The sequence below is a fragment of the Allobosea thiooxidans genome, assembly GCF_900168195.1.
In the GTDB taxonomy this organism is placed as follows: domain Bacteria; phylum Pseudomonadota; class Alphaproteobacteria; order Rhizobiales; family Beijerinckiaceae; genus Allobosea; species Allobosea thiooxidans.
Window position 1 is genome coordinate 344,797 of record NZ_FUYX01000002.1, and the last position, 55,349, is coordinate 400,145.

A 55,349-nucleotide genomic window follows, 5' to 3' on the forward strand; every position below is an offset into this window, starting at 1 on the left:
AGATGAACAACGGCTGCATCTGCTGCACCGTGCGCGGCGACCTGATCCGCATCCTCGACGGCCTGATGAAGCGCAAGGGCAAGTTCGACGCGATCATCGTCGAGACCACCGGTCTCGCCGATCCCGCGCCGGTCGCTCAGACCTTCTTCGTCGACCAGGATGTCGGCGACGCCACCCGCCTCGATGCGGTCGTGACCGTGACCGACGCCAAGTGGCTGAAGGACCGGCTGAAGGACGCGCCCGAGGCGAAGAACCAGATCGCCTTCGCCGATGTCATCGTCTTGAACAAGACCGATCTGGTGACGGCTGAAGAACTCGCCGAAGTCGAGGCCGCGATCCGCGCGATCAACCCCTATGCCAAGCTGCACAAGGCGCAGCGCTGCGACGTCGACATCGCCGCGCTGCTCGACCGCAACGCCTTCGATCTCGACCGCATCCTCGACATCGAGCCGGATTTCCTCGAGGCCGGCCATCACCACCACCATTCCGAGGATGTCCGCTCGATCTCGCTGACCGTGCCGGGCGATGTCGATCCCGAGAAGTTCATGCCGTGGATCAACGACATCGCGCAGATCCAGGGGCCGAACATCCTGCGCTCCAAGGGTATCCTTGCCTTCAAGAACGAGCCGCGCCGCTTCGTCTTCCAGGGCGTGCACATGATTCTCGACGGCGATCTGCAGCGCGACTGGAAGGACGGCGAGACGCGCGAGAGCCGCCTGGTCTTCATCGGGCGCGGCCTCAACGAGAACGAATTGCGCAAGGGGTTTGAAGCCTGCGCGGCGTGAGTTAAAGCCGCGTCATGACCACGCTGACCCAACCCGCCTCGCTGCGCGAGCATGTCACTCCGATCGCGGCGGAGACGCATGTCGTCGCCGCCCGCTGGCTGAAGCAGGGGCTCGCGCTCGCGCTGGCCGACGGGCGCGTGCTGCGCTGGCGCGACGGCGCGACCGATATGGTCGAGGCCCATGCCGGCGGCATCCTCTGCGCCACCGGCGACGGCGAACGCCTGATCTCGGGCGGCGATGACGGGCGCGTCGTCGCGACCCGGATCGAGGGCGCTCCGGAGGAGCTGGCGAAGGACCCCAAGCGCCGCTGGATCGACGCGATCACGCTCTCGGCCTCCGGGAATCTTGCCTGGAACACCGGCAAGACGGTGCGGGCCCGCGACGAGAAGGGCCGCGTTCGCACGCTGGAGGCCGCGAGCACGCCGCAGGGCCTCGTCTTCGCGCCGAAGGGCTATCGCCTCGCCATCGCCCAGATGAACGGCGTCTCGCTCTGGTATCCCAACACCGAGGCGAAGCCGGAATTTCTGGAATGGAAGGGCTCGCATCTCGACCTCGCCTGGTCGCCTGACGGGCGTTTCGTCGTCTCCTCCATGCAGGAGAATGCCCTGCATGGCTGGAAGCTCGGCGACAAGCCCAGCCATATGCGGATGACCGGCTATCCGGCGAAGCCCCGTTCGCTGTCCTGGTCGCATGACGGGCTCTGGCTCGCCTCGAGCGGCGCGGACGGCGCGATCGTCTGGCCGTTCCAGGGCGAGGGGCCGCAGGGCAAGGCGCCGCGCGAATGCGGCGTGCGCCGGGCCCGTGTCACCCGCGTCGCCTTCCATCCGGGAGCGCTGGTGCTGGCGATCGGCTATGACGATGGCTGCATCCTGCTGGTCCGGCTGACGGACGGCTCCGAGCTCCTGGTCAGGCCGGCCGAGCGCGACAGCGGCATCAGCGCCTTCGCCTGGGACAAGGCCGGCAAGCGGCTCGCCTTCGGCGCCGAGGACGGCGCTGCCGGCGTGCTCGTCCTGCCGAGCTGAGGGCGATGCGCTTCGGGCTCTTCGGCAAGGCTGGGACCCGCAAGGGCGGCGATGCGAAAGCCGAGGCGAAGGTTGCGACCGAGCGGCTGAAGGCGCAGGTGCGGGAGCTGCTCGGCCTGCCCGAGGCGGCGGCTATCGCCGTCAACGAGATCCTCTGCGCCGATCCGGCCTGCCCGGGCACCGAGACGGTGATCCTGGTGATGAAGCCGGGCGAGAAGACCCGAGCCTACAAGTTGCAGATGGCGATGGCCGAGGTGACGGCGGGGGCGCTGGCCGAGGCGCTCGGCCGGTCGCGCGCAACGGAATCGTAGTGCGCCTGCGGATTCTCACCGTCATTGCGAGCGCAGCCAAGCGATCCGGGGGGCCGGACCGAAGCGCGCAACCCCGTCCTCCTGGATTGCTTCGCCGCTCCGCGTCTCGCAATGACGGCGCGGCGCTGCCTCGCTCTCAGGGCTTGAAGCCGTTCGGGAGGGCCGGCGCCTCGGCCTTCAGCACGATGGCGACGCGGCGGTTGTAGGGCAGGTAGGGGTTGTCCTTGATCAGCGGCTCGGTGTCGCCCTTGCCGGTGACCGAGAGGAAGCGCTCGTTCGGCACCCCGGCATTGGCGAGGATCTCACGCACCGCGTTGGCGCGGCCGATCGAGAGGCCCCAGAGGTCGCCCTCCGGCGTGGCGCCGGGCCGCGGCGTGGCGCTGTGGCCTGAGATCGCGATCTTGTTGGGCATGCGCCTGAGCGTCGGGGCCAGCGCCGCGAGGACCTTGCGCATGCGCTCGTTCGGCTGGGCCGAGCCCTCGGCGAACATCGAGCGGCCCTCCTGATCGACGAGCTGGATGTCGATGCCGGCCTCCGAGACCTCGACCAGGACGTTGCGCGAGACCTCGGCGATCTCGGGCATGTCGCGCAGCGCCTGGCGCAGCGAGGCGGCGGCGAGCGCGAAGCCGCGGTCATGCGTCGCCGCGATCAGCCCGTCTTCCTTCTGGTTGTTGTGATTGGGCGCCGTGTTGTCGGAGGCGTCCTGCAGCGGGCGGACATAGGCGTTCTTGATATGCGTCTTGGTCGGGATGCCGTCGAGCTCGACGATCCCGGCGAGGCGGACATCGGTCTGGGTGCCGAAGGCCTCGCGCATCGAGCCGGCGACGATCTGGAGCTTCTGCTTGTCCTGGCTCGAATAGGCGGCGACCATGACGAAGAAGCTCATCAGCAGCGCCATCAGATCGGCGAAGGTCACGAACCAGCCGTGACCGCCATGGCCGCCGCGTTTCTTCTTGGCCATCTCCTAGGACCCGGTCACGCCGCTTCGGCCATCTCGGCCCGATGGTGGTCGGGCAAATAGGCGAGCAGCATCTCGCGCACCAGCGTCGGCGACTTCGCGTCGCGCATCTGGAGCACGCCGTCGATGATCAGCGTGCGCGAGATCTCCTCCTCCTCGAGCTTGACGTGCAGCTTGTCGGCGAGCGGCAGGGTCAGCATGTTGGCGACGATCGCGCCATAGAGCGTGGCGAGCAGGGCCGTCGCCATGGCGGGGCCGAGCCTGGAGGGGTCGGACATGTTGGCGAACATCGTCACCATGCCGATGATCGTGCCGATCATACCCCAGGCGGGGGCGCAGTCGCCGATGGCGCGATAGACCTTCGAGCCCTCGTCGAGCCGCTGCAGGAAATTGTCGCGGTCCCGCTCCATCGTGTCGCGGATGAAGTCCTTGTCGTAGCCGTCGGCGATGTAGCGCAGGCCCTGGGCCAGGAAGGGGTTGGAGACTTCGACGTTCTCGAGCGCGACCGGGCCGCTCTTGCGGGCGATCTCGGCGACGCGGGTGATTTCCTCGATCAGCTCGCGCGGATGGCTCGCGCTCATGGTGAAGGCGAAGCGCGCGCCCATCGGCAGGCCGTGGGCGATGACCGAGAAGGGAAAGCGCAGCATCGTCGCGGCGGCCGAGCCGCCGAAGATGATGATCGCCGCGTGCTTGTCCCAATAGGCCGCGAAATTGCCGCCGTCGATGATGATCAGTGCGCAGATGGTGGCGATGCCGCCAATGATGCCGATGCCGGTCGCGATATCCATGACACCACCTTCGCGCGGGCCCCCGCCGCAACCGGCGCGCCTCACATTCGCAGTTGCGGTAACCATAAGAGTCATGGATTGAACGAAGCGTTAAGCTTGTTGGCTTCGCGGCGGGCGCGGCTTGCGATACAGGTACGGACGATGTCGCTTCTTTCGCTCTATGCCCGTGTCCTCGGCGAGCTCGGCCCGGAAAGGCGGCTGGGCGTCATCCTGGCCCTGGCCAACATCCTGCTGGCGGCGGTCGCCTTCGCCGAGCCGATGCTGTTCGGCGCGCTGATCGACCGGCTGACCACGATCCAGGCCTCCGGCAGCACGCCGACCTGGAGCAGCATCAACCTGCTGATCTTCGCCTGGGTCGGCTTCGGCCTCGCCAATATCGGGATGGGCGTCTTCGTCGCGCTCCATGCCGACAGGCTGGCGCATCGCGCGCGGCTGGCGGTGATGGCGCGCTATTTCGAGCACGCGCTGACCCTGCCGCTCGCCTACCACACACAGACCCATTCCGGCCGCGTGCTCAAGGTGATGCTGGACGGCACCAATGCGATGTGGGCGCTCTGGCTCTCCTTCTTCCGCGAGCACTGCGCCTCGATCGTCGCATTGTTCGTGCTCCTGCCTTTCACGATCTGGAAGAACTGGCAGCTCGGCCTGCTCCTGATCGGCCTCGTGCTGCTGTTCGGCTCGCTCACCGCCTTCGTGCTGCGCAAGACCGACAGGCTGCAGAGCCATGTCGAGGCCTACCATTCGAGCCTGGCCGAACGCGCCTCGGACGCGCTCGGCAACGTGCCCGTGATCCAAAGCTTCACCCGGATCGAGGCCGAGGTCAGGGGCCTGCGCACCACCATCGCGAGCCTGCTGGAGGCGCAGCTGCCGGTGTTGTCCTGGTGGGCGGTGGCGACGGTCGCGACGCGCGCCTCGGCGACGCTGACCGTGCTCGCGATCTTCGTCGTCGGCACCTGGCTCCTGATGCACGGCCAGACCACGGTTGGCGAGATCGTCACCTTCATGGGCTTCGCCACCATGCTGGTCGGGCGCCTGGAGCAGATCGTCGCCTTCGTGAACTTCATCTTCATGCAGGCGCCGAAGATGCGGGAATTCTTCGAGGTGCTCGATACGCTGCCCGCCGTGCGCGACCTGCCGAACGCCAAGGATCCCGGCCGGCTCGAGGGTGCCGTCGCCTTCGAGGATGTGTCCTTCTCCTATGACGGCAAGCGCGCGGCTGTGCGCGACGTGTCCTTCGCGGTGAAGCCCGGCGAGACGATCGCCGTCGTCGGTTCGACCGGCTCGGGCAAATCGACGACGCTCGGGCTGCTGCACCGCGCCTTCGATCCGCAATCGGGCCGGATTACCGTCGACGGCAGCGATATCCGCGAGATCTCGCTGCTTTCGCTCCGCCGCAATATCGGCGTGGTCTTCCAGGAGCCGATGCTGTTCGCCCGCTCGATCCGCGAGAACCTGCTGGTCGGCAAGCCCGACGCCACCGATGCCGAGATGATGCAGGCGCTCGAGCGGGCCCAGGCCGCCGAGGTGATGGCGCGCCAGAGCGACGGGCTCGACACGCTGGTCGGCGAGCGCGGCCGCACCCTCTCCGGCGGTGAGCGCCAGCGGCTTTCGATCGCGCGCGCTCTGCTCAAGAACCCGCCGATCCTGATCCTCGACGAGGCGACCTCGGCGCTCGACGCGGCGACCGAGGTGAAGCTGCAGAAAGCGCTGGAGGAGGTGATGAAGGGGCGCACCACCTTCGTCATCGCGCATCGGCTGGCGACCATCCGCAATGCCGACCGCATCCTCGTCTTCGAACAGGGGCAGGTCGAGGAGATGGGCACCTTCGACGAGCTCGTCGCCAAGGGCGGGCGCTTCGCCGCGCTGGCGCGGGCGCAGTATCTCGTCGGCAGCAAGCCGGCGCCGCTCGCGCCCGGCGAGACGGTCGCGCTGGCGCAGAAGCTCGGGCCGGGTTGAGGCGCCGGCGCACTCACGCTGCCGGGCCTTGCATCCAGCAGAGGCGCACCGTCCAGCCCCGAGCGGAGGCGACCGGCAGACGATAACCCCGCAGGTAATCGACCCGCCGCACCTGTGGCGCCATGGTCCTCCGCAACGGCCGCCCGGCGGCCTTGCCAGGGAACCGACCATGACCGCCTATGCCATCGCCCATCTGCAGGATGTCCGGCTCGGCCCGGAGATCATCGACTACATCGCGCGCATCGACGGGACGCTCGCGCCCTATGACGGCCGCTTCCTGATCCATGGCGCGACGCCGGAGATCGTCGAGGGGCCGTGGCCGGGCGATCTCGTGGTCATCGCCTTTCCGGATCTGGAGCGGGCCCGCGCCTGGTACGACTCGCCGGCCTATCGCGCGATCCTGCCGCTCAGGACGGAGAATGCACGCAGCACGACGATGATCGTGAAGGGAGTCGGGTCCGGCTATCGCGCGGCGGATTTCCTCGCCAAGGCGGGCCTCGCCTGAGCTGCCCGGTCAGTACGCCGCCGCCAGCTCGGCCTCGATGAAGCCGCGTACCTCATCGGCGGCGACGCCCGGCGCGATGAAGCTCCGGCCGATGCCGCGGGCGAGGATGAAGGTCAGCACGCCGCGCTTCACCTTCTTGTCCTGCGTCATCGCCTCGACGATCGCCTCGGCGCTGCCGGCGCCGCCCGGGACCTGCTGCAGCCGGCTCGGCAGGCCGACCTGGTCGAGATGGCGGGCGACGCGCCCGGCGTCCTGACCGGGGCAGAGGCCGAGCCGCTGCGAGAAGCGGAAGGCCAGGGCCAGGCCGATGGCCACCGCCTCGCCATGGACCAGGCGGCTTGAATCGTAATTGGTCAGCCGCTCCAGCGCGTGGGCGAAGGTATGGCCGAGATTGAGCAGGGCGCGGTCGCCCTCCTCGCGCTCGTCACGGGCGACGATCGCTGCCTTGGCCCGGCAGGAGACGGCGACGGCATGGTCGCGCTCCGGGCCGCCGGCGATGACGCGGCTCCAATTGGCCTCGCACCAGTCGAAGAAGGCCGGGTCGTCGATCAGGCCGTATTTCACCACCTCGGCATAGCCGGCCTTGAACTCGCGCTCGCTCAGCGTGTCGAGCAGGGCGGTATCGGCGATGACGAGCGAGGGCTGGTGGAAGGCGCCGATCAGGTTCTTGCCGTGCGGCGAGTTGATGCCGGTCTTGCCGCCGACCGAGGAATCGACTTGGGCGAGCAGGGTGGTCGGCACCTGGACGAAGCGCACGCCGCGCCGCAGCACTGCCGCCGCGAAGCCGGTCAGGTCGCCGACGACGCCGCCGCCGAAGGCGATCACGAGGTCGTTGCGCTCGATCTTCGCCGCCAGCAGCGCGTCGCAAAGCATGATGAATTGGGGATAGGACTTCGAGCTCTCGCCCGGCGGGATGGTGATGCGGGTGGCTGCGATGCCTTCCTGGTGCAAGCAGGTCTCGAAGGCGGCGCCGTGCAGGCCGGCGACGCGCTCGTCGGTGACCAGGGCCGCCCTGGCCCCGGGCGCGAAGGCCGCGATCAGCGCCGCCGCCTCGCAGAGCTGGTGGCGCCCGATATGGATGTCGTAGGCGCGGCCTTCGAGCGCGACCGGGACGGTGATCCGGGCGCCGGCCTTCTCGGACAGGGTGGCGTTCATGACGTTGCTTCTCCGCCCGCCAGGCCCAGATAGCCGCCCAATGCGGCAATGGTTTCGCCGACCACGACTTCGTGAGGCTCGTCGCTCGACAGAATGGTGAGATCGGCCAGCGCATAGACCGGCTCGCGCTCGGCCAGCATGCGGCGCAAAGTGGCCTCGGGATCGGCGGTCTGGAGCAGCGGGCGGTTCGAGCGCTTGCGGACGCGGCGCATCAGCACGTCTGGCTCGGCCTTGAGCCAGACGGATATGCCGAGCTCCTTCACGCGCTCGCGGGTCTCGGCGTTCATGAAGGCGCCGCCGCCGGTGGCGAGCACGAGTGGCGCGCGCGTCGTCAGGATGCGGCTGATCACGCGGCGTTCTCCGTCGCGGAATTCGGCCTCGCCGCGCTGTGCGAAGATCTCCGGAATCGTCATGCCGGCCGCCGTCTCGATCTCGGTGTCGGCATCGACGAAGGGCAGGCCGAGGCGCCCGGCCAGGCGGCGGCCGACCGAGCTCTTGCCGGAGCCCATCATCCCGACGAGCACGATGGCGCGGCCGCTGAGCGCGGCGCGGAGATCGGCCCTGTCGGGGGCGGCGATGGTAGCGGCGGCAGTCATCAATCTCTATTCCTCGGCACGGCTGTAGCACCGCCGGCCGGCGGCGTCATGCCTCTGTCATGCCTTTTTGCCGCCGCTTTTCATCGGGCCCTGCCTCGCAAACCCTTGCGCGGCGCGGGCGGCATCGCGGATAATGCCCGGCCCGAGATCGCGCGATTGCGAAAGTCCGCCCGAAGTGCCGACGTTATTCCGTTTCCTCGTCTTCGTCGCGATCATCGCCGGTATCGTTTTTGGTGGCATGGTGGCGCTGGTCACCTTCGTCCAGCCGGTGCAGCGCGAGATGGTCGAGATCGTGCCACCCGAGAAGCTGCAGCCGCGATGAGCCGGCTGTCGCGCCAGCGGCTGAACGCCCTCCTCGACATGCTGGCGGCCGAGCGCGGCGCGGCGCGCAACACGCTCGATGCCTATGAGCGCGACGTCACGGATTATCTCGGCTTCCTCGGAGGCAAGACGCCGGGAGACGCGACCGCCGAGGACATCCGCGGCTGGCTCGTCGACCTGTCGGAGCGCGGGCTCAAGGCCTCTTCGGCGGCGCGCCGGCTTTCGGCGGTGCGCCAGTTCCACCGCTTCCTCTACACCGAGGGACTGGTCGCGAACGATCCCACGGCCGCGATCGCGGGGCCGCGCCAGGGCAGGCCGCTGCCGAAGGTCGTCTCCGTCGGCGATGTCGACCGCCTGCTCGAGACGGCGCGGACGGCCTGCCTGGCCGAGGGCTTGAGCCCGGCTGCCCGGCTGAAGGCGCTGCGGATGCGCTGCCTCGTCGAGATGCTCTACGCCACGGGCCTGCGCGTTTCGGAGCTGATCGCGCTGCCGCGCTCGGCCGCGACGACGCGCGAGCGCTTTCTGATCGTGCGCGGCAAGGGCGACAAGGAGCGGCTGGTGCCGCTGAACGAGGCGGCGCGGCAGGCAGGACGCGACTGGCTCGCGGCGCTGACCGAAAGCGGGGAAGCCGAGGGGCGCTGGCTCTTCCCGGCGGAGGGGGAAAGCGGCCATCTCACGCGCCAGGTCTTCGGGCGCGACCTCAAGGCGCTCGCCGGAGCGGCGGGGCTCTCAGCCGCCGCGCTGAGCCCGCATGTGCTGCGCCACGCCTTCGCCAGCCATCTGCTGCAGAACGGCGCCGATCTGCGCGTCGTGCAGGAACTGCTCGGCCATGCCGATATCGCGACGACGCAGATCTACACCCATGTCCTCGACGAGCGGTTGAAGAGCATGGTGCGCGATCTCCACCCGCTGGCCGACGGGGAGTAGGGCCTCGCGCCTCAGGCCTCGGAGCAGCGGATCTGCTGGACGCGCTTGGGCATCTCGCCCACCGCCGGGATGAACTGGCCGGTGGCCGGGTTGAGGATCATCAGCACGCCGGTGGCGACGGCGAAATAGGCGCCATGCAGGTGCAGCTTGCCCTTCTCCTCGAGGATCCTGACGCAAGGGAATGTGCGCAGATTGGCAAGCGACTGCTGAATCGAGGCGAGTTCCAGCCGGTGCAGGTAGTCGTCGAAGTTCTCGTTGCGGCCGCGCCCGCCGGTGCGCTCGGCCGCCGGGGCGATCAGCGTAATCCATTTGCCGATGAAGTCGCCGGGCGAGAGCGCTTTCTGGCTGTCGTCGGCAAAAGCGCGGATGCCGCCGCAGCGGCCATGGCCGAGCACGACGATATGCTGGACCCTGAGGGCCTGCACCGCATATTCGAGCGCCGCCGAGGTGCCGTGGAGCTGGTCGTCCGGCTGGAAGGGCGGAATGAGATTGGCGATGTTGCGGGCGACGAACATCTCGCCGGGGCGCGCATCGAAGATCACTTCCGGCGAGACGCGCGAATCGCAGCAGCCGATCAGCATGATCTTCGGCGTCTGGCCGTGTTCGCCGAGCTCTTCGTAGCGACCCTGTTCGCGGATGAAACGATCGTCGAGGAAGGTGCGATAGCCTTCCGTCAGGCGCTGCGGGAACGGCTCGGCGGGCTTTTCCATGGCTCTTCTGGAACAGGAAAGCGCGGATTTCGTCAAGTTATTGTTGCAGTGCGGGATTGACGATCCCGCCTATGTGATCCTGTCGAGGCAGGCCGCGAGCGCGGCCGCCAGGCCGGCGGTTTCGCCCTGCACCGCCACGGTTTTCAGCCTCGCCGTGGCGCCGCTGGCGATCGAAAGCCGGGAGCGCGGCAGCTTCAGTGCACCGGCGAGCAGGCGGATCAGCGCGGTGTTCGCCTCGCCTTCGGTGGGTGCGGCGCGCACGCGCGCCTTCAGGACGACGCGCCCATCCGCGAGCGTCTCGACGCCGTCGAGGCCGTCGCGCCCGCCGCGCGGCGTCAGGCGGATGTCGAGCGCGATGCCGTCCTTGGTTTCCCGCCAGGGTCGGGCGGCCGGATCCTTCATGAGCCCTCGCGCGGAAAGGGGCGGCCATGCGCCGCCGGGACATGGACATGCGGCCGTGCTCGCCTAGTCTGTGGCGCCGGCCACTCGGGGCATAGCGCCTGCGGCGGGCCACGCGCAACGGAGAGCCCTAGCCTTGACCGAACCCTGCGATCTCAGCGCCGTCGCCGCGCGTGCCCTCATCGGGGCGAAGAAGCTGTCAGCCCGCGAACTGCTCGACAGCTGCATCCGCCGCATGGACGCGATCGATCCGGCGGTGAACGCGATGGTGGCCCGCGACGACGCCGCGGCGCGCAAGGCGGCAGGCGAGGCCGACGAGGCGACCGCCCGCGGCGATGCGCTCGGCGCCCTGCACGGCCTTCCGGTCGGCATCAAGGACCTCGAAAACACGGCCGGCCTGCGCACTACCTATGGCAGCGCGCTCTATCGCGATTTCGTGCCGAAGGAAGACCAGCAGATCGTCGCCTCGGTGCGCAAGGCGGGCGCGATCATCGCCGGCAAGACCAACACGCCCGAATGGGGCGCCGGCGCCAATACGCGCAACGCCGTCTACGGCGCGACCGGCAATCCCTTCGATCCGTCGAAGAGCGCGGCCGGCTCCTCCGGCGGCTCGGGCGTGGCGCTGGCGACCGGCATGGTGCCGCTGGCGACCGGCTCCGACACCGGCGGCTCGCTGCGCAACCCGGCCGCCTTCAACGGCATCGTCGGCTTCCGCCCGACGCCCGGGCTGGTGCCGAGCGAAAAGCGCGCGCTCGGCTGGTATCCGCTGCCCGTGCTCGGCCCGATGGCACGCGACGTGCCGGATCTGTGCCTGCTGCTATCGGCCATGGTCTCCGACGACGGTGCCGACCCGCTGGCGACGACGATCCATGGCAAGGCCGTGCGCCGCCCCGAGGATTTCGCCCGGCCCGACGCGATCGACCTCGCCTCGCTCAAGGTCGGGCTCACCCCGGATTTCGGCTTCGCGCCGACGGAGCGCGTGATCCGCGAGACCTTCGCGGAGAAGACGCGCGCCTTCAGCCATCTCTTCCATGGCGCCGAAGAGGCGACGCCGGATTGCGACGGCACCGACGAGGTCTTCGAGATCCTGCGGGCGGTCGGCTTTCTCGCCGGGCATCTCGACAAGGTGCGCGATACGCCGGACATGGTCGGGCCGAATGTGCGGGCCAATGTCGAGGAAGGGCTTCGCTACTCGGCGCTCGACGTCACCCGCGCGATGAAGCAGCAGACGGCGATCTACCAGAACTGGCAGCGCTTCTTCGAGCGTTACGACGTCATCCTCTCGCCGGCGGTGACCCTGAGCCCGCGGCCCTGGACCGAGCTGTTCCCGGCCGAGATCGACGGCAAGCCGACGCGAACCTATTTCCACTGGCTCGCTTTGGCCTATGCCGTCACCATCGTCGGCCATCCGGCGATCTCGCTGCCGGTCGGCCTCGATCGTAACGGCATGCCCTTCGGCCTGCAGATCGTCGGGCCGCGCGGCGGCGACGCCAAGGTGCTGGCGGTGGCGGCGGCGCTGGAGGCGGCGCTCGCCGGCGACGCGCTGACGGCGCGGCCGGTCCCGGATCTGGCCAGGCTGGCCGCGGCCCGGCCGATCAGCGAAAGCCCGAACTTCATGGGCTTCGCCTGACATTTAATACCATGCTCGGGCGCCGCGGAGCGGGCCCGAGCATGGCGATCCCTATCGCGCCGCCGCGACTGCCGCCGACCAGGGCGAGGCGGCGTCGCTCGAGCCTTCGGCGCCGTCGCGGTCGACCCGGACGAAGTTCGGACAGGCGAAATTGATCGGCAGCACGGAGTGTTCGACGCGCGTCGTCGGCCCGGCCTCGTCGAGAGCCGCCAGGGTCTCGGCCGGCAGGCGCAGATCGGCGCTGGCGGAATCGGGGCCGGAGACGTCGATACGCGGCTGATGCGCCGTTTCCTCGGTCGACATGCCGAAATCGAGCTGCCAGGCCAATGTCTGGTAGATGCTGGCGAGGATGCGCCGCCCGCCGGAGGAGCCGGCGGCGAGGCGCGGCCAGCCGCCGTCCTTCGGCGTCACCACGACCGGGCACATGTTGCAGAGCGGGCGGGCGCCGGGCGCGATCGCGTTGGCGCTGCCGGGGCGCGGATCGAACCACATCATGCCGTTGTTCATCAGCACGCCGGTCGCGGGCAGCACGACACGGCTGCCCATCGAGGAGAGCAGGGTGGTGGTGACGGTGACGAGATTGCCCTCGCCATCGACCACGGTGAGATGGGTGGTGCAGGTGTCGCCCGGCTCCTTGGCCGCCGTCGCGGCGCCGAGCCCGTCGAGCCGCTCGCGATAGGCCCGCCGCATCACCTCGGAGAGCCCGGCGAACCAGGCGGGCGAGGGGCCGTCGCCGTCGATCGGCGCATCGGCCATGCCGGCGACGACGCGTTCGAGCGTCGGCGCTGCGGTCAGGCCCCCGGCGGTGTGGACGAGGTGGCTGCCGCGCCAGTCGATGGTCGGCGCCTCGCGCAGCTCGGCGGTGCAGCCCGCGAGGTCCTGCGCATCGACCACGCCGCCGGCGGCGGCGATGTCCGCGGCGAGGGCGCGGGCGATGTCGCCGCGATAGAAATCATCGAGACCGGCGCTGGCCAGCCGCTCCAGCGTATGGGGCAGGCTGCCGAGCGTCATGAAGCCGGGCGAACCCTGATAGGGCGGAACCGGCGGCAGGCCGTTCGGCAGGTAGATGCGCGCGCTCTCCTCGTAGAGACGCAGCACAGAGGCCGAGGAGGAGATCTTCAGCGTCGTGTACCAGTCGGCCGGCAGGCCGCGCTTCGCCAGCGCGATGGCGGGCGCGAGGATATCGGCGAGTGGCAGCTTCGAGCCGAAGGCCTCCTTTAGCTTGGCATAGCCGGCGACCGAGGAGGGCGTGACGAAGGAGAGCGGCCCGTGGATGTTGACGTCGCCGACCACCTCCGGCCAGGTGAAGAGGTCCTTCTTCATCTCGCCGGTGAGGGGGTAGGCGGCCGGGTCGGCGCGGCGGGGCGCGACCGGCCCGAAATCGACCACCTGGGCGCGGCTCTCGCCCGCCTTCAGCACCACCGCGAAGCCGATTCCGCCGAGTCCGCTGTTCCAGGGCTCGACCGCCGCCAAAGCGAAGCAGGCGGCGACGGCGGCATCGGCGGCGTTACCGCCCTGCTCGAGGACTGCCGCCCCGGCCTCGGCGGCCTCGCGGCTCTGCGACACGACGATGCCGTGCCTGCCGCGGGCCGCGGGCTTGGTCAGGGTCCAGTTCTGGCTGCGATAGGGGCGAGCGGCAGCGGCCATGGGTGCGACCTCGATCGATTGCGGAGGTCGCCATACTGCATGGCCGGTGCAAGGGCGTCGAATGCGTCGTGACGGGCCGTGAGCCGCGCGCGGCGCAGGGCGGATGCCTCAGAAGACGTTCGGGTAGATGTAGCGGACGATCACGCTCTGGATGAAGTAGATGACCAGCAGCAGGATGATCGGCGAGATGTCGATGCCGCCGAGATTGGGCAGGCGCTCGCGAATCGGGCGCAACGCCGGCTCGGTGATGCGGTAGAGCGCGTCCCAGATGGTGGCGACGAACTGGTTGCGCGTGTTGATTACGTTGAAGGCGATCAGCCAGCTCAGCACCGCCGAGGCGATCAGGAGCCACACATAGATCTGCAGAGCGAGCAGAACCACGTCGAGAACGGCACGCATCGATCTTCCTTTTACGCCAGTCCGGAGAGGGTTCGCGGAATATCGGTGCTTACGCCAAAAACAGATGGCGGAAGTGATTGACATCCACGCGACGCACAGCCTAGAAGGCCAGCGCCTTGGGGCTGTAGCTCAGATGGGAGAGCGCTGCAATCGCACTGCAGAGGTCAGGGGTTCGAATCCCCTCAGCTCCACCAAGGCTTTCCCGCACATATCGGACCTCTCCACCGTGATGCTGCCGCCTCGGCGGGCCGAGGCTTGCGCGCGCATTCGCGCTCGGTGAAGTCAGCCGTGGTCGCCTCGTCTACGCCTGTCCCATGCCCTGAAGCGGGGTGAGCTGGCCAGTGCGGCCCCGCTGAAGCGGGCCTGCCTCCGGTGCGCGGCGGAACCGATCGTCCTCCCCATCGTTCGAGAAGTATCCCGCGGTTCGGAACCGCTCGTTTTTCGGGGATATCAGAACATGAAGACGCTATTCATCGCGTCGCTCATCGCGACGGCGACCGCCTTTGGCGCGCTCGCACAGACCTCGACCACATCGCCGATGCCGGCGCCGAAGGGCGAAGCAGACAAGAACGCCCCGTTGCCGGGTGCGAACAGCTTCACCGAGGGGCAGGCCAAGAGCCGCCTCGAGGCAAATGGCTACTCGCAGGTCGGCCCCCTCACCAAGGACGCGAACGGCGTCTGGAAGGGCAGCGCCACGCATGGCGGCTCCAAGGTGAGCGTGTCCGTCGACTATCGCGGCAACATCACCCGCCAGTAACGCAGGGAGCAAGCGAATGACCCAGACCCTCACCCGTTCCTATGACAGCTACGAGACCGCCCGCTCGGTCGTCGAAGCGCTCGAGGCCGGCGGCGTCAGTTCCGCCGACATCAGCGTCGTCGGCCGGCACGCCAGGGCCGACAGGACCGATGACAGCAATGCCGGGGAAGGCGCCGGGATCGGCGCGGCGCTCGGCGGGGCGGCCGGCCTGCTCGCCGGCATCGGCCTGATCGCCATTCCGGGGATCGGGCCGGTGGTCGCAGCCGGCTGGCTGGCTTCGACCGCCGCCGGCGTTGCCGCCGGTGGCGTCACCGGGGGCATCCTCGGGGCCCTGACCAGCGCGGGGCACAGCGAGGCGGATGCGCATTATTATGCCGAAACCGTCCGGCGTGGCGGCACCATCGTCTCGGTCCGGGTCACGGACGAGCAGGTGCCGGCCGTCGAGGCGATCCTCGACGGCGCGACACCGATCGACCGGGACGCCCGCCTCGCCGAATATCGCGCCTCGGGATGGAGCCGCTTCGACGAGACGGCGCCCCCCTATCGCCCGATGATGTAGCCGAAGCGGAGGGCGGCCGCAGCCGCTACGGGCAGCGTGCTTCGAAGCGGCGGCCGTAGCGGTCGCGGTAGATGCAGTTGTTCGGCGTGGTCGCCCGCCCGATCACGGCACCGGCGACACCGCCGACGGCTGCGCCGATCGCCGCTCCGCGCCCGCCGCCGGCGATGCCGCCGATGATGGCTCCGGAGCCGGCGCCGATGACCGCGCCGCCGAGCGTGCGCTGATCAGCCGAATTCGTGTTGCAACCGGCCAGCACCAGGCCAACGGCAAGCACAGCAAATTTCCAACGCATCGGTTTCCTCCTCCTAGAAGCGCCAGATCAGCGGCACGATGAAGACTGCCACGACGAAGAACCAGAGCAGGAGCGGCAGCCCGAGCTTCCAGTAGTCGCTGAAGACATAGCCGCCAGGGCCCATCACCATCAGATTGGTCGGGGTCGCGATCGGCGTCAGGAAGGCGCCGGCGGCGGCGACGGCGGTGCTCATCAGCACCGGGCGCGGCGAGATGCCCATGGCGGCGGCGGCGGCAACACCGATCGGGATGACGATCAGCGCCGTCGCGGTGTTGCTGATCAGCTGGCCCATGATCGCAGTCAGCACGAACAGCCCGGCGAGCAGCGCGGTCGGCCCCGCATCGCCGACCAGGGCGACCAGGCGATCGGCCAGCATCTTGGCCGCACCGGTCTCGATCATCGCGGTCGAGAGCGGCATCATCGCGCCGACCAGGATCACGGTCGTCCAGCTGATCGCCCGGTAGGACTGCTCGACGCTCATGATGCCGCACAGGATGATGGCACCGGCGGCAAGCAGGCCCGCCACGGCGGAGGGGACGATGCCTGTCGCGAGCATCAGGACCATCGCGAACAGGATGATGATCGCCTGCTTGGCGCCGGGACCCATCGGCACGGCCTGGCGGCGCACCAGCTCGGGCGAGCTGACGACGAGGACGTCGGGGTCGTCGAGATGGGTATCGAGCGCCTTCCAGGTGCCCTGCAGGAGCATGGTGTCGCCGGCCTGGAGCACGACGCCGGCCGCCTTCGTCGCGCCGGCACTGGCCGCCTCGCCGGCGCCGCGCTGGACCGCAAGGATGATGAGGTCGCCGCTTTCGGTGACCATGCCCGGAAATACGGTCTGGCCGATCAGGCCGGAGCGCGGCGGGATCACCACCTCGGCCAGGCCCGAGCGACGATTGAACAGCGTTTCCTCGCTGTCGCCGCTGCCTTCCTCGCGGAAGGCGAGATGCATCTTGACCGAGAAGTTGGCGGCCGCCTCGGCATCGCCGCGCAGCAGCAGATAGTCGCCCTCAGCGATGGTCGTGCGCCGCAGCGGCCCAGCGGTGTCGCCATCCTGGATCGCCACGAGCTGAAGCCCGGGCCATTCATCCAGCGCGACCACGCCGGATGGCTCCCCGACATAGGGGCAGGTGGCGCGGACACGCAGCTGGTGGATGCCGCTCGCCAGGCCGTACTGCTCGACCAGCGTCCTGGCGTGGCGGCTGAAATCCGCCGGCATGGTCGCCCCATTGCGCTGCGGCAGCAGCCGCTCGCCGAACAGGATGATGATCGCCATGGTTCCGGCAAGGAGCGGGATGCCGGCCAGCGCGAATTCGAAGAAGCCGAAGCCGCCGACGCCGGCATCGAGCCCGGCCTCGGACACCAGCACGTTCACCGGCGTCCCGGTCAGGGCGAGCATGGAGCCGGCGTGGCCAGCGAAGACGAGCGGCATCAGCAACTGCGAGGAGTTACGCTTGAGCCGGACGGCGATGACGACGACGACCGGCAGCAGCGCCGCCACCGCGCCGTTGAGGCTGATCAGCGCGACCAGGAGCGCGACCAGCACCATCATCAGCAGCAGGAGCCGCGTCCGGCTTTCCTCGCCGGCACCCTTGATCAGGAGCTGGCCGGCCCAGGCGGTGACGCCGGTGACCTCGAGCCCGGAGCTGACGACGAAGAGCGAGGCGATGAAGATGACGGCGGGGTCGCCGAGGCCGCCCAGCGCCTGCGGCAGGGTGAGCACCCCGGTCGCCCAGAGGCCGAGCGCGGTGCCCATCGCGACGAGCACGACAGGCACCTTGTTCGTGACGAACAGGACGACGGCAATGGCGACGATGATGCCGGTATAGGCTATCGGACTCACGCATCAGCTCCTTGTTGGGCCCGTTCGGCCGCCGGCGGCCGCCTCGAAGGTCTCAGTCCGCGAGCGTCGCCATCAGGATGCCGAGGCGGCAGCCCTTCTCGTACTCGGTCAGGTTGACGTACTCCTTGATCGTGTGGATCTCGGCCTGGCCGGCGCCGATCGTGATCGTGGGCACGCCGTGCTTGTCGAGCCAGTTGGCGTCGAGGCCGCCATTGGAGAACAGGTAGTTCGGCTCGAGGCCGAGCATGCCCAGCGCCTTGGCGGCGCGCTTCACCACCGGCGCGTCCTTGGCGAGCTCGAAGGGCGGATAGGCCGGCTTGTGCGTGAATTTCACCTGCGCCGTCTCGCCGCCATCGTCCTTGACCTCGGCTTGAGCCTTAGCGAAGGCGTCCTTGAAGGCCTCGGCGATCCTCGTGGCGAAGGCGGCTTCGGGGCTGCGCGCCTCGCCGCGGATATAGGCGTAGTCTGTGACGACGTTGGTGGCGTCGCCGGCGGCGACCGTGCCGCCCTTGCCGCCGAAAATGCCGACATTGCTGGTGCCGCGGCCGTCCGGCTTGACGATCTTGCCGAACCAGCCTTCGCGGCGGGCCTCGGCGATGGCGATCGCGCCGACGAGGGTGGCCGAGATGCCCTTTTCCGGCGCGACGCCGGCATGGGAGGCCTTGCCGGTGATCTCGACTTCCCAGTTCTCCTGGCCGACGGCGCCGATCAGCAGCTCGGAGGCGAGCTGGCCGTCGACATTGATGCACATCGCTGCGCCGCCGAGGTCCTTCGGGTTCAGTTCGCGCGCGCCGTGCAGGCCGCTTTCCTCGCGCACCGTGAAGAGCAGCGTGATCGGCGGGTGCGGCAGCTTGTGCTTGATCAGGGTCTCCGCCAGCACGACCAGCAGGGCGACGCCGGTGCGGGCATCGCCGCCGAGCGCCGTGGTGCCGTCGGAGACGATGCGGTCGCCCTCGCGCTTCGGCTTGGCGCCGGCGCAGAGCGGAACGGTGTCGAGATGGGTCGAGAACAGCAAGCGCGGGCCGTCCTTGGTGCCGGGCAGGTCGACGATCAGGTTGCCGGTCTCGGTCGGCAGTGGGATGCGCTTGTTGGCGTCGTCGAAGCGGATGGCGGAGGCCGGCACGCCGACGGCCTTCAGCGCGTCGCTGACGGCGGCGGCGATGTTCGCCTCCTTGCCGGTGACGCCCTCGACCGAGAGGAAGCGCATCAGATGCGCGATCGCGGATTCGACGTCGAGGGGGATGGAGGGTGTTGTCATGATCTGCATCCGGTCGGGTTGGAGTGGCGACGGGGCGTCGGCGCGGTGGTCACAGCCCCCAGGGCAGGCCGAGCATCTTCCAGACGGCGAAGAGCGCGGTCCAGAGCACGAACATCCAGACGACATAGGGCAGCATCAGCGAGACGACGGTGCCGACGCCGGCGTTCCTGTCGTATTTCTGGACGAAGCCGACCACGAGGGCGAAATAGGCATTGAGCGGCGTGATCGCGTTCATGGGCGAGTCGCCGATGCGATAGGCCGCGAGCACCGCCTCCGGCTCGACGCCGAGCTTCATCAGCAAGGGCACGAAGACGGGGGCGAAGATCGCCCATTTTGCGATGGCGCCGGTCAGGAGGAGGTCGATGAGCGCCACGACCACGATGAAGCCGATCAGCAGCGGCAGGGCCCCGATATTGGCCGCCTGCAGCATGCCCGAAAGGCTCAGCGCCATCACCGTGCCGATATTGGTGTAGGTGAAATAGGCGACGAACTGGCTCAGCACGAAGAACAGGAAGATCGTGCCACCCATGCTCTTGATCGATTTCTCGATCGCCGCGATCACCTCGGTCAGCGTCTTCAGCGTGCCGGCGCCGATGCCATAGGCCCAGCCGGAGACCAGGAACATCAGCATGATCAGCGCGATCAGCCCGTTCATGAAAGGCGAGTTGCCGATCAGCTCGCCGGTCGTCGGGTTGCGCAGCGGTGCGCCGCTCGGGATCGTCAGCAGGCAGAAGACGGCGATCAGACCGAGGAGGCCGAGCCCGGCGAAGCGCAGGCCGCGCGATTCCGCCTCTGACAGCACGGCGCCCTGCTCGGTGACCGTGCCCTCGGCCGCCAGTTTCGGATCATAGGCGCCCAGCCGCGGGGCGATCATCCGGTCGGTGATGAAGGCGACGACGACGGTCAGGAACAGCACCGAGACGATCGAGAACCAGACATTGGAGGCGAGGCCGATCGTCCGGTTGGGGTCGACGAGGCGGGCGGCATCGTTGGTGAACTCGACCAGGACCGCGTCGAGCGGTTTGATCAGCATGTTGACGGTGAAGGCACCGGCGACCGCCGCGAAGCCGAGCGCCAGGCCGGCGACCGGATGGCGCCCGACGGCGAGATAGGCGATGCCCGCCAGCGGGATCAGCACGAGATAGCCGGCATCGGCGGCGATGCTGGCAAGGATGCCGACGAAGGCGAGGATGTAGGTCAGGGCCCATTGCGGGGAGACGATGACCAGCTTGCGGATCAGCGCTGTGACGAGTCCGGATTCCTCCGCCACGCCGGCGCCGATCATCGCGACGATCATCAGGCCCACGGCCGTGAAGCTCATGAAGTTCGGGATCAGCGACGAGTACATGAAGCGGATGCCGTCGATCGTCAGCAGGCTCTGGATCGCCGTGCTCGCCGTCTCGATCTTGTGCGTGTCGGGGTTGATCCGCTCGAAGGTGACGGCCGCGCCGAACAGGCCCAGCACGGCGGAGAGCGCGATGACGATGCCGATGAGGATCAGGAAGATCACGACCGGGTGGGGAACCATGTTTCCCACCTTCTCGACGGTGTCGAGGAACCTCTGCATGGTCGTCTTCGGCGCGGTGGTCGCAGTCGTCATCGCTTGTCCCCCTTGGGCCAAAGTCCTCGGCGCCATGCTTCCGGATGGCGCGTCGGGACCGCATGATCCATGCGCCGACAGGACCCCGAGCCTGGACCGCGACCTTAAATCCACGCGCGACGAGGGCATCGGCAGAGAATCCCAAAACCTGGACTTCCTGTCCCAAAGTTGAGCCCGCTGCTCCGGGCCGGGGCAGTCCGGCTTGCCGCTGGCGGAGCGGTTTTCTACGGTCTGCTCCCATGCGGGCGCCGCCTGACGGTGATGGACAGAAGCGAAGCGATGCGAGGTCGAGGCCAAGTTGGAGGCGGCGCGAGCCGGGCCGGAACCTGCCTTGCGGCGGGCGGCGCGCCGCGGGCAGACCGCGGCCTGCGGAATGGCCATGTCGCGCTTTCCTGGCTTTGCCTCCTCGTTCTCGCCATCGGCCTGGGCGCCTGTGCCTCGACGCCACGGGGACTGCTGAGACCCGTCGCCGCCGCTCCCGGCACCGACAGCGTCAACATGCTGGCGGCGACGACGCGCGCGCCTTCGCCCGATCCCGGGGTCCTCTATAGCGGCGAGCGGGGCGAGGGCGTTTCCTTCAGCAACATCGTCGTCTCGATCCCGCGCAATCGCGAGGTCGGCACGATCCAGCTGCCGCGATCGGTGCCGGGTGACCCGGCCACCGATTTCGTCGTCACCGCTTCGAAGCTGCTGCCGAAATCGGGGCTCGCCGAATGGTTCCGGTCGACCAGCGGGCGGGCGAAACGCGTCTTCGTCTTCGTCCACGGGTTCAACACGCCGTTCGACCGCGCCGTCTTCCGCTTCGCGCAGCTTGCGCATGATGCCGATGCCGACGCGGCGCCGGTGCTGTTCTCCTGGCCGTCGCGCGGCTATCTGCTCGACTACAGCCGCGATTTCGACAACGCCTCGTATTCGCGCTCGGACCTGGCGGATCTGCTGCGGGTGGCGGCTTCGAGCCCCTCGGTGCGGGAGATCGTGATCCTTGCCCATTCGATGGGGAGTTGGCCCGCGGTCGAGGCCGTCAGGCAGATCGCGCTCAAGGACGGTGGCGTTCCCAGGAAGATCAGCAATCTCGTTCTGGCGTCGCCGGATCTGGATGTCGGCGTCTTCCGCCGCCAGGTCGAGGATATGGGGCCGAAGCGGCCGCAGATCACGCTGTTCACGGCGCAGCATGATCGGGCGTTGCAGCTGTCCCGCTTCATCTCGCGCGGGGCGACGCGGCTCGGCGGCATCGACCCGACGCAGGAGGAATACCGCGCCCAGTTCGCCGGGCTGTCGGGCATCACCGTGATCGACCTCTCGGCGGTGAATGCCGGCGACAGGATCAATCACGATCTCTTCGCGGCGAGTCCCGACGCGGTCCGCCTGATCGGCGACAGGCTGCTCCAGGGGCAGGTGGTCACCGATTTCGACGTGCCTGTGCCTCTGGCGGCGGCAGGAGCGCTCGGTTCCGCGGCGACACTGCTGGTCACGGCCCCGATCAGGGTCTTCGATGCTGCTGCGACGCCGTAGGGTTGACGGGCTGCGTCAGGGGTGCCAACATTTGTATGGTAGTTTTAAACTTAAAATACTGCTTGGAAAATACTAATCATTTCATCTTTGATTGATCTCGATCAATTTCGGTTGAATTTGAGTTAGGGCAGAATTCAACACATTTCTTGATGATCACAGGATGATCGGAGTGTCCGATGCCGGCTTTCTCTCATGGCGGGATGAGGAAGGACGTCAGCGTATTTTCTGTGGCGCACTTCAATACAGCAAGTTTTCAGCCGAAAGATCAATTCGGCGCCTGGCGGTCTCTGCATCGGGATACGATCGAGCTTCTTCCGACGGATGAACTGGCGGCGGGGTTCGCCGCCGAATTCTCGTCATGGCGGCTGGGAGACCTCGTCCTGACGCATGTCAGCTATACCGGCGCGCCGGGCAGGCGTTGGCGGCACCGTCCGAAATCCTATCTGGACCATTGGTGCGTGGTGCTGGCGCGCACCGTCGCGGCCGATGGCAGGCCACGCGAGGAGCTGAGCTTCCGGTCCCTGGCATTGCCCTATGAGGGCCGGGCCCAGGACAGCGAGGTCATCACCCTGTATCTCCCGCGCGACCAGCGCCCCGCCGACGAGCAGCGCTTCGATTGCGTCCACGGCCTCGAGGTGAGCCAGGATTTCGCGCCGCTGCTGATCGGCTACATGGACGGGTTGGTGCGACGGCTGCCCCATGTCACGCCAGGGCATGCCGCGAGCCTGGAAATGCCGACCCGGGCGCTCGTCGCCGCCTGCATCATCCCGCAGCCGGTCTATCAGGAGGCGGCACGCTCGCCGCTGGGCTCGGTTCTCGTCGACAGGGCGCGCGTCGTGGTGCGACAGAACATGGCTTCGCCCGATTTCGGGCCCGACCGGCTGGCGCGTCTGCTGGCGGTGTCCCGTTCGAAGCTCTACCGGCTTTTCGAGAACAGCGGCGGCGTGGCCCATTTCATCAACCGGGAGCGCCTGCATGAGGCGCATCGCCGGCTGAACTGCGAGCGCGAGACGCTCTCCATCCATGCGATCGGAAACGAAGTCGGCTTCATCGACCACTCGACCTTCAGCCGGGCTTTCCGGCGCGAGTTCGGCTGCAGCCCGACCGAGGCGCGCGAGCGCGGACTCGCCCGGTCCTTTGCCGACGAATGGGGGGAGCCCCCTCCGGGCTGACCCGTGCGCCGTTCCTTGCTCCCGAAGGCCAGGCGTTCCGACGCCGCAAGCTCCGCCTGCTTGGCTCCGGGCGCCGGATGCCTCGCGGCAAGCGTTCCGAGTGGGCGGCTGTCGCTGCTCTATATCTTTCTGTTCTTCGAACTCGGGATCAATCTTCCCTTCTTCCCGCTCTGGCTGCAGGCGAAATCTCTCGACAGCAATGCGATCGGCGTCATCCTGGCCGCGCCGCTGCTGGCGCGGATCATGGCGAATCCCGCCGTCGGCGCGCTCGCCGACCGGAGCGGGCGCATCTCGGTGGTGCTCACGGTCTGCGCGGTTCTGGTCGCGGCCGGGACGGGCCTCCTGGGCGTGACGAGCGGCTTCTGGCCGATCCTTGCCGTGGTCATCGCCATCGCCCTGGCACAGGGCCCTCTGATCGCGCTGACCGACGCCATGACTCTCGGCCACTTGGCCGCCGTTCCGCGATCGGAGCTGGCCTATGGACGTATCCGGCTGTGGGGATCGCTCGGCTTCGCCCTCGCGAACCTGGCGGCCGGCTGGTCGCTCGAATGGTTCTCGACCGCCTCGATCATCCCGCTGCTGCTGATATCGTCCATTCTCACCGCCATGGCTGCCGCCAGTTGCATCGCTCCGGCCGCGAACGCTCCGCGGCATGGCGAACCGGGCGAGGCGACGCCGGGGCGTTCGCTGCTTCTCGCCTGCACGATCGCCGGCGCGGCGCTCGTGCAGGCGAGCCATGCGGCGTTCTACGGCTTCGGCACGCTGCGCTGGCAGGCCGCGGGCGTCCCGGGCGCCGCGATGGGAGGGCTCTGGGCTCTCGGGGTCCTGTCTGAGGTCGTCCTGTTCTCGTTCCTGGGTTACCGGATGAGAGGGGCGGTCGCTGCCGCCGGCCTGCTGGTCGCGGCGGCAGCGACCGCCGCGCTGCGCTGGGCGGCGATGGCGCAGGAGCCCGGGCTTGCCACGCTCGTCATCCTCCAGCTGACGCATGGGATGACGTTCGGCGCCACGCATCTCGCCAGCATCTTCCTGCTGGCGCGGCTTGCGCCCGACAGCATGCAGGCGCGCGCCCAGTCCTGGCTCGCCGGCTGCTGGGCCGGGGGCATGGCCGTGCTGACGACGCTTTGCGGTTGGCTCTACGAGGCGTGGGGCGAGCAGATCTACCTCGTCATGGCGGCCGTCGCCGCGATCGGGCTGTCGCTGCTGCTGCCGGTCGCCCTTGGCCTGCGTCGCGCCCCGGTGCGGGAACCGGTGAGCCTGACGTGACGCCGAGGCGGCCGCCCCAACAATGGGATGACCAGCCCAGAGATGGGATTCTGAGCTAATCCACGCTCCCCCTGCTGTTGCTAGCGTCGGGCCACCGTCACCAAGGCCCAGGCGGGGCGCAGGCGCGCTCGCGGAAGCCCGGTGCGGCAGCCGCCAGGGGAACAGTTCGATGCAGAGGCGAGGCTTATGGCGTCCGGACGCACCGATGCGGCGCCCGGAGGCTGCCAGGGAGCGGGCATGAGGCGCAGCGCGGCTCCATCGCGCCTCGGCTGCTTCGCGGCCGCGGCGGCCGTCGCGCTGGCCGTCGTCTCCTGCAGCCCGGAGGAGAAGGAAGCGCCGCCGGCGGTGCGCCTTGTCCGGACCGTGACCGTCGAGCCGCCGCGGCAGGCGCCCGATCTCGTCTTCACCGGCCATATCGAGGCGCAGGACCAGGCGGCATTGGCGTTCCGCATCGGCGGCCGCGTGGCGGAACGCCTGGTTGGCCTCGGCGCGAATGTCCGGGAGAGCGAGACCGTCGCCCGGCTCGATCCGGAAAACGAGCTCAACGACCTCCGTTCGGCTCAGGCTGCGCTGACCGCGGCCCAGGGCGATCTCCGCAAGGCGGAGAACCAGTTCCAGCGGCAGAGCCATCTGCTCGAGCGGCACATCACGACGCAGGCGGATTTCGAAAGCGCGAGGCAAGCGCGCACGGCCGCGCGCGCCCAGGTCGATGCCGCCCAGGCGCGGGTCCGCTCGGCAGAGGACATGGTCGCCTTCACGACGCTGAAGGCCGATGCGCCGGGCATCGTCACGCGCGTCGGGGCGGAACCGGCCGAGGTCGTCGCCGCCGGCCGGATGATCGTCCAACTGGCGCGCCGGGAGGGTCGCGATGCCGTCTTCGAGATACCGGCCGAGCTGGTCCGCCAGCTCAAGCCCGACATGCAGGTCCGGATCGCCCTGGCCGGGGAGGCGGGGGCGGAAGCGAGCGGCCGGGTGCGCGAGATCGCGCCGCAGGCGGACCCGGTGACCCGGACCTTCCGGATCAGGGTCGGTCTCACCGATCCGTCGCCAGCCTTCCGGCTCGGCGCCGCCGTCTCGGGCTCGATCCGCCCCGGCGGCGACGGCGCCATCGCCATCCCCGCCACGGCTCTCACACAGCGCGACCGGGGCCTTGGGGTCTGGGTGGTCGACCCCAAGAACTTCACCGTCTCGCTGCGCAAGCTCGAGGTTGCCGGCGCGGATCCGGCGGCGGCCAGGATCGCAAAGGGGCTGGAGATCGGCGACATCGTCGTCACCGCCGGAGCCGGGCTTCTGCAGGAAGGCCAGCGCGTGCGTCTGATCGGAGCGGAGGGGCGATGAGCTTCAACCTCTCGGAATGGGCGCTGAAAAGCCGCTCGGTCGTGATCTATCTCATGATCGTCGCGGTCGCGGCGGGCGTCTTCGCCTTCATCCGGCTCGGCCGCAACGAGGACCCGGCCTTCGTCATCAAGACGATGGTCGTCTCCGCGGTCTGGCCCGGCGCCAGCATGGAAGACACGCTGAGCCAGGTGACCGAGCGCCTCGAACGGCAGCTCGAGGAGACTCCCGGGCTCGACAGCGTGCGCAGCTACACCAAGCCCGGCGTGACGACGATCTTCGTCAATCTCAAGGGCGAGGTGCCCGGCCGCCTGGTCCAGGATACCTGGTACAGGGTGCGCAATCTCATCGCCGACATGCGGCACACGCTGCCGGCGGGTACGCTCGGCCCGTTCTTCAACGACCGCTTCGGCGACACCTTCGGCATCATCTACGGCTTCACCTCGGACGGCTTCACCAGCCGCGAGCTGCGCGACCATGTCGAGACCGTCCGCTCGCGGCTTTTGCTCGTACCGGACGTCTCGAAGATCGAGATCGTCGGCGCGCAGGACGAACGCATCTTCATCGAATTCTCGGTCAGGGAACTCGCCAATCTCGGGCTCGACCGCGCCGGGCTGCTGGCGGCGCTGCAGGCTCAGAACGTGGTGCGGCCGGCGGGCGAGGTGCAGACGCAGGAGGAGAAGTTCTCGGTGCGCGTCTCCGGCGCCTTCCAGTCGGAAGCCGACCTGCTGAGCATCAACTTCCCGGTCGGCGACCGGATGGTCCGCCTTGCCGACATCGCGACGGTACGGCGCGGCCAGGTCGACCCGCCGACGCCGATGTTCCGCGTCAACGGGCGCGAGGCGATCGGGCTCGGCATCGCCATGCGCGAGGGCGGCGACATCCTGGCGCTGGGCACCAACATCAAGAAGGCGATGGCCGAGGTCACGGCCGGCCTGCCGCTCGGCATAGAGCCCTATCTCGTCGCGGACCAGGCGGTGACGGTCTCGCATGCGATCGACGACTTCATGACCTCGCTCTGGCAGGCGGTCGGCATCATTCTCGTGGTCAGCTTCATCAGCCTGGGCGTGCGGCCGGGCCTCGTCGTCGCGCTCGCCATCCCGCTGACGCTCGCCATCGTCTTCGCCTGCATGCTGGTCGCCGGCATTGACATGCAGCGCATCTCGCTCGGCGCCCTGATCATCGCGCTGGCGCTGCTCGTCGACGACGCGATGACCACCACCGACGCGATGGTCACGCGGCTCGCCGCCGGCGAAGAGAAGATGAAGGCGGCGACCTTCGCCTTCGAGAAATACGCCACCGCGATGCTGGCGGGCACGCTGGTGACGATCGCGGGCTTCGTGCCGATCGGCTTCGCCGCGAGTTCGGCCGGCGAATACACCTTCTCGCTCTTCGCGGTGGTGACGATCGCGCTCGTCGTTTCCTGGTTCGTCGCCGTGCTCTTCGCGCCGGTGCTCGGCGTCGCCATGCTGAAGGCGCCGGACGCCTCGGCGCAGAACAAGGAACCGGGGCGGGTCGAGCGCGGTTTCCGTTCGTTCCTGTCGCGGGCCATCAGGCTGCGCTGGGTGACGATCGCGGTGACGCTCGCCCTGTTCGCAGCCTCCATCCTGGCGCTGCCGCTGGTGCCGCGGCAGTTCTTCCCGGCCTCGGACCGGCCGGAGCTGCTCGTCGACCTGACCTTGCCGCAGAATGCTTCGATCTATGCGAGCGAGGATCTGGTCAACCGCTTCGAGGCGTCACTGAAGGGCGACCCCGATGTGGAGCGCTGGAGCACCTATATCGGGCGCGGCGCGATCCGCTTCTACCTGCCGCTGAACGCGCAGCTGCCGAACGACTTCTTCAGCCAGGCGGTGATCGTCGCCAAGGACGTGCCGGCGCGCGAACGGCTGCAGAAGAAGCTCGAGGCGCTGCTTGCCAAGGACTTCCCCAATGTGGTCGGGCGTGTCTCGCCGCTCGAGCTCGGCCCGCCTGTCGGCTGGCCCGTGCAGTATCGTGTCAGCGGCCCGGACATCGTCGAGGTTCGCGGCATCGCCATGCAGCTCGCGCAGGTCATCGCGGGCAATCCCAAGGCCCGGCAGATCAATTTCGACTGGATCGAGCCGGCCCGCGAGCTGCGCCTGCGCGTCGACCAGGACGAGGCGCGCCGGCTCGGCCTCAGCTCCGCGGCCGTCGCCGCGATCGTCAACACGGTGGTCTCCGGCACGGTCGTGACGCAGGTGCGCGACTCGATCTATCTGGTCGACGTCGTGGTGCGGGCACAGGATACTGAGCGCGCTTCGCTCGACACGCTGCGCAGCATGCAGGTGGCGCTGCCGAGCGGCCGCTCCGTGCCGGTGTCGCAATTCGTCAGCTTCAGCTACGGACTCGACGCGCCGCTGATCTGGCGCCGCGACCGCGTGCCCAATCTCACCGTCTCGGCCGACGTGCCGCCGGGCGTCCTGCCCGATGCCGTCGTCGGCGCGCTGCAGCCTTCGGTGGAGGCGCTCCGCAAGGCGCTGCCCGCCGGCTACGACATCACGGTCGGCGGCACGGTCGAGGAAAGCGCGAAGTCGCAGGCCTCGGTCATCGCCGTGGTGCCGGTGATGCTGCTGATCATGTTCACGGTGCTGATGGCGCAGCTCAGAAGCTTCAGGCTCTTCGCCATCGTGCTCAGCATCGCGCCGCTTGGGCTGATCGGCGTCGTCGGCGCGCTGCTCATCTCCGGCAAGCCGCTCGGCTTCGTGGCGCTGCTCGGCATCCTCGCGCTGATCGGCATCATCACCAAGAACGCGGTGATCCTGGTCGGGCAGATCGAGGACGAGCGGGCAGCCGGCAAGAGCGTGGTCGAAGCGGCGGTCGATGCCGCGGGCACGCGTTTCCGGCCGATCGTGCTGACGGCGATCTCGACCGTGCTCGGCATGATCCCGATCGCGCCGACCGTGTTCTGGGGGCCGATGGCCTTCGCGATCATGGGCGGCCTGCTGGTCGCGACGGTGCTGACCCTCGTCCTCCTCCCCGTCCTCTACGTCGCCGTCTTCGGTGCTGCGTCCGCACAGGGCAAGGCGAAGCGGACGGCCAGCGCGGGAGCCTCCCTGTGATGAGCGCGATCTCGACGTGGCGCATTCCGATGAGCTGGCCGGGGCGGGCGGCCGCGATGGCGCTGCTCGCGACGCTGCTCGCCGCCTGCGGCAGCGAGCAGCCTCCGCAGGCGGAGGGGCGCCCGGTCGGCGTCGTCACGGTCGAGGCCGGGCAGTTCTCCGACGACATCCAGCTCAGCGGCGAGATCCAGGCGAAGAAGGATGTCGGGCTCGCCTTCCGCATCGGCGGGCGCGTCCTCGAGCGCCCGGTCAATGTCGGCGACAGGGTGAAGGCGGGCCAGGTCATCGCGCGGCTCGAACCCGCGCTGGAGCAGAACGCGCTGGCTGCGGCCCAGGCGGCGCTCACGGCGGCGCGCGGCGAGGTCGGCACGGCGCGCAACAGCTTCGAGCGCCAGGAGCGTCTGATGGCGCAGGGCTTCACCACCCGGCCGCGCTTCGACCAGGCGCTGCGGGCGCAGGAAACCGCACAGGCCCAGCTGGAAAACGCCGAGGCGCAGCTCGAACTGGCCCGGGACCGTCTCGGCTTCACGGAGCTGCGCACGGATGTCGCCGGGGTGGTTACGGAGCGGCGGATCGAGCCCGGCGAGGTGGTGCAGCCGGGCCAGGTCGTCGTCCAGATCGCCCGCGACGACGGCCGCGACGCGGTGTTCAACGTGCCGGCTGCGGTGCTCGACAACCATCTCGCCGATGCGCGTATCCGCGTCGTGCTGGCGGATGCGCGCGAGGTGAGCGCGCAGGGCACGGTGCGCGAGGTGGCGCCGCAGGCCGATCCGGTGACCCGGACCTTCGAGGTCAGGGTCGGTTTGCAGGATCCACCGGAGGCGATGCGGCTCGGCTCGACGGTCATCGGCCGGATCGAGCTGACGACGGCCGCGATCGTCGCGATCCCGGCGAGCGCGCTGACGCAGCAGGGCCGCGCGCCCGCCGTGTGGATCGTCGATCCCGACAAATCGACCGTCTCCCTGCGCAGCGTCGACGTGCTGCGCTTCGATCCCGGCAAGGTCATCCTGAGCCAGGGGCTGGAGCCCGGCGAAATCATCGTCTCGGCCGGTATCCAGGCCCTGCATCCGGGCCAGCGCGTCACGCGCCTGCCGGAACGGCGGCCTTCTCCCCGTCGGCAGGCCGCCGCGTCGGCCCTGCCGCCGTGACCAGGGCGATGGAAGCAGGTGCTGATGCCGCGCGGAGGCATCCCGAAGCGCGGCAAACCGACAGGGTGTTGCCTTGGCAGGGGGCATCGATGGAAATCATTCCGGCAGCCGGAGAGGCGGAGAAACTCGGGACCGAGCTGCTCGTCCTCGGGATCTTCCGTGACGGTCCGCTGACCGGGTCGGCACGGGCCGTGAACGACCGTTCCGCCGGGCGGCTCGCCGCCGCGATCGGCCAGGCCGGCTTCGGCGACAGGGTCGGCGCGGCGCGGCTGATCGGTCCGCTGCCCGGCATCGCCGCCCAGCGAATGCTGCTGGTCGGCCTCGGCCGTGCCGAAGCCTTTTCGGAACGCGCCTATCGCCAGGCACTTGCGGCCGTCGCCGAGCGCCTCGGCGAGGATCCGGCGGCGGAGATCGTCGTGACGCTGGCGGAGAGCGAGGTTCCCCACCGGACGCTCAGCTGGCGGATGCAGCAGGCCGGGCGGATCCTTTCCGATGGCCGCCGCGACCCCGCGCCACCCGGCAGCGCGACGCGCAAGGAGCGGCGCAGCATCATGCTGCTCGTGCCGCAGGCGCTGACATCCGAGCTCGTCGCCGCGCTGCGCCAGGGGGTCGCGATCGGGGAGGGCGTCTCCTGCGCCCGGGAGCTCGAAAGCCTGTCTCCCGAGCTGTGCACGCCGGCCTTCGTCGCGCGGACGGCGGAGGCGATGGCGAGCCGCTTCGGCTTCGATATCGAGATCCTGGGCTCGCGCGCGCTCGAGGCCTACGGGCTCGCCGCCTTTCTCGCCTGCGAAGAGGCCGCGGCCGGCGCCTGCAAGCTGATCAAGCTGCGGGGCGAGCGCAGGGCGAAGGGCCGGCCGATCGTCCTGATCGGGGAGGGCATGGCCGTTCGTGACACGCTGACCCGGTCGGGAGCGAGCGCCGGAGGTGTCGCGATCCGCGACCTGCGCGGCATTGGCAGCGTGCTCGGTGCGATGCGGACGGTCGAGCGTCTCGGCCTCGCCCTGAACGTCGTCGGCCTCATCCTCATCGGCCAGCGCGAATTCCCGCTCGATCTGCGACGGCGACCGGCCGGCCGGCGGAGCCTGCCCGGGGTTTCGCTGCTGGGCGACGTGCTTTGCTATGCTGCGCATCTGTCGCCGAGTTGCGTCATCGACGTCGTGGCGCCGAGCCAAGCTCGCCTCGCCGCGCTCGGCGGCCATGTCAGCGGCCTGTTCGCCAATGACGAGGCCCTGGCGTCGGAGCTCCTGGCGTGCGGCGGGGCCTCCGGCGACCGCGTCTGGCGGCTCCCGCTCTGGGAGGAAGATCCGCCTTCCCATGCGCTGCCCGACGGCGAGCCCGATCCGCCGGACGACCCGCCGGACGCGATTGCCGCTGCCTCCCGCCTGGCCCGCTTCGCGACGGCCTATCCCTGGGCGCATCTGGACATTTCCGGGAGCGTCGCATCCGCCGGCCGCCGGTACAGCGCGACGGGGCGGCCGGTTCCGCTGCTCGCCGAATTCCTGATCGGCCGGGCGAGGGCGATGCCGGATCGGCCGATCTTTTCCCACTATCCAAGAACGGAGCTGCACTCATGAGCGATCTCGTCTTCATTGGCTTTCCGACGGAGCAGAAGGCCGAAGAGGTCCGGCAGAAGGTCCTCTCGCTTCAGCGCGAATATCTGATCGAGCTCGGCGACGCCGTCGTCGTCGTCAAGGACGACAAGGGCCAGGTCAAACTCAACCAGATGATCAATCTCACGGCCACGGGCGCCGCCTCCGGAGCGCTCTGGGGCACGCTGATCGGCTTCATCTTCCTGGCGCCGCTGGTCGGGACGGCGATCGGCGCGGCATCCGGCGCGCTCGGCGGCCGCTTCAGCGACATCGGCATCAACGACCAGTTCATGAAGGACGCCGCCGCTGCGCTGCAGCCGAACACGGCGGGCCTGTTCCTGCTGATCCGCAAGATGACGACGGACAAGGTCCTCGCCGATCTCAAGGGCAGCGGCGGCACGTTGATCAAGACGTCCTTCGACGAGACCAAGGAGGCGCAGCTGCGCGAGGCCCTCTCCGCCGTGGCGAGCGCGCAAGCGCCGGCGACGTGAGCCTGGACTGGAGCCTGGGGGCGGAGGCGGCCGCCTGGGCGGCCTCGGTCGCGCGCCTCGACGATTTCCGGCCGCTGCTTCCGGCGGAGGAAGAGATCGTCGCCAGGCTCCAGTCCGGCAATTTCGACAGGCTGGGGGATGGCGTCCTCCCCGCGGAGCCGGATCCGGCCCGGCTGGTGCGGGCAACCTTCCTGCGCTTCCTCATCCTCGGTGGCGAAGCCGGCTACCGGCCGCATGAGAAGGGCGTCCTGGTCCGCGGCGCCTGGATCTCGGAGGTGCTCGACCTCGAAGCCTGTCGCGTCTTCCGCGACATCGGCCTGAAGGATTGCCATTTCGAGGCGACGCCGATCCTGCGCGCGGCCATCATCAACCGGCTCTTCCTCGACGGTTCGCGGCTCCCCGGACTGCAGGCGGAGCGGCTCGAGGCGCGGGGCGGCATCTATCTGCGCGGCGCGGAGGTCGAGGGTGCGATTCATCTCGACCAGGCCCGCCTCGGCGGCAATCTCGAATGCGACGGTGCGGCGATCCGCAACCGCGGCGGCTATGCCCTGCTGGGCCGGAGCCTGGAGGTCCGCAACGTGCTGTTGCGTGGCGCCACGCTGCGCGGCGGGGCCAACCTGTCCGGTGCCGTTCTGGCGGCCGATCTCGACGCTGCGGGGGCGACCATTCCGGCTTTCGAGGGCATGGCCCTCGACGCCGGCGAGCTCGCCTGCCATGGCAGCGTCGTCTTGCGGAACGCGGTCGTCACCGGCGAGGTGCGGCTGACCGGATCCAGGGTCGACGGCGATCTCGACTGCTCCGGCACCGCCGTCGACAATGCGGGCGGGGCCGCGATCGAGGCGAGCCGGGCTATCGTCAAAGGCGCGTTCTTCCTGCGCGGAAAAGCACGGCTGGAAGGCACGCTGGCGCTCACTGGCGCTTCTCTCGGCACGATCCACGACGAAGCCGCCTGTTGGCCCAAGCCTGGCGAGCTGCTGCTCAATCGCTGCCGCTACGGCGCCTTCATCGACGGCCCCGTCGATGCCGAGAGCCGCCTCGACTGGCTGGCGCGCCAGACGCCCGAGCGTTGGGGCGAGGATTTCTGGCCGCAGCCCTATGAGCAGCTCGCCGCCGTCTTCCGCGAGATGGGGCATGGTGAGGACGCCAGCTCCGTGCTCGTGATCAAGGAGCGGCTGCAGCGCCGGGCGCGGCGGGCGCGGACGGAAAACCCGGTATGGCGGGCCCTGCTCACCGTCGCCGACGGCATTCTCGGCGTCACGCTGGGCTATGGCCGCCGGCCGCTCTTCGCCCTGGTCTGGCTCACCTTCTTCTGGCTCGCGGGCGTCGCGACCTTTGCCTATGCCGAGCGCCAGGGCGCGATCATGCCCAACAGTGCGGTCGTGCTGCGGGCGCCCGAATGGACCCTGTGCGGCATCGCGCAGGGCGAGCAGCGCTCGCTCGTCGCCACGGGGCCGTCGCAGGGCCTGGCGGCGCCGGGCCAGAACCAGCTCGCCTGCTTCCGCCAGCGTTGGGAGGCGTCGAGCTATCCGGCCTTCAGCCCGTGGATGTATTCGCTCGACACGCTGCTGCCGGTGCTGGACATGGGCCAGCGCAGCTTCTGGCGGCCCAACCCGACCAAGCCGGGCGGTCGCATCGCGATCAACTATTTCTATTTCCAGTCGGTGGTCGGCTGGGCCTTGAGCCTGCTTGCGGTCGCGGGCTTCTCGGGGCTGGTGAAGTCGTCATGACGCCGCCGGTTCCGCCAGCAAGGGTGATATTCCGGTGAGCAGGCGACCTTCCACTTCGAGCCATCCCGCCGGAAGCAGGCGCGATGAAGGGTGGCGCGAGCCGCTGAACATCGATCTCGCGCTGCAGGGCGGCGGCGCGCATGGCGCCTATAGCTGGGGCGTGCTGAGCCGGATCCTCGAGGAGGATTGGCTGACGATCGAGGCGATCTCGGGCACCTCGGCCGGCGCGATGAACGCGGCCGTCCTCGCCGCCGGCTATGCCGGGGGCGGGCGAGACGGGGCGCGCGAGGCGCTGGGCCGGTTCTGGCGCAAGGTCTCCGAGGCGGCCCGCTTCAGCCCGTTCCAACGCTCGCCGCTCGACGTGCTGCTCGGGCGCTGGACGCTCGACACCTCGCCGCTCTTCGTGGCGATGGACATGATGTCCCGCGTCGTCTCGCCCTACAGCCTCAACCCGATGGGCACGAACCCGCTGAGCGACATCCTCGCCGAGGTGATCGATTTCGATGCGGTGGCGAGAAGCCCGATCAAGCTGTTCATCACCGCGACGAATGTCCGGACCGGCCGAGGCCGCGTCTTCCGCAATGCCGAGATCTCGCCGCAGGTGCTGCTCGCCTCCGCCTGCCTGCCGACGCTGTTCCAGGCGGTCGAGATCGACGGCGAGAGCTATTGGGACGGCGGCTATTCCGGTAACCCGACCATGACGCCGCTGATCGAGGAGAGCAGTGCGAGCGACACGATCCTGGTCCAGATCAACCCGGTCGAGCGGCCGGGGACGCCTAAAACGGCGCGGGATATCCTGAACCGGCTCAACGAGGTTTCCTTCAACGCGGTGCTGCTGAAGGAGTTGCGCATGATGGCGCTGCTGCAGCGCGAAGCGGTGTCCGGCGCCGGTGAAGGCGCGCGCTGGGCGCGCATGCGGATCCACCGGATCGCCAGCGACGCGATGACCGAGCTCGGCTACTCTTCCAAGCTCAATGCCGAGTGGGAATTCCTGACGATGCTGCATGACGAGGGCCGGCGCTCCGCCGAGGCGTTCTACCGGGCGCATCGCGATGCGATCGGAAAGCGCTCCACGCTCGATCTCGCCGAATTCACCAAGGGGGTTTGAAAGGTGCTCTTGCTGCAGGATCGAGCCGGACCGGCAAAGCCTCGGACAGGGAAGCGGGCAGGTCGATGACGAGCGGCGGCATCCATCAGGGAGCCCAGGTCGTGGTCGCCACGATCATGGCGATTGCGGCCCTTTCCATCGCGAGCTCGGTGTTCGCGCCGGTTGCCTTCGCGCTCTTCATCATCGCGCTGGTCTGGCCGCTGCAGAAAGCGCTGCAGGCTTTTCTGCCGCGGCTGCTCGCGCTCGCCGTCAGCGTCGTCGTCATGACCGTCGCATTCGTCTATGTCGGCTCGCTGGTGGTGTCTGCCTTCGGGCGCGTCGGACGCTGGATCGTCAATGACGCTGCCCGCTTCCAGGCTTTCTACGACCAGATCACGCTCTGGCTCGAAGGGCACGGAATCGCGGTGGCCGGAGCCTGGTCGGAGGCCTTCAGCGTAGGCTGGATGCTGCGCACCGCGCAGACCGTCACCGGCCGCCTGAACAGCACGATGAGCTTCTGGCTCGTGGTGCTGGTCTATGTCTTTCTCGGGCTGCTGGAGGTCGATGATTTCGGCCGCAAGCTCAAAGGCATGCGCAACCGGGCGGCTGGCGCCTTGCTGCTGCAGGGCAGCATGCTGACGGCGGCCAAGATCAGGCGCTACATGCTGGTGCGGACGCTGATGAGCGTGATCACCGGTGTCCTCGTCTGGCTCTTCGCCCGAGCCGTCGGGCTTCAACTGGCCGAGGAATGGGGCTTCATCGCCTTCTCGCTGAATTATATCCCGTTCCTGGGCCCGCTCGTCGCCACCGTCTTCCCGACCTTGTTCGCGATGACGCAGTTCGGCTCCTGGCAGGCGGTGGTCGCTGTCTTCGCCTGCCTCAACCTGATCCAGTTCGTCGTCGGCAGCTATGTCGAGCCGCGGGTCGCCGGCAGCGCGCTCGCGATCTCGCCGGTGACGGTGTTGTTCTCGGTGTTCTTCTGGAGCTATCTCTGGGGCGTGTTCGGCGCCTTCATCGGCGTGCCGATCACCATCGCCTTCCTCACCTTCTGCGCCCTGCACCCGTCGAGCCTGTGGCTCGCCGAGATTTTCGGCTCGCCGCAGAAGGAGGAGAAGGCCGCCGAGGGGGCGGCCGTCACGCCGTGACGGCGGGCGGCACGGGCTCGATCATGACGCGCTGCGGTGCGAGCAGCGCGATCCCTTGCGGCGCCGCCGCCAGCGTGTGGATGTAGAAGCAGGTCGGCTCGGCATCCGTCGCCTCCATCACCGGCGAGGGCGCGGAGACGATCTTCAGGCCGCCGCAGCGGCCGATCCAGTCGATATGGCGGTGACCATGCATCGCGACCGTGCGGGGCGCGACCGGGCGCAGCAGGCGCAACAGGCGGCTGCCGTTGATCAGGGCCGTCCCGATCCGCTCCGAAAAGGCCTTGGCCGGCCGTGGGTACTCGATCGGATGATGGTGGAGTGCCAGGATCCAGCGCGCCTGCGGGAAGGTGCGGGTCGCGGCGAGGAGCGCCTGCATATCCTCTTCGGCGACGAGGCCGAGCGCGTTGGTGAAGGAGAAGTGCGCCTCCGCGTTCGAGTTCAGCAGGATGACGCCGAGCCCGTCCGGCTCGGTCGGTGGCAGCACCATCGGAAAGGCATCCGCCCAGATCGCGGCAAGCCCGGCAGAGAGGCGCAGGCCGCCGGCATCGGCAAAGGCTGCGATCGCCTCGCGATGCGGCTCCAATGCGGTGGCGAGGCTGCCGGCGAGCCGGCTGCGGCTTTCATCGAAGACCCGCACGCGCTCGCCCTGCAACGCCGCGATGGCCGACAGCGTCCGCATCTGGCGCAGGCGCTTGCCGGGACTGCCTGGCAATTCCAGGCGGGCGGGATTGGCGCGGTCGACGATGTTGACGTCGTGGTTCCCGGGCAGGATCAGGCTGCGCGCGGCGAGCGCGGGATGGCGCTGCATCGCATCGAGGAATTCGGCCCATTCGGCCGAGCGGCCGGCGTCAGTCATGTCACCGGTGATCAGCAGGAGGTCGAGCGGCTCGCTCTCGTGGATCTCGGACAGCCGGTCGAGCACCCGCAGGAAGCGCTCGTTGCCGCGCGGCCCGGCACGCCCGCTCTCGATCCGGAAGCCATAGCGTTCGCCGACGACATGGACGTCGGAGAGATGGGCGACGCGCCATCTCCGCGCTGACGGAGGCGCGCTGTCGAAGCCGCCGAGATCGCGCGGCTGGTCCATCAGGCCATCCGCCATGCCCCAGAGCAGCGAGGCCAGCGCCAGATAAAGCGACATCAGCGCGACGGCATTGGCGAGGGCGGGAACGACGAGCTGGAAGGGATCGATGAAATCGGCAAAGCCGCCGCTCCAGCGCGTGGCCGGCCAGACCAGGGCGAGGACTGTGCCGGCGACGAGGCCGCCGAGGAGGCCGGCGCCGATGGCGCTGCCGGCCCGCAGTGCCGCGCGCCTGTCGGGGGCGGAGCCGACGGGAAGCAGGCGTTCGGCGAGATGCTGCAACCCTTCGCGGCAGACGGCATAGCCCGGTTGCACCACCAGCGCGTTCAGCGACCAGAAGCTCTTCTCGGCCATGCGGAAGAGCGGCCTGAAGCCATACCAGCCGATCACGGCGATGAGCGCGAGCAGGGCGAGCGAGCCGATCCCCGCCAGCGCCGCCACGCGACCAGAGATCGAGGCGATCCAGGCAGTGATGACCAGCGGTGCGGCCCCGAGCAGGAGGCTGGGCAGCAGCGCGCCCAGCACCCAGGCGAGCGCGAGTTTCAGCAGGCTGATCTCTCCTAGAAGGCTGCCGGCGATGGCAATCAGTGAGCGCTTCTTGGTGCTGCTGGCATCGTCCTCGGCGTCGCCGTCGCGCGGTTCGATGATCATCGGCATGGCGGCCGCTCCGGACGGTGGGACGATAGCGGCGAGAGCCTCGATTGATGCATGCGATCCTACGGAACGGCGCGAAAAACCATCCTGCGCATATCGTGCGGGCGGCTTCCAGCGACCGGGGCGAGAAAGGGACGTGGCGCACAGGAGTGAGACGTCGGGCTGATGTTGCGCGCCGAGGCGGGCGATACCCTGCAACGGCAGCAGCGATCACGGACGGGCGATGGAATGACGGGCGCGGCCGCAGCCGACGACTTGCCGCTTACGGCGCTCCTCGGCCGGGGGCTTTGCCTGCTGCTGCTCTGGGTCGTCATGATCGGCCCCGCTCCGGCCGATCTGCCGTTCGGGCTCGTCGCCAGCGCCGCGGGCGTCTGGGCGAGCACCAGGCTCTGGCCCGGCGGCGGGACGCTGTCGCTGTCCGGCATCGTCCGGTTCACGCTGCGCTTCCTGGCGCAATCGGTGGTGGCGGGGCTGGATGTGGCGCGGCGTGCCTTTGCGGGCGAGCCGGATCTGAGGCCTGGCTTCGCGACCTGCCGCTCGACGATTCCCGTCGGGCTCGCGCTGGACTCAGCCTGTGCCGTGATGAGCCTGCAGCCGGGCAAGCTGCCGGTTTCCGCCGAGGCTGACGGGACGCTCCACATCCATTGCCTCGACCTGCGCGAAGCCATCGGCGCGCAGGTTGCGGCCGACGAGGCTGCTTTCCGTCGGATCCTCGGGCCGGAGCCGCGCCATGGCTGATGTCCTGACCGCGGCGGCGCTCTTCATCCTGGCGGCGACGGCCGTTGCGCTGTTTCGCGTGTTGCGTTCCGGCGTCGTCGCCGAGCGCATGATGGCGGTGCAACTGCTCGGGACGGGCGGCGCGGCGGCGCTTCTCCTGCTCGGCAGCGCCTCGGGCTCGGCGGCGGCCAGCGATGTCGCGCTGCTGCTGGCGTTGTTCGCGGCCTTCTCCTGCGTGGCGTTCGTGATCGGCGCGGCCGAGCCAGAGGCGGAGCCCGATCCGCCGGAGGAGCGGCCGTGAGCGCTGTCCTGGGCATCGTCACGATCGTCCTGGTGACGGCGGGCGCGGTGCTCTTCCTGGCCGGCACGCTCGGCCTGCTGCGCTTTCCCGACACGCTGAGCCGGCTCCATGCCATCAGCAAGGCCGACAATCTCGGGCTCGGACTGATCGTGCTCGGCCTCCTGCCGCAGGCGGCGAGCGTAACGGGGGGCCTCAAGCTGATCTGCGTCTGGCTGCTGGCGCAGCTCTCGGCCGCGACGGCGAGCCAACTGCTCGGCCGGGCCGTCTATCGCGGCAGGCGCGAGCCATGACGCTGCTGCTCGACCTCGCCCTCGTCGCCTGGCTGCTGGCGCTCGCGGTCCATGTCGTCGTGCAGCGGGGCGAGCGCAGCGCCATCATTGCCTTTCTTGCCTTCGGCCTCCTGCTCGGGCTGGCCTGGGTCCGGCTGGCGGCGCCCGACGTCGCCCTGACCGAGATCGCCATCGGCGGCGGCGGAACCGGGATCCTGCTGCTGCGGGCGGAAGCGGTGCTGCGCGGCCGCGGCAAGGAGGAGGAGCCGATGACGCGCGCCGGCAAGCTCGCCGTCGCGGTTGGCTGCGCCGCCATTTCCGCCGGGCTCGGCCTCGCCGTGCTGAGCTTCGCCTCTCCGGCGCCGACGCTGGCCCCGGCCGCCGCCGAGGCGCTCGGCGCGACGGGGCTGGGCAACCCCGTCACCGCCGTGCTGCTGGCCTATCGCGCGCTCGACACGCTGCTGGAGAAGATCGTGGTGCTGCTCGCCCTGATCGGAGTCTGGTCGCTGGCGCCCGACGGCGTCTGGGACGGGGCTCCGGAGGTGAAGCCCGCGATCGTCCCCGGGCCGCTCACCTATCTCGCGCGCATCCTGCCTCCTTTCGGCATCGTCATCGGCGTCTACATGTTCTGGGTCGGGGCGGATGCGCCGGGCGGAACCTTCCAGGCCGGGACGGTGCTGGCCGCGATGTGGCTGCTGGTGATGATGGCGGGGCTCAAGCCGCCGCCGGATACGTCGCGGCCCTTGCTGGTGCTGGCGCTGACCGGCGGTCCGGCGCTGTTCCTGGCGATCGCGTTTCTCGGCTCGATCTTCGCCGAGGGCTTCCTCGCTTATCCGGAAGGCCTTGCCAAGCCGCTCATCGTCGCGATCGAGGCGGCCCTGACGCTGTCGGTCGCGGCGGCGCTCGCCATGCTGGTCGCGGGACCAGCGCGAAAGGCGCCGGCGCGATGACGGCGTCGCTATCGCCCGGCGCCCTGTTCGGCCTGTGCGGGGCGGCGCTCGTCGGCATCGGGCTCTACGCCATCGTCACGCATCCCGGGCTGCTGCGCCGGATCGTCGGCTGCAACATCCTCGGCGCGGGCATCTTCCTCGTCTTCGGCGCCGTGGCGCGCCGCGGCGGCGGCGCCGGTTTTGAGGCTGACCCCGTGCCGCAGGCGCTGGTGATTACCGGCATCGTCGTCGCCTTTTCGGCAAGCGCGCTTGCAGTCGCCCTGCTGAAGCGGCTCTCCGAACTGAATGTCGGCGAGCGAAACGGGACGGCCGCTCCCACCGAACAGCGGGGCAGGCTGTGACGCCGTTCGCCCATGCCACGACGCCGGGCGGCTTCCTGCTCGTTCTGGCCGTGATCCTGCCGGTCTGTGCCGTGCTCGCCATCTTCGCCTGCGGGCCACGCAGCGCGGCGCGGATCGCGATGACGACGCTCGCGGCGGGGCTCGCGATCGCCATCGCGATCGCCGTGGAGCTGATCGCTAGCGGTGCGGCCCTGTCCTATGTCGTCGGCGCCTGGCGGCCGCCGCTCGGCATCGCGCTGCGGGCGGACGGGCTGTCTGGGGCGATGCTCGTCATGACGGCCCTGGTCGTCGTCACGGTCGGGCTGTTCGCGCGGGTCCAGTATGGGCTGCATGACGGTGCCGGCGGGGGGCGCGCGCAGACGACCTTCTGGCTGATGCTGCTCGCGCTCTGGAGCGCGCTCAATGCCGTCTTCGTCGGGGAAGACCTGTTCAACCTCTATGTCGCGCTGGAGCTATTGACCTTCGCGGCCGTGCCGCTCGTCTGCCTCGACGGCCGGGCGGAGACCGTCAAGGCTGCCCTGCGCTATCTGTTGTTCGCGCTCGTCGGCTCGCTGCTCTATTTGCTCGGGACCGGGTTGATCTACGGCCAGTACGGCACGCTCGACCTGCTCACCCTGTCGCGGCTGAGCCGGCAGGAACCGGCCTTGTCCGCCGCGCTGGCGCTGATGATCGTCGGGCTCCTCGCCAAGGCGGCGCTGTTTCCGCTGCATCTGTGGCTGCCGCCGGCCCATGCCGGGGCGCCGGCGCCGGCCAGTGCCGTGCTCTCGGCCCTGGTGGTCAAGGCGCCGGTCTTCCTGATCCTGCGGCTGGTGCTCGACGTCGCTCCGCCTCAGGCGGCCGCGATTGCCGGGCAACTGCTCGCCGTTCTCGGCGCCGCCTCGATCCTGTTCTGCAGCGTCATGGCGCTGAGGCAGGCGCGGCTCAAGCTGATGATCGCTTATTCGACGGTCGCGCAGATCGGCTATCTCTTCATCGTCTTTCCGCTTGCTGCCGGCAGCGCCGAGCTGCCGCCCTGGGGCACGATCGCCTGGACGGGCGGCGCGCTCCAACTCGTCTCCCACGCCCTGGCGAAAGCGGCGATGTTCCTGGCGGCGGGCGTCATCGCCGAGGCCTTCGGCCATGACCGCATCGCCGATCTCGGCGGCTTCGGCCGGGCCCTGCCGCTGAGCGCGGCTGCCTTCGGCCTGGCGGGCCTCTCGCTGATGGGCATCCCGCCGAGCGGCGGCTTCGTCGCGAAATGCCTGCTGCTGACCGCGGCGGTGATCGAGGGATATCCCTGGCTGGCGGCGACCATCCTGGCGGGTGGACTGCTTGCCGGCGGCTATGTCTTCAGGGTGATCGATACCGCCCTCGCCATTCCGGCCGTCCCCGTCGCGCCGCGTCGGCCGGTGCCGCGCCGGCTCGAACTCGCGGCGCTCGCCCTGGCCGTGGCCGCGGTGCTGCTCGGCTTGGTGCCGCTGCGCCCCTTCGGGCTTCTGCAGATTGGCCGCGACGGCCTCGCCATGGCGGGGCTACCATGACCCCGGCCGCCCTTCTTCTCGCCGCCGCGCTGCTCTTTCCTCTCCTGCTCGCGATTGGCTGCCTGTCGGCTCGGTTCAGGGCGCGGGCGCTGTCCGTGCTCGTCGCCGCGCCGCTGCCGGCGCTCGCGGCGGCGATCCTGGTGCCGGAAGGCCGTTTCGCCTTCTTCCCCCAGCCGTTCCGCCTGACGCTGGTGCTCGACCAGCCGGGCGCGATCCTGCTCGGGGGCGCAGCCCTGCTCTGGAGCGCGGCCGGTGCCTTTGCCGCCTCGTCGATGACGCGCGATCCTGCGGCGCCGCGTTTCGCGGTCTGGTGGCTCTTGACGCTCGCCGGCTGCCTCGGCCTCTTCCTCGTCGGCGACGTCGTGAATTTCTACCTGCTGTTCACACTGGCGAGCCTCGCCGCCTATGGGCTGATCATCCATGAGCAGAGTGCGGCGGCTCACCGGGCCGGCGTGATCTATGTCGTGCTCGCGCTGCTGGCCGAGGCGTTCCTGCTGATCGCGCTGGTGATGCTGGCTGCGACCCATCCCGACGCCAATCCGCCGATCCGCAGCGTCGTCGCCGACCTGCCGGCCTCGCCGATGCGCGACGGCACGGTCGCGCTGCTGATTCTCGGCTTTGCGCTGAAGATGGGGCTGGTGCCGCTGCATGTCTGGCTGCCGCTGGCGCATCCGGCGGCGCCGACGCCGGCCTCCGCGGTGCTGAGCGGCGTCGTGGTCAAGGCGGGGGTGATCGGGCTGATCCGCTTCCTGCCCTTCGAGGCCGGGATGCCGGCCTGGGGCGCCGCCCTGATCGGGCTCGGCATCGTTACCTCCTGTTACGGCGTCGTGGTCGGCATCACCCAGCGGCGGGCCAAGACGGTCCTGGCCTACTCAACCGTCAGCCAGATGGGGCTGCTCGCCGTGCTGCTCGGCGTCGGCCTCGAGACCGCCGACCCGGACGCGACCAACCTCGCCGCCTACTACGCCGTGCACCATACGCTGGTGAAGGGCGCGCTCTTCCTCGGCATCGGTATCCTGGCCGCGACCGGCGGGCGTCGCCTGGGGCTCGTGCTGCTGCTCATGGCCGTGCTCGCGCTCAGCCTCGGCGGGTTGCCGCTGACCAGCGGCGCGCTGGCCAAGCTCGCGACCAAGCCGATGCTCGGCTATGGCTGGCTGGCCGGCGCGATGACGCTCGCCGCCGCCGGCAGCACCGCGCTGATGGTGCATTTCCTGCTGATCGTCCGTCGCGACGCCGCCGGCAACCCGGCGATGTCACCGCCGATCGGGCAGTTCGCGCCGTGGCTTGTCGTCCTCGCAGCCTCGCTCGTCATTCCCTGGTCGCTCTACCCGGCGGTCTCGGGCGAGACGGTTGCGAGCCTGCTGCAGCCGGAGGCGCTCTGGAAGGTGACATGGCCCATGCTGCTCGGCGCGGTCGTGATGCTGTTCGTCGATCGCCTGCCGCGGCGCCTCGGCCTGATCCCGGAGGGCGACATCGTCGTTCTGGCGCAGGCGGGCGCGCCGCTCGTCCGCGGTCTGTCGAACCGGATCGGCGAGGTCGACGTCAACCTCCGGCGCTGGCCCGTGGCCGGGCTCGGGCTGATCGCGCTTGCCATCCTGCTCGGCGGCGCTTTGATGTTTCGCGCCTGACGCCACCCGGCAGGAGAGCGCGACGTGACACCGATCGAAAGCACCGCCATCGTCATCGTCGCGACGATCGCGCTGTTCACCTGGAACCGGTTGCCGGTCATCGTCGTCGCGATCGGGGCGGCGCTGGCGCTCTGGGCGTCCGGGGTGGTCTCGCTCGACCAGGCCTTCGCCGGCTTCGGCGACCGGGCCGCCCTCTTCGTCGCCAGCCTCTTCATCATCAGCGCGGCGCTGGACAAGACGGGCGTAACCGCCTGGGCGGGCCAGTACCTGATCGCCAAGGCCGGGTCCGGGCAGGCGCGACTGCTGATCATCATCATGGTGGCGGCCGGCTGTCTCAGCGCCCTGATCAGCGGCAGCGGGGCGGTCGCGGCGCTGATGCCGGTGGCGGTGATGGCGGCCATCAGGCTGCGCCAGTCGCCGGCCCAGCTCTTGATGCCGCTCGCCTTCGCCTCGCATGCGGGCTCCAACCTGCTGCTGACGGGCGCGCCGAAGAACATCCTCGTCTCGGAAGCGCTGGAAGACGCGGGGCTCGACGGCTTCGGCTTCGCCGAGTTCGCGCTGGTCGGCCTGCCGCTCCTGGCCGGGACGGTCGCGATCATCCTGCTGCTCGGTAGGCGCCTGCTGCCGCGAGAGAGCAGCGCGCGGCTTCCCGCCGATTTCAGCCGGCATGCCCAGACCCTCGTCGAGCATTACGGGCTGAGCGACGGCGTCTTTCGCCTGCGCGTGCGTGCGACATCCGGCTATGTCGGCGTCGCGCCTGAGGGCATCGATGTCGGCTCGGACGGGCGGCTCAGCCTGATGGCGGTGCAGGCCGGCGCCTCGGGCCTGCCGTCGCGGGCGGCCGCGGTCTCGGAGGGCGACTATCTCCTCGTTCGCGGAGATGCCGAGGCCGTCGCGAGGCTGGCTGCCGAAATGCACCTGGCCCTGCGCGAGGACGGCGCCGAGACAGGCCTGTTCAGCCGGCGTTCCGGCCTCGCCGAGGTCGTCATCCCGCCACGCTCGGCGCTGATCGGCCGCGCCCTGTTTCCGGGCATGGTGACCGATAGCGGCGACCTCGTGGTTCTCGCGGTGCAGCGGGCCGGCGTCGACATCGAGCCGGGCGATACCCTGCTCGCCGGCGATACGCTCCTGCTCGAAGGCGGCTGGGAGGCACTCGATCTGCGCCTCGACGACCCCGACGTGCTGGTCGTCAATTCGCCGGATCTGGTCAGGCGCCAGGCGGTGCCGATGGGGGCGGGTGCCGGCGTCGCGCTGGCGGTGCTGGCCGCTCTCGTCACCATGCTGGCGACGGGCATCGTGCCGCCGGCCGTCGCCGGCCTCCTCAGTGCCGGAGCCCTCATCTTCGCCCGCATCATGACGGTGGAGCAGGCCTATCGCGCGATCAACTGGACGACCGTCATCCTGATCGCGGCGATGATGCCGCTCTCGACCGCGATGGTGCAGTCGGGCGCCGCCAAGGTCGTGGCCGACCATCTGGTGACGCTGACCGGCGGGGCAGGGCCGATCGTCTTCCTCGCGGGGCTTTTCCTGCTCACGGCGAGCCTCGGCCAGGTCATGAGCAATACGGCGACGACGATGCTGGTCATCCCGATCGCGATGGCGGCGGCGGCCGGCATGGGCGTCTCGCCGCGGCCGGTGCTGATGAGCCTGTGCATCGCCGGCTCGGCCTCGTTCCTGACGCCGATCGCGACGGCGACCAACATGATGGTGATGGGACCGGGCGGCTACAGCTTCAACAGCTATTGGAAACTCGGCCTGCCGCTGATGATCTGGTTCTTCGTCATGGCGGTGTTCTACGTGCCGCTGGTCTGGCGCTTCTAGCGGGCTGCGGTGCGCCCGCGGAAAGCGAGGCCCGGCCGGGGCCGGGCCTCATCGTGTCACTTTGCCGCCTGCAGCGCGACGCCGGCGGCCTTCAGGGTCGCCGCCCATTTGTCGACCTCCGCCGCGAAGCGGGCGCCATGCGCCTCGCGCGTCCATTCGGCCTGCGGGAAGGGCTTGGTGCCGACCGCCTGGAAGCGTTCGATCACGGTCTTGTCCGCCAGCGCCGCGCGCAAGGCGCCGTTGAGCTTGTCGAGCGCGGCGGCCGGCGTGCCCTTCGGCGCGTAGAGGCCGTGCCAGATCGTCATGTCGAGTTTCACGGCGAGCTCGGCCGTGGTCGGAGTGTCCTTCAGGACGTCGAGCCGATCCGGCGAGGTCACGGCGAAGGCCTTGATCTTCTTGCTCTCGATCTGGGGCACCGCCGTCGTCGATTGGTCGCAGAGGATATCGACCTGGCCGGCGACCAGGTCGTTCATCGCCGGCCCGGTGCCGCGATAGGCGACCTGCGCGAATTTGGCACTGAGCGCCTGCGAGAGCAGCACCGCGCAGAGATGCGAGTTCGAGCCGACGCCGGCATGCGCGACCGTCAGCTTGTCGGCATTCGCCTTGGCATAGGTGAAGAAGGCCTTGCCGTCGGCCGGCGCCAGCGCAGCCTTGCCGGCCATGACCATCGGCCCGGTGTTGACCAGGCCGACGGGCGCGAAGGCCGTCTTCGTGTCATAGCCGAGATTCTCGTAGAGGGACGGCGCAGCCGCCAGCGCCAGGTGATGGATGAGCAGCGTGTAGCCGTCCGGGTCGGCCGCTGCCAGGCGCTTGGCCCCGGCGGTGCCGCCCGCGCCCGCCACGTTCTCGACGACGACCTGCTGGCCGAGCGTGCGACCCATATGGTCGCCGAGCAGCCTTGCGATCACGTCACTCGGCCCGCCCGCCGCAAACGGCACGATCAGGGTCAGGGGCTTCGTCGGAAAATTCTGCGCAGTTGCCGGCCCCGCCAACCCGAACGCCAACAACCCGGTCAACACGACGCGTCTGACTGTCTTCACGATCATCTGCTTCCTCCGTGCTTGAAAGGACCGCTCTCCGGCGGCTTGGTGTGACAAACGCGGCGTGACGGCTGCGGGCTCAGCGCAGGTCGGACAGGTAGTGAGCCTCCTCCGTCAGGCACAGACTCAGGCGCCGCTCGACCGGCATGCCGTCGAGCGCGAGCGCAATGCGGTCGATCCTCAGGGCCGGCGTGCCGGTGGCGACGGACAGCGCGGCCGCGTCATCCGCGGACAGCGCCACAGCCTTCAGCCGCTCGCGGGCACGGGCGATGGTGATGCCGTAGCGCGAGGCGAAGAGGCTGTAGAGGTTGTTCGGGATCTCGGCGCGATCCAGGCCCGCGAACACCTTCTGCGGCAGGCTGAGCGTCTCGAGGATCAGGGGCCGCCCGTCCAGCGCCCGCAGCCGCCGGATCCGGATGACGCCGGCGGCCGGCTCGATCGCGAGCGCGGCGCTCTCCTCGGCATCGGCCGGGGCGACGGTGACGTTGAGGACGGCGCTCTCCGGAAAGCGGCGCTCGCCATGGTCCGGCACCAGCTTGAAGAACTGGAAGAGGATGCGGCGCTCGTCATGCTCGGCGACGAAGGTGCCGCGCCCCTGCCGGCGCACCAGCAGGTTCTCGGCGGCGAGCTCGTCGAGCGCCTTGCGCACCGTGCCCTGGCTCACGCCGATCTCGGCGGCGAGCTGGATTTCGCTGGGCAGCAGGCTGCCAGGTACCCAGACGCCGTCGACGAGGCGCTGCAGGAGCACCGACTTCACCTGCTGATAGAGCGGGCTGAAGCCGATCGCCGGCGCCGCGTCCCGCTTTTGCTTGAGCGTCATTCAGGGTCTTGCCTTCTATCTTATGTCTTATATAAGACATATTATGTGATGCGTCGAGAGCGGCGCGGTCACGCCTGGTTTCGCTGGAGACCGCTTCGCCGATCGGGCCGTTCGGACCTGATCGACACCGGCTCCGGTTCATGCGGAGGAGGTCCGGGATGAGCAACCCACAGCTGCTGGTACATGAGAAGAAGGACACGGTCGGTGTCGTCGTGGTCGAGGGCCTGAAGGCGGGCACGGACATGCTCTGCGTGGTCACCCACGACAATTCGGATTTCCGCCTGACCGCGAAGATGGACATCCCGATCGGCCACAAGGTCGCGCTCAAGGACATCAAGAAGGGCGACACGATCTGGAAATACGGCCAGGACATCGGCAAGGCGGTCGCCGACATCGGCAAGGGCGAACATCTCCACGTCCACAACGTCAAGACCAAGCGCTGGTGAGCGCCGGCCTAAAGCCAGCCCCTCCATCCGGGCTCCCCGCGGGTCGAGCCCTCAATCTCCAGGAACGCGCCATGTCGTCCATCGTCGCCAATTTCGACCTCGTCAAGGGTAAGCTCGCCAAGGTGAAGGGCCGCAAGATCGAGGCGCCCGAGTTCAAGGTCCCGCAGATCAAGCGCCCGACCGGCCGCAGCCTCGATTCCTTCTTCGGCTGGCGCCGGGAGAATGGCCGCGTCGGCGTGCGCAACCATGTGCTGCTGCTGCCGCTCGACGATCTCTCCAACGCCGCCTGCGAGGCTGTCGCCAACAACATCAAGGGCACGCTCGCGATCCCGCACGCTTATGGCCGCCTGCAGTTCGGCGAGGATCTGGATATCCATTTCCGCACGCTGATCGGCACGGGCTCGAACCCGAACGTCGCCGCCGTGGTGGTGATCGGCATCGAGGACGGCTGGACCAAGCGCGTCGTCGACGGCATCGCCAAGACCGGCAAGCCGGTCGTCGGCTTCGGCATCGAGGGCCATGGCGACATCGCCACGATCGCCAGGGCCTCCTACGTCGCCAAGGAGTTCGTGCAGTGGGCGAGCGAGCTGCAGCGCGAGAAATGCGGCATCGAGGACCTCTGGGTCTCGACCAAATGCGGTGAATCGGACACCACCACCGGCCTCTCCTCCTGCCCGACCGTCGGCAACATGTACGACAAGTGGATTCCGCGCGGCATCCACGGCGTCTTCGGCGAGACCTCCGAGATCACCGGCGCCGAACATCTGTGCAAGGCGCGCGCGGCCACGCCCGAAGTCGGCGAGCGCTGGTACAAGATGTGGAAGGCCTATCAGGATGACGTGATCGAGGCCCACAAGACCGATGATCTCTCCGACTCGCAGCCGACCAAGGGCAATATCGCCGGCGGCCTGACCACGATCGAGGAGAAGGCTCTCGGCAATCTCGAAAAGATCGGCCGCGACTGCAAGTTCATCGACATCCTGCAGCCGGCCGAGACCCCGCAGAACGGGCCGGGCCTCTACTACATGGACACCTCCTCGGCCGCGGCCGAATGCGTCACCCTGATGGCGGCCGGCGGCTATGTGGTCCACACCTTCCCGACCGGGCAGGGCAACGTCATCGGCAACCCGATCGTCCCGGTCATCAAGATCAGCGGCAATCCGAAGACGGTCCGCACCATGCCCGAGCATATCGACCTCGACGTGTCCGGCATCCTGCGGCGCGACATGACGATCCCGCAGGCGGGCGATGCGCTGATCCAGAGCATCGTGCGCACGGCCAATGGCCGGCTGACGGCTTCCGAAGCGCTCGGCCATCGCGAATTCTCGATGACCAAGCTCTATCGCAGCGCCTGAGGCCGATCGGCGAAGGGTCCCGCAATGAGCGCGATCGGAGCCTTCCGCCAGTTCGGAGGGTCTTTCGCCACGGTGCTGTGGCCCGGGGTGCTGGTTTCCGTGGCGGTGGCCGCGGCGGCGACCTTGGCCAATCCCTGGCTCAAGGCCGCGCTCGGCGGGCGCGTCGGCGTGCCGGTCGTGGTGATCGCCCTGGTGATCGGGATGGCGCTCCATCCGCTCGCGGGCCGGGCCGTCTTCGAGCCCGGCCTGACCTTCTGCGTCAAGAAGTTGCTGCGCTGGGCGATCGCGCTGCTGGGCCTACGCATCGCGCTGGGGGACATCGTCTCGCTCGGCCTTGGCACGGCCCTCCTGGTGATCGTCGCCATGGCGGCGACGGTGACGACGGGCTTCCTGCTGGCGCGGCTGCTGGGGCGGGAGCCCGGCATGGGCGCGCTCGGCGGGGTGGCGACCGCGGTTTGCGGCGCCTCCGCCGCGCTGGCGACGGCGACGGTGGTGCCCGATTATCGCGGCAAGGCCGCCGATGTCGCCTTCACCGTCATTGCGATGAACGCGCTGTCGACCATCGCGATGCTGGCCTATCCGCTGCTGTGCCTCTGGCTCGGGCTGTCGGAGCAGCAGACCGGCATCCTGCTCGGCGCGACGATCCACGACGTCGCGCAGGTGGTCGGCGCCGGCCAGTCGGTCTCGGACGACGCCGCCAACGCCGCCGTCATCGTCAAGCTGTTCCGGGTCTTCATGCTGCTGCCGGCGGTGCTGATCGTGGGCTGGTGGATGACGCGGCATGTCGGCGAGCATGGCGACGCCAAGGTCCCCGTCCCGGTTTTCGCCATCGTCTTCCTGATCCTGTGTCTGCTCAACAGCGTGCTGGCGGCGCAGCCCGCGTTCGCGGAGACCTACCGGCCGGTCAGGGAGATCCTGCTGACGGCCTCGGCCTGGGGCCTGCTGGTCGCGATCGCGGCGCTCGGCATCGGCACGTCGCTCGGCGCCATGGCCCGGCTCGGCTGGCGCCATCTCGCGCTCGTCACGGGGACGAGCCTGGTGATCCTCGCCGTCGCCGGCGGCGGCCTTGTCATCCTGAGGTGAGACCGTCCGGAGCTGCCATGGCCGATATCCTGATCAGCGAATTCCTCGACGAGACGGCTCTCGAGCTCGTTCCGGGCAACTACAGCCTGCATTATGATCCCGCCCTGGTGGACAAGCCGGGCGAGCTCGCTGCCCGCGCGGCCGAGGCGGTCGCGCTCGTGGTGCGCAACCGCACCCAGGTCGATGCCGCGCTGCTTGCGGCGGCGCCGAAGCTCAAGGTGGTCGGGCGCCTTGGCGTCGGTCTCGACAACATCGATGTCGAGGCCTGCCGGCGCCGCGGGATCGCCGTCTGCCCAGCGAGCGGCGCGAACGATGTGGCGGTGGCGGAATACGTCATCTGCACGGCGATGATGCTCCGGCGCCGGGCCTATCAGGCGAGCGAGCGCGTCGCTGCCGGAGCCTGGCCGCGCAATGCGCTGATCGGCGGCGAGGTCGCCGGCGCCACGCTCGGGCTCGTCGGCTTCGGCTCGATTGCGCGCCATGTCGCGCGGCGCGCGGCGGCGCTCGACATGGTGGTGGTCGCGCATGACCCCTTCGTGCCCGCCTCCGACCCGGTCTGGGAGAGGTCGGGCGTTGCGCGCGTCGATCTCGACACGCTCGTCGCGGCGGTCGACATCGCGAGCCTGCACGTGCCGCTGACCGAGGAGACGCGTGGGCTGTTCGATGCCTGGCGCCTGGCGCGGATGAAACCCTCGGCGATCCTGATCAACGCCGCGCGCGGCGGGATTGTCGACGAGGCGGCACTTGCGGCGGCGCTGAGCGGGGGGCGGCTCGCCGGAGCGGCCCTCGACGTCTTCGACAGCGAACCCCTGGCGGGGCCCGCCGCGGCGCGTCTCGCCGGCGTGCCCAACCTGATCCTGACGCCCCATATCGGCGGCGTAACCGAGGAATCGAATGCGCGCGTCTCGAAGGTGACGATCGAGAACGTGCTGAGGGTGATCGCATGAAGCTGAGCCTGCAAGATGCGACCGACCGGATCGCGGCCGTCTTCGAGCGGCGCGGCTGTTCCGCCGCGGTCGCGCGCTCCGTCGCCCGCGCGCTGGTGGCGGCGGAGGCCGACGGCCTGAAGGGGCACGGGCTGTCGCGCATCCCGACCTATCTCGCCATGCTCGCGACCGGAAAGGTCGACGGCAGGGCGGTGCCGCAGATGCGGAAGACCGCGCCCGGCGTCCTCGGCATCGACGCGGCCGATGGCTATGCCTATCCCGCGATCGACCTTGCGCTCGACACCTTGCCGGCGCTCACGCACAGCCAGGGCGTGGCGATCGCAGCGATCCGCCGGTCGAACCATTGCGGCGTCGCCGGACACCATGCCGAGGCGCTAGCGCGCGAGGGGCTGGTCGCCCTGCTCTTTGCCAACGCACCCGCGGCGATCGCGCCCTGGGGCGGCCGTGCGCCGGTGTTCGGCACCAATCCCATCGCCTTCGCTGCCCCGCTCGAGGGGGCGGAGCCGATCGTCGTCGACCTGTCGGTCTCCAAGGTCGCCCGCGGCAACATCCTGGCGGCGAAGCAGCGCAACCAGCCGATCCCGGAGGGCTGGGCGCTCGACGCGGAGGGAAATGCGACGACGGATCCCGCCGCCGCGCTCGCGGGCACGATGATCCCCTTCGGCGACGCCAAGGGGGCGGCGCTGGCCCTGATGGTCGAGATCCTCTCCGCCTGCCTCGTCGGGGCCAATCTCTCGGCCGAGGCGACGAACTTCTTCGACGGCGAGGGGCCGCCTCCCGGTGTCGGCCAGTTGATCGTCGCCTTCGATCCGGCCGCCTTCGGCCATGACGGCTTCGGTGCACGGATGGCGATGCTGGCGCAGATCGTGCTGGGGCAGGAGGGGGTGCGCCTGCCCGGCGCCCGGCGCGTCGCGTTGCGGCGCCAGGCGCAGGAACAGGGGCTCGAGATCCCGCCGGAGATCGCCGACGCCTTCAGCTGAGCGGCGGGAGCGGCGTCAGGGCTGCTTCTTGCCGGCCGCGTCGAACTGCTTGAGGAAGGCGAGGAGATCGGCGACGCGCTTCTCGTCCTTGAGGCCGGCATAGATCATCTTCGTGCCGGGCACCTTGGCACGCGGGTTCTGGATATAGGATGAGAAGGTCGCCTCGTCCCAGGTCAGGCCCGAATCCTTCATCGCGCTGCTGTAGCTGTAGCCCTCGCGCGCGCCGGCCTTCTGCCCGATGAAGCCGTTGAGGATCGGACCGACGGTGTTCTTGGCGGTCTCGCCGACCTGATGGCAGGAACGGCACTGGGCATAGGCCTTCTCACCGGCGGCTGCGTCCTGGGCACGGCCGGGCTGGATCGCCGCCGCGAGCAGCGCGGCGGCGAGGATGGCGGACTTCATCGTGGTCGTATCCTATGATTTGGGGGCGAAGGGGCTGGTCCAGCCGCCACCCTGGGCCGGCGCCTGCGGGGGGAAAGCCTGGGATAGATAGTCGAGCAGGATCTTGCGCATCTCTGCGTCCGGCTCCGGCATGTTGTGCTTTTCCGTCATCCAGCGGAGCGTGTCGTCCCAGCGCACGCGATCCATGCCCTGGCGGGCGACGACTTTCATCGAATGGCAGCCGATGCAGTAGCCGAAGGTCTCGTCGCGGCCGGGGAAGTCCGGCAGGGTCTCGGGGGTCTCTTCCTGGGCGAAGCTGCCGGCGGAGGAGAGCAGAGCGGCCGCAAGAGCGGCCGCCCGAAGAGCGGAGTGGAACGACATCGTCAACCGACCAGGACGGCGATGCGGTGGAGCGGATTGGACCCGTAGCCCTGCGGGTTCCAGTTGGTCGCGACATGCGGCTGGGCGACGCCTCGGGAATCCGTGGCGCGGACCCAAAGCTCGAAATAGCCCTCGCTCGGCAGGGTGATCTGACCGGTCCAGCGGACCCAGTCATAGCGGTTCTTCGGCTTGGCCATCGTCATGGCGTGCCAGCGCTGGCCGGCGTCGAAGGAAACCTCGACCTTGGCGACCTCGTGGTCGCCGGCCCAGGCGGCGCCGCGCAGCGCGACGTCGCGCGTCGCGGCCGGCAGGCGCGTGCCGTTGGCCGGGGCGCTGATGATCGAGCGCACCGGCATCGAGGTCAGATCGGTGAAGTTCGTCTTGCCGTCGACATTCGAGCCGGGGACGATCGGGACGGTCGGCACGCGATAGGAGGTGCCGCCCATGCCCTGCCCGTCATGCGGCGTCGCGCGCACCAGGATGCGGTTGAGCCATTTCGAGGAGAGCGAGGCCGGCCAGCCGGGAACAACGAGGCGCAGCGGTCCGCCATGGATATGCGGCAGCGGCTCGCCATTCATCGCCCAGACGATCAGGGAATGCGGTTCCAGCGCCTTCTCGATCGGCATGCCGCGCGAGACGGCGTCACGGCCGGTGTCGCCGGAGAGATGCGGGTCGGCGCCGTAATGGCCGGTGAACTTGGCGCTGCTCTTCAGGCCGGCGGCCTTCAGCACGTCGGCCAGGCGCACGCCGGTCCATTCGGCGCAGCCGGCGCCGCCATGGGTCCATTGATTGCCGCGCGCCGCCGGCTGGTAGAAGGAACGGCCATTGCCGCCGCATTCCAGCACCATGCGGAAGGTCTGCGGGGCGAAGCGGGATTTCAGCTCCGCGACCGTGAGGGTGAGCGGCTTGTCGACCTCGCCCTCGATCTTGAGCTGCCAGCCGTCGACATCCTTGATCGGCTCCGGAATCTGGCCGTTGTTGCGGACGAAGAATTTCGCGATCGGCGTGGTGTCGTCATCGAGCAGGTTCGCCGGGGTCTCGGCGACGAGAGGACGATCCCCCAGCAGGGTCAGGCCCTTGTCCTTGCCCGGATAATCGAAGGGCTGGGGCCCCTTGGGCGGGGCTGCGGCCGGCGTGCCCTGGGCTGCGGCGGGCGACACCGGCGACAGGCGCGGTAGGCCTCCGGCGGCGAGGCCGAGTGCGGCCAGGCTGCCGCCGAGCACGAGGCGGCGCGATGCGCGCGAGGTTACGGGACGGTCGGCGGAAGGCGTGGCAGCGGATTCGGCCGCGGCATCCCGCGGCGGCGCTTCATTGAGCATGACGTTTCTCCCGAGGACATATTCCTCAATGGAGAAGACGCAGGCCGGCTTCGATTTATTCCAGCTCGCAGGTTTTTCTTTTTGGCCCCGTCGCTCAGCCGATGCAGGCCGGCCGCACGCTGCGCGCCTCGGCCAGCGCCGCGACCTGCTCGCGCGGGACGCCGGGCTCGTCGCGCGTGATCCGGGCGACGAGGGCGGCTATGCCGTCCAGGCGCACGGCATCGATCCCGCGGCCGAGTAGGGCGTAGCTCGCATGCTCGCCGCGCCAGGCCCGGATCGCGAGTCCGTCGCGATCGCGCATCGCGGGCTCGGCCGGGAGCGCCGCATCGGCAGGCGCGATCCACAGGCCGACGCGGCAGCCATTCGGGCCGACATAGCCGGCGAGCATGCCGCCGCCGCGGCGGCCGGACGGATCGAGCGACAGATGCACGAGACGCAGCGAGGCGAGCGACAGATCGGGCAGGGACGAGGCCTCCGCGCCGGCGAGCTCGACGCCGAGGCGCGCCGGCGCATCCGGCGGGGATTGAGCCAGCCAGAGCTGGTGGGCGGCGATCGCCGCCGCGAGCGGCGAGGCGCCGGGGCGCAGCCGGTCGCCGCCGAGCATGACTGCGCCGAGCACGGCGGCGACGAGCAGGGCCGCAGCCCAGGGCATCAGGCGTGCCGCCCTCGGCCGGGCCCGCGGCAGGACGAAGGGCGGCGCGACCTCGGCCGGAGCGGTTGCCCTGACGGCGGCGCGCAGCCGCGTCAGCGTCGCCACCTTCGCCGCGGCCTGCCGGTCGCGCGCCAGCGCGGCCGCGACCCTCGCAGCACGATCCGGCTCCAGCTCGCCATCGACATAGGCGTTGAGCGTGGTCCAGGAGAGGAGGTCGCTGTCGGTCACGTGTTCGCTAGCTCGTTTGGCGGAGGCGCGTCGGGAGTGGGTGCAGATTGCCGCCCTCGATCGCATTCAGGAGGGACAGTCGCGCCCGGCTGAGGCGGCTCATCACGGTGCCGACCGGCACGCCGAGGATACGCGCGGCCTCGCCGTAGCGAAACCCGGCCAGGTCGACCAGTTCGACGATCTCGCGCTGTGCGGGGTCGAGGCGCTCGAGCGCCTGCCGCACCGTGATCGTCGCGATCAACCGATCGTCATGGCGCCAGTCGCCGTCTTCCGGGGCCTCCTCTGCCGCGAGCAGGGCGGCCTGCCCGCGGCGGTGCTCGTCGATCCAGATGTTGCGCATGATCGTGAACAGCCAGGCACGCAGATGCTCGTCGTCATCGGGTGGCACGGCGGCCAGCGCCTTCGTCGCGCAGGATTGCAGGAGGTCGGCGGCATGGTCCCGGCTGCCGCTCAGCCGCAGCCCATAGGAGAACA

At 69.4% G+C, this 55,349-nt stretch carries 54 protein-coding genes and 1 tRNA gene (2 of these 55 only partly in view); 35 read left to right on the forward strand and 20 right to left on the reverse strand.

Features of this window, described 5'->3' with window-relative positions:
* The 3 genes in view from B5Y19_RS04690 to B5Y19_RS25595 are tightly spaced (at most 14 nt apart) and all read left to right on the forward strand, a layout consistent with a single transcriptional unit that may run on beyond the window.
* On the forward strand, window positions 1–785 hold the 3' portion of the coding sequence (locus B5Y19_RS04690; RefSeq protein ID WP_055730480.1) for a CobW family GTP-binding protein. The gene continues 178 nt to the left of window position 1, outside the view; only the last 785 of its 963 coding nucleotides appear in the window; its start codon lies off the left edge, out of view; its stop codon occupies window positions 783–785.
* A gap of 14 nt (window positions 786–799) precedes the next feature.
* Window positions 800–1,807 carry a WD40 repeat domain-containing protein gene (locus B5Y19_RS04695; RefSeq protein ID WP_055730479.1) on the forward strand — a complete coding sequence of 336 codons (1,008 nt, stop codon included), beginning with the start codon at window positions 800–802 and terminating at the stop codon, window positions 1,805–1,807.
* Window positions 1,808–1,812: 5 nt separating this feature from the next.
* Complete coding sequence (locus B5Y19_RS25595) at window positions 1,813–2,118, forward strand: hypothetical protein (protein WP_055730478.1); 306 nt, start codon at window positions 1,813–1,815, stop codon at window positions 2,116–2,118.
* Window positions 2,119–2,254: 136 nt separating this feature from the next.
* Here B5Y19_RS25595 and B5Y19_RS04705 read toward each other — a convergent pair whose 3' ends face one another.
* Both B5Y19_RS04705 and B5Y19_RS04710 read right to left on the reverse strand, forming a co-directional pair.
* Window positions 2,255–3,079: an OmpA/MotB family protein gene (locus B5Y19_RS04705; protein ID WP_055730477.1), complete on the reverse strand. Its 825-nt coding sequence runs from the start codon at window positions 3,077–3,079 to the stop codon at window positions 2,255–2,257.
* A gap of 14 nt (window positions 3,080–3,093) precedes the next feature.
* Window positions 3,094–3,864, reverse strand: a complete 771-nt coding sequence (locus B5Y19_RS04710; RefSeq protein WP_055730476.1) for a motility protein A — start codon at window positions 3,862–3,864, stop codon at window positions 3,094–3,096.
* A 141-nt stretch (window positions 3,865–4,005) separates the two neighbouring features.
* Here B5Y19_RS04710 and B5Y19_RS04715 point away from each other — a divergent pair, with 141 nt between their 5' ends.
* Window positions 4,006–5,820, forward strand: coding sequence for a glucan ABC transporter ATP-binding protein/ permease (locus tag B5Y19_RS04715; RefSeq protein ID WP_079591155.1), 1,815 nt, complete (start codon window positions 4,006–4,008; stop codon window positions 5,818–5,820).
* A 169-nt stretch (window positions 5,821–5,989) separates the two neighbouring features.
* Window positions 5,990–6,325: a DUF1330 domain-containing protein gene (locus B5Y19_RS04720; protein WP_055730474.1), complete on the forward strand. Its 336-nt coding sequence runs from the start codon at window positions 5,990–5,992 to the stop codon at window positions 6,323–6,325.
* A gap of 9 nt (window positions 6,326–6,334) precedes the next feature.
* Here the strand turns inward: B5Y19_RS04720 and aroB are convergent, their stop codons facing one another.
* The gene (gene aroB / locus B5Y19_RS04725) at window positions 6,335–7,480 is read right to left on the reverse strand and encodes a 3-dehydroquinate synthase (RefSeq protein WP_055730473.1); all 1,146 of its coding nucleotides are present in this window, start codon (window positions 7,478–7,480) and stop codon (window positions 6,335–6,337) included.
* The gene (locus B5Y19_RS04730) at window positions 7,477–8,079 is read right to left on the reverse strand and encodes a shikimate kinase (protein ID WP_411914137.1); all 603 of its coding nucleotides are present in this window, start codon (window positions 8,077–8,079) and stop codon (window positions 7,477–7,479) included. The genes aroB and B5Y19_RS04730 overlap by 4 nt, the downstream gene beginning before the upstream one ends.
* Before the next feature lie 172 nt (window positions 8,080–8,251).
* On the opposite strand from B5Y19_RS04730, the gene B5Y19_RS04735 reads away from it, so the two are divergent.
* On the forward strand, window positions 8,252–8,398 hold the full coding sequence (locus B5Y19_RS04735; RefSeq protein WP_055730471.1) for a hypothetical protein: 147 nt from the start codon (window positions 8,252–8,254) through the stop codon (window positions 8,396–8,398).
* Window positions 8,395–9,324: a site-specific tyrosine recombinase XerD gene (locus B5Y19_RS04740; RefSeq protein WP_055730470.1), complete on the forward strand. Its 930-nt coding sequence runs from the start codon at window positions 8,395–8,397 to the stop codon at window positions 9,322–9,324. Before B5Y19_RS04735 ends, B5Y19_RS04740 begins: the two co-directional genes overlap by 4 nt.
* An 11-nt stretch (window positions 9,325–9,335) precedes the next feature.
* Here B5Y19_RS04740 and B5Y19_RS04745 read toward each other — a convergent pair whose 3' ends face one another.
* Both B5Y19_RS04745 and B5Y19_RS04750 read right to left on the reverse strand, forming a co-directional pair.
* Entirely contained in the window at window positions 9,336–10,034 is a 699-nt protein-coding gene (locus tag B5Y19_RS04745) for a carbonic anhydrase (protein ID WP_055730469.1), read from the reverse strand.
* A 69-nt stretch (window positions 10,035–10,103) separates the two neighbouring features.
* Window positions 10,104–10,436, reverse strand: coding sequence for a DUF167 family protein (locus B5Y19_RS04750; protein ID WP_055730468.1), 333 nt, complete (start codon window positions 10,434–10,436; stop codon window positions 10,104–10,106).
* A gap of 133 nt (window positions 10,437–10,569) precedes the next feature.
* Between B5Y19_RS04750 and B5Y19_RS04755 the strand changes: the two genes are divergently transcribed.
* Window positions 10,570–12,063 carry an amidase gene (locus B5Y19_RS04755; RefSeq protein WP_055730467.1) on the forward strand — a complete coding sequence of 498 codons (1,494 nt, stop codon included), beginning with the start codon at window positions 10,570–10,572 and terminating at the stop codon, window positions 12,061–12,063.
* A 51-nt stretch (window positions 12,064–12,114) separates the two neighbouring features.
* Here B5Y19_RS04755 and B5Y19_RS04760 read toward each other — a convergent pair whose 3' ends face one another.
* Together B5Y19_RS04760 and B5Y19_RS04765 are read right to left on the reverse strand one after the other, a co-directional pair.
* Window positions 12,115–13,710 carry a gamma-glutamyltransferase gene (locus B5Y19_RS04760; RefSeq protein WP_055730466.1) on the reverse strand — a complete coding sequence of 532 codons (1,596 nt, stop codon included), beginning with the start codon at window positions 13,708–13,710 and terminating at the stop codon, window positions 12,115–12,117.
* A 108-nt stretch (window positions 13,711–13,818) separates the two neighbouring features.
* The gene (locus B5Y19_RS04765) at window positions 13,819–14,109 is read right to left on the reverse strand and encodes a YggT family protein (RefSeq protein ID WP_055730465.1); all 291 of its coding nucleotides are present in this window, start codon (window positions 14,107–14,109) and stop codon (window positions 13,819–13,821) included.
* A gap of 118 nt (window positions 14,110–14,227) precedes the next feature.
* Between B5Y19_RS04765 and B5Y19_RS04770 the strand changes: the two genes are divergently transcribed.
* From B5Y19_RS04770 to B5Y19_RS04780, 3 genes are all read left to right on the forward strand, one after another.
* Window positions 14,228–14,303 (forward strand) — tRNA-Ala (locus tag B5Y19_RS04770).
* 263 nt (window positions 14,304–14,566) lie between these two features.
* Complete coding sequence (locus B5Y19_RS04775; RefSeq protein WP_055730464.1) at window positions 14,567–14,866, forward strand: hypothetical protein; 300 nt, start codon at window positions 14,567–14,569, stop codon at window positions 14,864–14,866.
* Between the two features lie 16 nt (window positions 14,867–14,882).
* Entirely contained in the window at window positions 14,883–15,425 is a 543-nt protein-coding gene (locus tag B5Y19_RS04780; RefSeq protein WP_055730463.1) for a general stress protein, read from the forward strand.
* Window positions 15,426–15,450: 25 nt separating this feature from the next.
* Here B5Y19_RS04780 and B5Y19_RS04785 read toward each other — a convergent pair whose 3' ends face one another.
* From B5Y19_RS04785 to B5Y19_RS04800, 4 genes are read right to left on the reverse strand one after another with little or no spacing between them, the layout of a single operon-like run.
* Window positions 15,451–15,717, reverse strand: coding sequence for a YMGG-like glycine zipper-containing protein (locus tag B5Y19_RS04785; RefSeq protein WP_055730462.1), 267 nt, complete (start codon window positions 15,715–15,717; stop codon window positions 15,451–15,453).
* Window positions 15,718–15,730: 13 nt separating this feature from the next.
* Window positions 15,731–17,560 carry an SLC13 family permease gene (locus B5Y19_RS04790; RefSeq protein WP_055730461.1) on the reverse strand — a complete coding sequence of 610 codons (1,830 nt, stop codon included), beginning with the start codon at window positions 17,558–17,560 and terminating at the stop codon, window positions 15,731–15,733.
* A gap of 52 nt (window positions 17,561–17,612) precedes the next feature.
* The gene (locus B5Y19_RS04795) at window positions 17,613–18,818 is read right to left on the reverse strand and encodes a M20/M25/M40 family metallo-hydrolase (RefSeq protein WP_176168561.1); all 1,206 of its coding nucleotides are present in this window, start codon (window positions 18,816–18,818) and stop codon (window positions 17,613–17,615) included.
* Between the two features lie 49 nt (window positions 18,819–18,867).
* The gene (locus tag B5Y19_RS04800) at window positions 18,868–20,418 is read right to left on the reverse strand and encodes an AbgT family transporter (RefSeq protein ID WP_055730459.1); all 1,551 of its coding nucleotides are present in this window, start codon (window positions 20,416–20,418) and stop codon (window positions 18,868–18,870) included.
* A 279-nt stretch (window positions 20,419–20,697) separates the two neighbouring features.
* Between B5Y19_RS04800 and B5Y19_RS04805 the strand changes: the two genes are divergently transcribed.
* The 11 genes from B5Y19_RS04805 to B5Y19_RS04855 all read left to right on the forward strand — a co-directional run bounded on the left by B5Y19_RS04805 (window position 20,698) and on the right by B5Y19_RS04855 (window position 35,964).
* Complete coding sequence (locus B5Y19_RS04805) at window positions 20,698–21,930, forward strand: alpha/beta hydrolase (protein ID WP_079591156.1); 1,233 nt, start codon at window positions 20,698–20,700, stop codon at window positions 21,928–21,930.
* A gap of 176 nt (window positions 21,931–22,106) precedes the next feature.
* Window positions 22,107–23,102: a helix-turn-helix transcriptional regulator gene (locus B5Y19_RS04810; protein ID WP_079591157.1), complete on the forward strand. Its 996-nt coding sequence runs from the start codon at window positions 22,107–22,109 to the stop codon at window positions 23,100–23,102.
* 60 nt (window positions 23,103–23,162) lie between these two features.
* Window positions 23,163–24,365, forward strand: coding sequence for an MFS transporter (locus B5Y19_RS04815; RefSeq protein ID WP_055730457.1), 1,203 nt, complete (start codon window positions 23,163–23,165; stop codon window positions 24,363–24,365).
* A 237-nt stretch (window positions 24,366–24,602) separates the two neighbouring features.
* Complete coding sequence (locus tag B5Y19_RS04820; protein ID WP_079591159.1) at window positions 24,603–25,703, forward strand: efflux RND transporter periplasmic adaptor subunit; 1,101 nt, start codon at window positions 24,603–24,605, stop codon at window positions 25,701–25,703.
* Window positions 25,700–28,777, forward strand: a complete 3,078-nt coding sequence (locus B5Y19_RS04825; protein WP_055730456.1) for an efflux RND transporter permease subunit — start codon at window positions 25,700–25,702, stop codon at window positions 28,775–28,777. Before B5Y19_RS04820 ends, B5Y19_RS04825 begins: the two co-directional genes overlap by 4 nt.
* A complete protein-coding gene (locus tag B5Y19_RS04830) occupies window positions 28,777–29,925 on the forward strand; it encodes an efflux RND transporter periplasmic adaptor subunit (RefSeq protein WP_079591160.1) in 1,149 nt (382 codons plus the stop codon). Before B5Y19_RS04825 ends, B5Y19_RS04830 begins: the two co-directional genes overlap by 1 nt.
* Window positions 29,926–30,014: 89 nt before the next feature.
* A complete protein-coding gene (locus B5Y19_RS04835; RefSeq protein WP_055730455.1) occupies window positions 30,015–31,499 on the forward strand; it encodes a M17 family peptidase N-terminal domain-containing protein in 1,485 nt (494 codons plus the stop codon).
* Entirely contained in the window at window positions 31,496–32,005 is a 510-nt protein-coding gene (locus B5Y19_RS04840) for a DUF1269 domain-containing protein (protein WP_055730454.1), read from the forward strand. The genes B5Y19_RS04835 and B5Y19_RS04840 overlap by 4 nt, the downstream gene beginning before the upstream one ends.
* A complete protein-coding gene (locus B5Y19_RS04845; protein WP_055730453.1) occupies window positions 32,002–33,732 on the forward strand; it encodes a hypothetical protein in 1,731 nt (576 codons plus the stop codon). Before B5Y19_RS04840 ends, B5Y19_RS04845 begins: the two co-directional genes overlap by 4 nt.
* Window positions 33,733–33,766: 34 nt before the next feature.
* Window positions 33,767–34,840 (forward strand): patatin-like phospholipase family protein, encoded by a 1,074-nt coding sequence (locus B5Y19_RS04850; protein WP_055730452.1) that lies wholly within the window; start codon window positions 33,767–33,769, stop codon window positions 34,838–34,840.
* Between the two features lie 65 nt (window positions 34,841–34,905).
* Entirely contained in the window at window positions 34,906–35,964 is a 1,059-nt protein-coding gene (locus B5Y19_RS04855) for an AI-2E family transporter (RefSeq protein ID WP_055730451.1), read from the forward strand.
* Here the strand turns inward: B5Y19_RS04855 and B5Y19_RS04860 are convergent.
* Window positions 35,954–37,699 carry a metallophosphoesterase family protein gene (locus tag B5Y19_RS04860; protein ID WP_055730450.1) on the reverse strand — a complete coding sequence of 582 codons (1,746 nt, stop codon included), beginning with the start codon at window positions 37,697–37,699 and terminating at the stop codon, window positions 35,954–35,956. The two genes, B5Y19_RS04855 and B5Y19_RS04860, sit on opposite strands and share 11 nt — an antisense overlap.
* Before the next feature lie 165 nt (window positions 37,700–37,864).
* Between B5Y19_RS04860 and B5Y19_RS04865 the strand changes: the two genes are divergently transcribed.
* Genes B5Y19_RS04865 through B5Y19_RS04900 form a run of 8 tightly spaced genes read left to right on the forward strand, consistent with a single transcriptional unit; the run spans window position 37,865 to window position 45,243 of the window.
* Window positions 37,865–38,434, forward strand: coding sequence for a Na+/H+ antiporter subunit E (locus tag B5Y19_RS04865; protein WP_176168562.1), 570 nt, complete (start codon window positions 37,865–37,867; stop codon window positions 38,432–38,434).
* Window positions 38,427–38,714, forward strand: a complete 288-nt coding sequence (locus B5Y19_RS04870; RefSeq protein WP_055730448.1) for a monovalent cation/H+ antiporter complex subunit F — start codon at window positions 38,427–38,429, stop codon at window positions 38,712–38,714. Before B5Y19_RS04865 ends, B5Y19_RS04870 begins: the two co-directional genes overlap by 8 nt.
* The gene (locus tag B5Y19_RS04875) at window positions 38,711–39,004 is read left to right on the forward strand and encodes a cation:proton antiporter (RefSeq protein ID WP_055730447.1); all 294 of its coding nucleotides are present in this window, start codon (window positions 38,711–38,713) and stop codon (window positions 39,002–39,004) included. The genes B5Y19_RS04870 and B5Y19_RS04875 overlap by 4 nt, the downstream gene beginning before the upstream one ends.
* A complete protein-coding gene (locus B5Y19_RS04880) occupies window positions 39,001–39,933 on the forward strand; it encodes a hydrogenase subunit MbhD domain-containing protein (protein WP_055730446.1) in 933 nt (310 codons plus the stop codon). Before B5Y19_RS04875 ends, B5Y19_RS04880 begins: the two co-directional genes overlap by 4 nt.
* The gene (locus B5Y19_RS04885; RefSeq protein WP_055730445.1) at window positions 39,930–40,274 is read left to right on the forward strand and encodes an NADH-quinone oxidoreductase subunit K; all 345 of its coding nucleotides are present in this window, start codon (window positions 39,930–39,932) and stop codon (window positions 40,272–40,274) included. Before B5Y19_RS04880 ends, B5Y19_RS04885 begins: the two co-directional genes overlap by 4 nt.
* Window positions 40,271–41,794: a complex I subunit 5 family protein gene (locus B5Y19_RS04890; protein ID WP_055730444.1), complete on the forward strand. Its 1,524-nt coding sequence runs from the start codon at window positions 40,271–40,273 to the stop codon at window positions 41,792–41,794. The genes B5Y19_RS04885 and B5Y19_RS04890 overlap by 4 nt, the downstream gene beginning before the upstream one ends.
* Window positions 41,791–43,422 carry a complex I subunit 5 family protein gene (locus B5Y19_RS04895; protein ID WP_055730443.1) on the forward strand — a complete coding sequence of 544 codons (1,632 nt, stop codon included), beginning with the start codon at window positions 41,791–41,793 and terminating at the stop codon, window positions 43,420–43,422. The genes B5Y19_RS04890 and B5Y19_RS04895 overlap by 4 nt, the downstream gene beginning before the upstream one ends.
* Window positions 43,423–43,446: 24 nt before the next feature.
* Entirely contained in the window at window positions 43,447–45,243 is a 1,797-nt protein-coding gene (locus B5Y19_RS04900) for an SLC13 family permease (RefSeq protein ID WP_055730442.1), read from the forward strand.
* 56 nt (window positions 45,244–45,299) lie between these two features.
* Here B5Y19_RS04900 and B5Y19_RS04905 read toward each other — a convergent pair whose 3' ends face one another.
* Both B5Y19_RS04905 and B5Y19_RS04910 read right to left on the reverse strand, forming a co-directional pair.
* A complete protein-coding gene (locus B5Y19_RS04905; RefSeq protein WP_055730441.1) occupies window positions 45,300–46,289 on the reverse strand; it encodes a tripartite tricarboxylate transporter substrate-binding protein in 990 nt (329 codons plus the stop codon).
* A gap of 73 nt (window positions 46,290–46,362) precedes the next feature.
* Window positions 46,363–47,103, reverse strand: a complete 741-nt coding sequence (locus B5Y19_RS04910; protein WP_055730440.1) for a GntR family transcriptional regulator — start codon at window positions 47,101–47,103, stop codon at window positions 46,363–46,365.
* 158 nt (window positions 47,104–47,261) lie between these two features.
* Between B5Y19_RS04910 and B5Y19_RS04915 the strand changes: the two genes are divergently transcribed.
* The 5 genes from B5Y19_RS04915 to B5Y19_RS04935 all read left to right on the forward strand — a co-directional run bounded on the left by B5Y19_RS04915 (window position 47,262) and on the right by B5Y19_RS04935 (window position 51,914).
* On the forward strand, window positions 47,262–47,549 hold the full coding sequence (locus B5Y19_RS04915) for a UxaA family hydrolase (RefSeq protein WP_055730439.1): 288 nt from the start codon (window positions 47,262–47,264) through the stop codon (window positions 47,547–47,549).
* Between the two features lie 71 nt (window positions 47,550–47,620).
* The gene (locus tag B5Y19_RS04920; RefSeq protein WP_079591163.1) at window positions 47,621–48,904 is read left to right on the forward strand and encodes a UxaA family hydrolase; all 1,284 of its coding nucleotides are present in this window, start codon (window positions 47,621–47,623) and stop codon (window positions 48,902–48,904) included.
* 24 nt (window positions 48,905–48,928) lie between these two features.
* The gene (locus B5Y19_RS04925; protein ID WP_055730438.1) at window positions 48,929–49,987 is read left to right on the forward strand and encodes a YeiH family protein; all 1,059 of its coding nucleotides are present in this window, start codon (window positions 48,929–48,931) and stop codon (window positions 49,985–49,987) included.
* Window positions 49,988–50,004: 17 nt separating this feature from the next.
* Window positions 50,005–50,934 (forward strand): NAD(P)-dependent oxidoreductase, encoded by a 930-nt coding sequence (locus B5Y19_RS04930; RefSeq protein ID WP_055730437.1) that lies wholly within the window; start codon window positions 50,005–50,007, stop codon window positions 50,932–50,934.
* Window positions 50,931–51,914, forward strand: a complete 984-nt coding sequence (locus B5Y19_RS04935) for an Ldh family oxidoreductase (protein WP_055730436.1) — start codon at window positions 50,931–50,933, stop codon at window positions 51,912–51,914. Before B5Y19_RS04930 ends, B5Y19_RS04935 begins: the two co-directional genes overlap by 4 nt.
* A 15-nt stretch (window positions 51,915–51,929) precedes the next feature.
* On the opposite strand, the gene B5Y19_RS04940 is transcribed toward B5Y19_RS04935, so the two are convergent.
* From B5Y19_RS04940 to B5Y19_RS04960, 5 genes are all read right to left on the reverse strand, one after another.
* Window positions 51,930–52,316 carry a c-type cytochrome gene (locus B5Y19_RS04940; protein WP_055730435.1) on the reverse strand — a complete coding sequence of 129 codons (387 nt, stop codon included), beginning with the start codon at window positions 52,314–52,316 and terminating at the stop codon, window positions 51,930–51,932.
* Window positions 52,317–52,328: 12 nt separating this feature from the next.
* The gene (locus tag B5Y19_RS04945) at window positions 52,329–52,676 is read right to left on the reverse strand and encodes a hypothetical protein (protein ID WP_055730434.1); all 348 of its coding nucleotides are present in this window, start codon (window positions 52,674–52,676) and stop codon (window positions 52,329–52,331) included.
* 2 nt (window positions 52,677–52,678) lie between these two features.
* Complete coding sequence (locus tag B5Y19_RS04950; protein ID WP_055730433.1) at window positions 52,679–53,995, reverse strand: sulfite oxidase; 1,317 nt, start codon at window positions 53,993–53,995, stop codon at window positions 52,679–52,681.
* A 94-nt stretch (window positions 53,996–54,089) separates the two neighbouring features.
* Complete coding sequence (locus B5Y19_RS04955; RefSeq protein ID WP_079591164.1) at window positions 54,090–54,875, reverse strand: anti-sigma factor; 786 nt, start codon at window positions 54,873–54,875, stop codon at window positions 54,090–54,092.
* A 7-nt stretch (window positions 54,876–54,882) separates the two neighbouring features.
* On the reverse strand, window positions 54,883–55,349 hold the 3' portion of the coding sequence (locus B5Y19_RS04960) for an RNA polymerase sigma factor (protein WP_079591165.1). Its footprint extends 46 nt past the window's final position; 467 of the gene's 513 nt are visible here — the last part of the coding sequence; its start codon lies off the right edge, out of view; it ends in the stop codon at window positions 54,883–54,885.

Bases quoted from the DNA above. Each gene is read 5' to 3' on its own strand.
- B5Y19_RS04710 (WP_055730476.1), bottom strand. From the start codon at position 3,864: ATGGATATCGCGACCGGCATCGGCATCATTGGCGGCATCGCCACCATC.
- B5Y19_RS04745 (WP_055730469.1), bottom strand. From the start codon at position 10,034: ATGGAAAAGCCCGCCGAGCCGTTCCCGCAGCGCCTGACGGAAGGCTAT.
- aroB (WP_055730473.1), bottom strand. From the start codon at position 7,480: ATGAACGCCACCCTGTCCGAGAAGGCCGGCGCCCGGATCACCGTCCCG.
- B5Y19_RS04715 (WP_079591155.1), top strand. From the start codon at position 4,006: ATGTCGCTTCTTTCGCTCTATGCCCGTGTCCTCGGCGAGCTCGGCCCG.
- B5Y19_RS04945 (WP_055730434.1), bottom strand. From the start codon at position 52,676: ATGTCGTTCCACTCCGCTCTTCGGGCGGCCGCTCTTGCGGCCGCTCTG.
- B5Y19_RS04905 (WP_055730441.1), bottom strand. From the start codon at position 46,289: ATGATCGTGAAGACAGTCAGACGCGTCGTGTTGACCGGGTTGTTGGCG.
- B5Y19_RS04785 (WP_055730462.1), bottom strand. From the start codon at position 15,717: ATGCGTTGGAAATTTGCTGTGCTTGCCGTTGGCCTGGTGCTGGCCGGT.
- B5Y19_RS04835 (WP_055730455.1), top strand. From the start codon at position 30,015: ATGGAAATCATTCCGGCAGCCGGAGAGGCGGAGAAACTCGGGACCGAG.
- B5Y19_RS04740 (WP_055730470.1), top strand. From the start codon at position 8,395: ATGAGCCGGCTGTCGCGCCAGCGGCTGAACGCCCTCCTCGACATGCTG.
- B5Y19_RS04805 (WP_079591156.1), top strand. From the start codon at position 20,698: ATGCGAGGTCGAGGCCAAGTTGGAGGCGGCGCGAGCCGGGCCGGAACC.
- B5Y19_RS04775 (WP_055730464.1), top strand. From the start codon at position 14,567: ATGAAGACGCTATTCATCGCGTCGCTCATCGCGACGGCGACCGCCTTT.
- B5Y19_RS04920 (WP_079591163.1), top strand. From the start codon at position 47,621: ATGTCGTCCATCGTCGCCAATTTCGACCTCGTCAAGGGTAAGCTCGCC.
- B5Y19_RS04750 (WP_055730468.1), bottom strand. From the start codon at position 10,436: ATGAAGGATCCGGCCGCCCGACCCTGGCGGGAAACCAAGGACGGCATC.
- B5Y19_RS04810 (WP_079591157.1), top strand. From the start codon at position 22,107: ATGCCGGCTTTCTCTCATGGCGGGATGAGGAAGGACGTCAGCGTATTT.
- B5Y19_RS04765 (WP_055730465.1), bottom strand. From the start codon at position 14,109: ATGCGTGCCGTTCTCGACGTGGTTCTGCTCGCTCTGCAGATCTATGTG.
- B5Y19_RS04840 (WP_055730454.1), top strand. From the start codon at position 31,496: ATGAGCGATCTCGTCTTCATTGGCTTTCCGACGGAGCAGAAGGCCGAA.
- B5Y19_RS04870 (WP_055730448.1), top strand. From the start codon at position 38,427: ATGGCTGATGTCCTGACCGCGGCGGCGCTCTTCATCCTGGCGGCGACG.
- B5Y19_RS04950 (WP_055730433.1), bottom strand. From the start codon at position 53,995: ATGCTCAATGAAGCGCCGCCGCGGGATGCCGCGGCCGAATCCGCTGCC.
- B5Y19_RS04855 (WP_055730451.1), top strand. From the start codon at position 34,906: ATGACGAGCGGCGGCATCCATCAGGGAGCCCAGGTCGTGGTCGCCACG.
- B5Y19_RS04795 (WP_176168561.1), bottom strand. From the start codon at position 18,818: ATGACAACACCCTCCATCCCCCTCGACGTCGAATCCGCGATCGCGCAT.
- B5Y19_RS04695 (WP_055730479.1), top strand. From the start codon at position 800: ATGACCACGCTGACCCAACCCGCCTCGCTGCGCGAGCATGTCACTCCG.
- B5Y19_RS04705 (WP_055730477.1), bottom strand. From the start codon at position 3,079: ATGGCCAAGAAGAAACGCGGCGGCCATGGCGGTCACGGCTGGTTCGTG.
- B5Y19_RS04930 (WP_055730437.1), top strand. From the start codon at position 50,005: ATGGCCGATATCCTGATCAGCGAATTCCTCGACGAGACGGCTCTCGAG.
- B5Y19_RS04885 (WP_055730445.1), top strand. From the start codon at position 39,930: ATGACGGCGTCGCTATCGCCCGGCGCCCTGTTCGGCCTGTGCGGGGCG.
- B5Y19_RS04830 (WP_079591160.1), top strand. From the start codon at position 28,777: ATGAGCGCGATCTCGACGTGGCGCATTCCGATGAGCTGGCCGGGGCGG.
- B5Y19_RS04910 (WP_055730440.1), bottom strand. From the start codon at position 47,103: ATGACGCTCAAGCAAAAGCGGGACGCGGCGCCGGCGATCGGCTTCAGC.
- B5Y19_RS25595 (WP_055730478.1), top strand. From the start codon at position 1,813: ATGCGCTTCGGGCTCTTCGGCAAGGCTGGGACCCGCAAGGGCGGCGAT.
- B5Y19_RS04780 (WP_055730463.1), top strand. From the start codon at position 14,883: ATGACCCAGACCCTCACCCGTTCCTATGACAGCTACGAGACCGCCCGC.
- B5Y19_RS04925 (WP_055730438.1), top strand. From the start codon at position 48,929: ATGAGCGCGATCGGAGCCTTCCGCCAGTTCGGAGGGTCTTTCGCCACG.
- B5Y19_RS04880 (WP_055730446.1), top strand. From the start codon at position 39,001: ATGACGCTGCTGCTCGACCTCGCCCTCGTCGCCTGGCTGCTGGCGCTC.
- B5Y19_RS04825 (WP_055730456.1), top strand. From the start codon at position 25,700: ATGAGCTTCAACCTCTCGGAATGGGCGCTGAAAAGCCGCTCGGTCGTG.
- B5Y19_RS04820 (WP_079591159.1), top strand. From the start codon at position 24,603: ATGAGGCGCAGCGCGGCTCCATCGCGCCTCGGCTGCTTCGCGGCCGCG.
- B5Y19_RS04915 (WP_055730439.1), top strand. From the start codon at position 47,262: ATGAGCAACCCACAGCTGCTGGTACATGAGAAGAAGGACACGGTCGGT.
- B5Y19_RS04935 (WP_055730436.1), top strand. From the start codon at position 50,931: ATGAAGCTGAGCCTGCAAGATGCGACCGACCGGATCGCGGCCGTCTTC.
- B5Y19_RS04800 (WP_055730459.1), bottom strand. From the start codon at position 20,418: ATGACGACTGCGACCACCGCGCCGAAGACGACCATGCAGAGGTTCCTC.
- B5Y19_RS04760 (WP_055730466.1), bottom strand. From the start codon at position 13,710: ATGGCCGCTGCCGCTCGCCCCTATCGCAGCCAGAACTGGACCCTGACC.
- B5Y19_RS04940 (WP_055730435.1), bottom strand. From the start codon at position 52,316: ATGAAGTCCGCCATCCTCGCCGCCGCGCTGCTCGCGGCGGCGATCCAG.
- B5Y19_RS04895 (WP_055730443.1), top strand. From the start codon at position 41,791: ATGACCCCGGCCGCCCTTCTTCTCGCCGCCGCGCTGCTCTTTCCTCTC.
- B5Y19_RS04860 (WP_055730450.1), bottom strand. From the start codon at position 37,699: ATGCCGATGATCATCGAACCGCGCGACGGCGACGCCGAGGACGATGCC.
- B5Y19_RS04720 (WP_055730474.1), top strand. From the start codon at position 5,990: ATGACCGCCTATGCCATCGCCCATCTGCAGGATGTCCGGCTCGGCCCG.